The following is a 57,671-nucleotide window of genomic DNA, read 5'->3' as shown; positions in this document are numbered from 1 at the left end:
ATTCGTCAATTGGAAACAAAACCGCATCACGGCAATCGAAAGTCAGTTTTTATATTATGCTCCAACCCAATTTTACGCAGTGTCATTGAAAACAGCCTAACGGTTTGCCATTTTAAATCGAATTCGAATGGCTGTTGCAATGGCAAAAAAGATGGAAACAATCCCCAGAAGTACCAGCGCGGTACCGTACTTGATGCTCTCCGGCATTCCCGGTACCTGGGTTGAAATGATATAGAGATGGTACGGCAATGCCATCACCTGATCAAAAATCGATTGGGGCAACCGGGGAAGAAAAAAGGCTGCCACCGTTAAAAGAATGGGGGCTGTTTCCCCTGCTGCCCGGCCAATGGCCAGAATGGCACCCGTCACAATCCCTGGTGCAGCGTGGGGAAGTACTACATGGCGAATGGTCTGCCACTTCGTGGCTCCCAAAGCCAGCGACGCCTGCCGATAACTGAAATCAACACTCTTCAGTGCTTCCTCTGATGCGGTGATGACTATCGGTAACACGAGACAGGCCAGGGTAAGGGCACCTGCGAGAATGGAGCTGCCAAACCCGAGAAAAAGAACAAACAGCCCCAATCCGAACAGTCCGTAAACCACCGAGGGTACACCTGCCAGGTTTAATATGGCCAGTCGAATGGTGCGGGTTAAAAATCCCTGTTTGGCATATTCGGTTAAGTAGATGGCCGAACCCACACCCAAAGGAAGTGCCACAATCATGGTTCCCAGAACCAGGCTGACAGTGCCTACGATGGCCGGGAAGATGCCGCCTTCACGCATGCCTTTGCGGGGCATGGCTGATAAAAATTCCCAGTTGATGGTTCCAATGCCTCTGAAAATGATATAACCGATCATCAGCAGCGTGGGAATGACCACCAGGGCTGCTGTCAGGGTAAGCAGTGAAAAGATCAGCTTTTCCCGTTGTTCTTTCTTCATGTTAGCGGTCTCCTTTCTGAGCACGCCGCAGTACATAATCAGCCACCAGATTGATGCAGCTGGTCATGATGAGGAGCACAATCCCGATGGCAAAAAGAGAATGATAATGAGTGCTTTGACGAACCGTGTCACCCATTTCTGCCGCAATGGTGGCTGTCATGGTACGACCGGATTGCAGCAGCGACGTGGGAATTCGCGCTGCATTGCCCGTCACCATCATGACTGTCATGGTTTCGCCAATGGCCCTGCCTATGCCCAGCATCACCCCGGCGATAATACCAGAGGAAGCCGCCGGTACCAATACATGGAATATGGTTTCAAGCCGCGTGGCACCCAACGCCAGAGATGCTTCACGGTACTCTTTCGGCAAAGAACTGATGGCATCATCTGAGATACTGATGATGGTGGGCATGGCCATAAAAGCCACCAGAATGGAGCCGGTTAACAGCGTGAATCCCGATGAAAGATCGAAGGACAAGCGAACCCAGTTGGACAGCACCACAATTCCGATGAACCCCAGCACCACTGATGGAATCGCTGATAAAAACTCAATGATCACTTTCAGGGTTGTCCGGGTTTTCGGCGGTGCCACTTCTGCTATGAAAATGGCACAGCCGACTCCGATGGGGACGGATATAAGGATAGCACCTGCCGTGACCCAGAGAGATCCCAGGATCAATGGCAAAATGCCAAATTGTGGATTTACCGAGTTTGGATACCAGAAACGCCCCGTCAGAAAATCTATCAGAGGCACATCCCGGAAAACCGAAAACCCGGAACTGATCAAGAATATAAAAATCAGGGCCAGGATCACAATGGATGTCATTCCAAGAATAAAAATAATTCTTTCTATGATAAACTCACTCAACCGATTGGTAAATTTCGATTTAAGATTCTTGCCATGGGCAAAGCTTCTGCCGTTGGTGATTGCATCAACACTTTCACTTATTGTATTTTGAAGTGGTTCCTGTTTTGGCGGGTTTGCATGACCACGACTAACCACCAGACGGTTACCAGTACTGACTGATTCTTCTTTCAAGACTGACACCTCCCCGGGGTTGCCCCCGAATTCAATAGATCCGTACGATCCCCATCGTTTTCGGATTCACTTGATATAACTTTTGTGAAACATTTCTGATGGACCGGAGCAGAACGCCGGCCCATCAGTGTTATCTTAACGGTATGCTCTTGCACATGTAAGATTCATGCCATTTGCTCATTCACTGTTTTACTGCAGTGGTACAAATCCAAGATCTTCAACAATTTTCTGACCTTCTGTTCCCAGAATAAAATCAACATACGTTTGAAGAGCAGGTGTTGCTTCACCTGCGGTGTACAGGAACAGCGGACGAGCTACCGGATAGTCACCTGCATTGATGGTTTCAAGGCTGGGAAGGAAAGCTTCTGCGCCGGCTTCCTGAGCGACGGGAACGGGCTTCACATCGTCTGTCAGGTAACCCAGTCCAATATAACCGATACCGCCGACATCCTGAATCAATCCTTCCACAATCGCTTGGGTTGAAGGCATCAGCATGGCTTCAGGTGAGTATTCTTCATCATCCAGTACAAATTCTTTAAAGAAGGCATAGGTTCCGGAACTGGTATCACGGGAGAAGAGTGAAATGGCCCTGTCTGCCCCGCCTACTTCGCTCCAGTTGGTGATAACACCGGTGTAAATGTCTTTAATCTCATCCATCGTCAGCGCTTCAACAGGGTTGTCTACATGCACTGCGACAACAATCCCATCACGCCCTGCAACTATTTCAGTAGCAGGATTTCCAGCTGCTTCTGCTTGAGCAAATTCGTCCTCTTTCATGGCACGTGACATCTGGGCTAAATGAGCTGTTCCGTTGATCACTGCTGCTGCACCGGTACCCGATCCACCGCCGGTGACGGAAATCAGTGCCTCCGGATGCGCATCCATGAAGGCTTCTGCCCATGCCTGACCCAGGTTAACCATGGTGTCAGATCCTTTTACTTCAATCATTTCACTAAAATCGACTTCTGAATTGGAAGATGTTCCGGCTGCTGCAGGTGTTTCAGCGGGTGCTGGTGTTGAAGCTGGTGCTGGAGCAGGTTCAGATTGACCACACCCCGCCAGTAGTGAAGCAGCAACCATTAACACCATCAACAAAGACATCATTTTCTTCATTCTTTTTAATCTCCTCTCATTCCTGAGTTGTTTTGTACCAGGCTCACAGCATCCTGTTACAGTTCACATTATAGACCCCCTGGACTTGAGAGTGGTTAAGCAGGCGTAAACGAAATGTAAAGATCAGGTAAAGAAAAAACCTCCAAAAAACAAAAGGAATGCCGGTTTTCGGCATTCCTCAGATTGTAGACAAAATAAGATGAAGACAAGGGGTCTGGTAAAGGACAGCCTTGGAAAACTTGTTTGTGTTTTTTCGAAAAGGGGAGAAAACCGCCAGCGCCTGCTGTTTGAGCGCAGTGAGTTCAGGCGCTGTTTTCGAGACTTTCGACTAAAAACACACAAGATTGGAATCAGCTGGCCTGGCCAGAACCCTTTGTCTTCAACCTCAGGAATGCCGGTTTTCGGCATTCCTCCAAATGTTGGTCTCTATGAAAGGGGCAAAGTGATGACAAACTCCGTTCCCTTTCCCACCTCACTGTTCACACGAATGGCGCCGTTCATCGAAAGTACAATATGCTTCACAATGGCCAGACCCAGTCCGGTTCCTCCCATTTTTTTGGAGCGGGCTTTATCCACCCGATAAAAACGTTCAAACAACCGGTGCAGGTCTTTGTCGGGAATTCCGATTCCTGTATCTTTCACGCGAATCACCAGGCTGCGGTACTTCTCGTAGGCACTGACAGACACTTTGCCGCCTTCTGGCGTGTATTTGATGGCGTTATCAATGAGGTTGATCATCATTTGCTTAAATCTGTCTTCATTCAGTGACATTTCCGACAAGTTTCGGGCAATTTCCCGGTGAAGTGCAACTTCTTTATGGCGGCTGATGGTTTCCATCATGGAGATCACTTCCTCCAGCAAATCTCCAGGTGCTGCCGGCACTTTTTGTTCATGCCCCCGTATGTTTTCAATCTCTGAGAGGGTCAAAATGTCATTGATGAGTCTGGTGAGACGTTCTGTTTCAATTTCTATGATATCAAGAAATCGTTGCCGCGTTTCATCATCTTCAATCTCACCTGATTTCAGAGTCTCCACAAATCCGCTGATGGAAGTAAGGGGGGTTTTCAGTTCATGGGTGACGTTGGTGACAAAGTCAGATCGCATTTTCTCCAGCTTGCGAATCTCTGTCACATCATCCATTAGAATCACCAGTCCCGTCACCTTCAGTGGATCTTCCGGTTCCCGAATCAGACTGGTCATCATTCGCAGCGTTTTTTCTGCCGGCTCACGAAGTGTCACTTCCACCTGCTGATCTGACTGGTTCTCCAACACTTCCTGTATCACATCATCAAGCTCTGTATCTCTTACCAGCTCCAACAGGTGGTGTCCCTGCAGTTCTGCTGCCTTCACATTAAAGAGATTTTCCGAGGCGGCATTCATTAATGTGATGCACTTATGCTGGTCAAGGGCGATCATGGGGTTTTTAAGACTGGTTAGCAATGCCATGAACCGGGCGTTGCTAACCGAAAGCTTTCCGATGGTTTCATTCAGTCTGTCGGCCATGTGATTAAAGTGATCAGCCAGTTCTGCCATTTCATCATTCGATTCCAGATAGATGTGTTTATCATAATCACCATCTGCCATCCGCTGAGTCATATTAACAATGCCCCGGATATTTTCTATGATCCGGTCGATAAGGCGGAAACCCAGCACCACTGCAATGAGCAGTCCAAAAGCAAGAGAGATGGTCAGATACCAAACGATATGTTTTGTCAGGGCGTCGATTTCCTGCAGATCCATTGCCAGACGAACCACATAGGCAACACCGACATTTCCACTTATGGAGACAGGCACCGCCACATACATCATTTCCTGTCCAGTGGTATCGCTGTAACGAATCTCTTTTCCGATACCGTCCTGAAGGGCACTGATCATTTCCGGACGTTGGTGATGCGGTTCCATCAGTTCCCGATCTGCCCGGGAATCGTAAATGACACGCCCTTGGTGATCCATCAGTGTCATTCTGACCTGGCCCTGTTCTGCAAGTTCATCTGCCAATTTAGAAAAAGCAGGATCTTCCGGTCGAATGTCATCTGTTCCAATAAAAGCAGCTATCAAATTTGCATTTGTCACCAGCCGTTTTTCCAGTTCTGTTGTATAACTTTGCTTCACCAGATTAATGGACAACAGTCCAATGATCAGCACACTCACCAACAGGATGGCCACAAAAGACAAGAGAATTTTTCGTTTCATGGGCTGCACTCCTACCTGACTTTGTATCCCACACCCCGAACAGTTTCAATCATATCTTCCATGTTGAAATCGCCCAGTTTTTTGCGTATATTGCGGATATGAACATCAACGGTGCGTGTCTCTCCAAAATAGTCGTACCCCCATATTTCATCCAGTAAAAAGTTGCGCGACATCACCCGTCCCCGATTCTGAAGAAGAAACCGCAATAATTCAAACTCTTTCAGCGTAAGGTCCACAGGCTGATGCTGAATGGTGACCTCATGCCTGGCCAAGTCCATGACCAGTTGACCCCATTCAATAAGAGCGTTGGTTTCACCCACCTGATGCTCTGTTCTGCGAAGGACTGTTTTGATCCTTACCACCAGTTCTTTGACGCTGAAGGGCTTGGTCATATAGTCGTCAGCCCCCAGTTCCAGGCCCAATATGCGGTCAATTTCCTCAGACTTGGCCGTCAGCATGATAATGGGCAGCATCCCATATTTTTCTGATGCCCGGATGCGCTTGCAGATTTCAATCCCGTCAAGATCCGGCAACATAAGATCCAGCACCATCAGATCCATTTGATGCATTTCCAGCAACTTAAGTGCTTCCTGTCCATTTTCTGCCATGTGTACCTGATGGCCTGCTTTTTCAAGGTTGAACTTAAGGAGTTCAAGAATATGCTCCTCATCATCCACCACCAGAATATTTTTGGGCTGTTTTTCCATTCCGCCAACCTCCGTTTCGCCTTCATCTGTCGAATATCTTCATATTTATTTGAGAAACTGGGCAATGCGCTGGATGGTTTTATTCACCTCATCCTTTGTCATGGGCTCAGCCATGAGACAATCTGCCGCATGATCCCGGATGATCAGCCATCCCACTTTTTCAACAGAGGATTTGATGGCTGTGATCTGTTGCATGATTTCATCGCAGTTTTTTCCTTCATCAATCATTTTTTCAACACCCTGCAGATGCCCCCGAATGGTCTTCAGCCGTTTAATCACATCAGCCCGTTCCTGTTGTTCCATGCGTTTCACTCCTTATCCGCTTTCACTTCAATGAATGTATCGCCATTATACCACATTTTTTTACAGGAATGACGCTATTATTTGTTTAGCACTGAAATCAGCGGGTATCAAGGATGTTGAGTTGAATAAATCTATCCTGGAGAGGAGATCAAACGATGGAAAAATATGTATGTATGCCATGTGGTTATGTGTATGACCCTGCTGAAGGAGATCCAGATTCCGGCGTAGCCGCCGGCACAGCCTTTGCTGATGTTGCAGAAGACTGGGTATGTCCTGTTTGTGGTGCCGGAAAAGATATGTTTGAACCCGAGAACTAACAGCAGTCTTACTGATCACGTCATATAACAGTATTCATCCAGAGCAGAAAGCTACCGCTTTCTGCTCTTTTGTGTAATTCTATTAATCTTATCTGTATCATTTCATGTCGATTCAATGAATTTCGTCGTTTTTTTGATGATTTGTTTTTTCTTCATTGCTTTTCTGCTGCCGGCCCGGTATGATGATGTCAGTGAGTATCCATTTTGAAAGGAATGTGACCCATGAATCGTCAAACCAAAGCCAACCTGGCTCTATTAGGAGTCTCCATGTTATGGGGCTCTTCCTTTGTCATCTCCAAGAATACACTGGATCATTTGCAGACATTCAATTTTCTGGCCATTCGCTTTATTTTATCCGGAATGATCTGCTCCATCATTTTTTATAAAAAGATGCTGACCCTAAACAGGCGTACAATGCTCCACGGCACCATTATTGGCACCGTTCTTTTCTTTGCCTATGGATTATGGGCTTATGGATTGAACTTCACCACAGCCTCCAAATCCGGCTTTATCATTGGATTTTCTGTGGTGATTGTACCACTGCTGTCTGCACTCATTCTGAAGAAAATCCCCCCTCGTGCATCCATCGCTGGCGCCCTGGTGGCTCTTACAGGACTGGCTCTGTTATCACTGGATGGCAGTGCGCCCCTGCAGAAAGGCGACCTGTTCACCCTGGCTGCTGCTTTCATGTTCGCTCTTCACATCATTACCATCGGCAAGTTCACGCTAACTGCTGATTCTTTTGCACTTGCCATTGTTCAGATCTCTGTGGTGGGACTTCTCAGCCTCCCTGTCACACTGATCTGGGAGTCACCCATTATTCCCACTGCAGGAACTGTGTGGCTGAATCTGTCTCTGCTGATTGTTCTTTCAACTGCAGTGGCTTATATCGTGATGAATCACATGCAAAAATACACCACACCCACCCAAACAGCCCTGATTTTCACCACCGAACCGGTGTTTGCCGCGGTTTTTGCCTTTATGCTGTTGGGCGAAACTCTCAAACCCCAGGGAGTGGTGGGAAGTGTTCTGATTCTTTGTGGCATGATTATTGCCGAAACCAACTGGAATAAGATTTTACGCCGCCAGCAGAACTCACTTTAAAATTGGCTGCAAGAGATGCAAAAAAGAAACTCTCTGTTTCCCACAAAGAGTTTCTTTTTTGTCTCAGGCATTGATGGCGGTCATCTGCCTTTATTGCCTGTCTAGTTCGATTGTTTCAAGATCTCGATCCAGTTCATCCGGTAAATCTGTCAATGGCTTCAGTTTATCTGCCAGGGCTTCCCATACCGCTTCACTGCCTTCTTTCTTAAGGGAAGAAACCGGCAGTATCACTGCTTCTTTGGGCATTCCCAGCTGATTTCGAATCCGGCGGAGCTGCTGTGTCAGCTTGGAGCGGGATAGTTTGTCTGCCTTTGTGGCAATCACCACGCCACCAAAACCGTGCTGTTGAATCCATTCGTACATTTGCTTGTCTTCACCCGAGGGATCATGGCGGCAATCCACCAGGAGAACCACCTCCTGCAGGCTGCTTCGACGGGACAGATAGGTACCGATCATCCCTCCCCAGGATTCCCGTTCCTTTTTGGAGACTTTGGCGTACCCGTAGCCGGGCAGATCAACCAGATAGAACGTTTGATTGATTTTGTAGAAATTAATGGTGCGGGTTTTGCCAGGTGTCGAACTGGTTTTGGCCAATTTTTTACGGTTTAACATTGTGTTAATCAGAGATGACTTTCCCACATTGGATCGACCCGCCATGGCAATTTCCGGCATATCCGGTACTGGGTACTGTTCCATCTTCACAAAACTTCCCACAAAGGCTGCTTCTTTAATGATCATCTTTTTCTCCTTGTACCAGCGCATGTTCCAGCACCTGGTCCATGTGTTCAACGAACACAAATTCTATTTTTTTACGAACATTTTCCGGGATTTCTTCCACATCTTTTTCATTGTCTTTGGGCAGCAACACTTTTCTGATGCCAGCTCTGCGGGCTGCCAGCACTTTTTCTTTCACTCCACCAATGGGCAGTACCCTGCCCCGCAGTGTGATTTCTCCTGTCATGGCCACATCTTTACGAACAGGTATGCCTGCCAGTGCAGAAATCACCGCTGTTGCCATGGTGATCCCGGCAGAAGGACCATCTTTCGGTGTCCCGCCTTCAGGGATGTGAATGTGAAGATCCTGTTTTGAGTGGAAGTCAGGATCAATGCCGAACATATCCACACGGGATCGAATATAACTGATGCCTGCCCGGGCCGATTCCTTCATCACGTCTCCCAGTCGCCCGGTGAGTTCCAGCTTTCCGGTGCCTTTCATGGGTGTCACCTCGATGGAGATGGTATCACCACCTACTACCGTCCAAGCCAACCCTCTGGCAATGCCCACTTCATCCTTTTGAGCCGCCATTTCATAGCGGAACTGGGGGGTTCCCAGGTACTTTTTAAGATTGCCGGGTGTCACCCGCACGAACTTAATATCTTCCTCAACAATGCGCCGCACCACCTTGCGGCAAATATTGGCCACCTGTCGTTCCAAGTTACGCACACCGGATTCCCGTGTGTAGCTGTTGATCATTTCCCGCAGGGCTTTTTCTGATACCTTCAGATTTTCCGGTTGCAATCCGTGATCTTTTATCTGCTTTGGCAGCAGGTATTTTTCTGCAATGGCCAATTTTTCATCTTCAGTGTAACCGGGAATTCGAATGACTTCCATTCGATCAAGCAGGGGCCGGGGTATCGTGTCCAACGAGTTAGCCGTGGTGATGAACATCACCTTCGACAGATTAAAGGGAATTTCCATGAAGTGATCGGTAAAATCATTGTTTTGCTCCGGGTCAAGCACTTCCAGCAGGGCCGATGCCGGATCACCCCGGAAATCATTGGCTAATTTGTCAATTTCATCCAGCAGGAAAACCGGATTCCGCGTACCTGCCTGACGGATAGAGCTGATAATTCGTCCGGGAATGGCACCGATGTAAGTGCGACGATGTCCGCGAATTTCAGCTTCATCCCGCATGCCCCCCAGTGACATGCGTACAAACTTTCGATCCAGAGAACGGGCCACCGATTTGCCAATGGAGGTTTTTCCCACTCCAGGAGGACCAACCAGGCACAAAATGGGGCCCTTCATCGATTTGGACAACTGACGAATCGCCAGGTACTCCAGAATACGCTCCTTGACTTTTTCCAGCCCGTGATGATCTTCGTCCAGAATCTCTGCCGATCGTTTCAAATCCAGCCGATCTTTGGTTTCCTTGTGCCAGGGTAAGTTCAACACCCAGTCAATGTAGTTTCGAATAACACCTGTCTCAGCTGATGAAGCAGGTAGTTTGGTGAGCCTGTCGATTTCCCGCTCAATCTTCTGGTGAAGCTCTTTAGGCAGCTTGATTTTTTTCAGCTGCTTACGGTACTGGTCCACCTCTTCCACAACACCTTCATCTTCGCCCAATTCTTTCTGAATTGCCCTCATTTGCTCACGCAGGTAATACTCTTTCTGTACTTTGTTGATCTGCTTTTTTACCCGTGTATTGATCTTCTTTTCAATTTCAAGAATTTCAATTTCTTCCAGCAAAAATCGGTAAAGCACTTCCAGGCGCTCCACTGCTTCAAATGCTTCCAGTATCTCCTGCTTCTGATGTGGTTTAAGAATAATATTGGCAGCAATGCTGTCTGCCAGGCGCCCAGGGTTTTCGATTTCAGTGATGGTCATGAATATTTCCGGTGATATTTTATTGCTCACTTCAATATATTTTTCGAAAGCATCAATCACACTTCGCATAAGCGCTTCCGTCTCAGGGTCTTCCGATGGCAGGTCACTCTCTTCCCATTCCTCCACTTCCACCATGAAGTAAGGAATTTCCTGCACGAACTGCTTCACACGCCCCCGGGATATGCCTTCCACCAGTACCCTGATGTTATCTCCGGGAAGCTTCAACATCTGTTTAATTCTGGATATGGTTCCCACTTCATAAACATCTTCTGCCCCAGGCGAGCTGGTTTCTGCTTCTTTCTGCGATGACAGAAAGATCATCTGATCACTGACCATAGCTTCTTCCAGCGCGTTAATTGATCTTTCCCTTCCAACGTCAAAATGAAGGACCATATATGGAAACACCGTCAGTCCTCTCAAAGGAATCAGCGGTAGTGTCCGCTGGCTGATTTTTTCATTCTGTTCAGTCATTCTTTTCATCTCCCTTGTATCCTGATTCAAAATCCGGTATGCTGTTATCATGGCTGTTGTTCACCGGTTTATCCGGGCCTGTCATGAAGGTTTCAGTTGTATATGTACCCATAACCCGCAAAAACTATCCGTTAATGGATTGAAAACCTGGTTTATTATACCTTCATCAGCCATTAGATGCAACTTTTTTTCTCTTAGTGCCGGTTTTTTCGGCTTTATCTCCCTATATTACTTCGTCATTTAACCTGGAGGTCTTTTCATGAAACCATCTTTATGGCAGTTATTTCAAATCTTTTTTCGGGTGGGTGCCTTCACCTTCGGCGGAGGTTATGCCATGGTCCCCATTATTCAGAAAGAACTGGTGGATCGGGCGCATCTTATGAGTAATGAAGATTTTCTGGATACGCTGGCTGTTTGCCAAAGTCTGCCCGGTGCCATCGCCGTGAATGTCTCCACTTACGCAGGGTATCAGATTGCCGGCAAAAAAGGGGCTGCTGCCTGTGTGCTTGGTACGGTGAGTCCTTCTTTTATCGCCATTCTCATCATTGCCCAGTTCTACCAGCAAATTCGCAACATGGCCTTTATGCAGCAATTTTTTCTGGGTGTTCGCCCCGCCATCGTAGCCTTACTCATTGTTTCTTTAATGAAGCTCTACCCGTCGGTGCCAAAGAATCCATTCTCTTACGCCATATCTGCCATCACCCTAATCTTGCTTCATTTTCTAGGACTGCACCCCATTCCCATCATCATCGGATGTATGGTGTCCGGTTACATCAGCGAACGCATCAAGGAGGGAAAAACCGTATGATTTACTTTTTACTGGTCTACACCTTTGCTAAAATTGGCCTTTTCAGTTTTGGTGGCGGGTATGCCATGCTCCCCCTGATTGCCCGGGAAGTGGTTGATTCCCAGGGCTGGATCAGTTCTCAGGGGCTGGTGGACATGATCGCCATTTCCCAGATGTCTCCCGGTCCCATTGCCATTAACCTGGCCACCTTCATCGGCTTTGATCAAAAGGGGGTGGCGGGTGCCCTGCTGGCCACCTTTGGCGTGGTCTTCTTTACTTCCATGCTGGTGCTGGTGGCTGCCAAAGCACTGCTGGCCCATCCCGACCATCTGATTACCCGGGGATTCTTCAAGGGGATTCGACCGGCTGTCATCTCGTTCATTGCGGCTGCCATTTTATCCCTCTACCCGGTTTCTGTTCCTGATCTGAAATCTTTTGGATTGATGGCGGCTGCCTTTATTGCCTTTGGAAAGTTCAAGTTGCCTCCCATTCCCATTGTGCTGGTATCGGGTCTGATTGCCACTTTCATTTTTTAACGGTGACATGTTTGAATACCCGCCATTGATTTGACTATCACCCGCTGTCGCTCCACTCCTGAAAAACCGTCTGAAGAGATCCACACACGTGGCACTCCAGACGGTTTTTAGGTTGAATCATACATGTCATCTGATTGGTGTTATGATCTGGCAGCTCTACCGGCTTCCCTTGTCATAGGGAACCCCTGCAGCTTTGGGGGCCTGAGATGTTTTGGAAGTAAAAGCCAGCACCACCAGCGTTGTAAGGTAAGGAATCATTTTGTAGACATCATTGGGAACTCCCAGCGTTGCCAGAAATGGAATTCCGGAATAGGCAGCTGCGATGGTTTTCATCAGTCCAAAGAAGAAAGCCGCCACCAAAATACGGGAAGGCTTCCACTGCCCAAAGATTAACACCGCCAGAGCTAAAAACCCATAGCCAGACACAGTGGCATTAAAGTTGGTGGAGGTGGGAATCACAAACACAAGTCCTCCGATACCAGCCAATGCCCCAGAAATCAGCACACCGGCGTAGCGAATCCTAACCACATTGATCCCCACAGAGTCGGCCGCCTGAGGATGCTCGCCGCAGGAGCGCAGTCGCAGCCCAAAGCGCGTATTGTAAAGAACAAACCAGCTAAGTACCAGGATGATGAACCCCAGGTAGGTGGTCAGGTAGGTGTTTGTAAAGAAAAGGTCTCCCACAACAGGAATTTGTCCCAGCACCGGCACGCTGGCAATACGAAACTGGTTCATAAATGGAATCTGCTGCACTGTGCGCAGCATGCGAGCCACATAAATGGCAAAGGCCGGGGCAAACATATTGATGGCTGTGCCGCTGATCACCTGATTGGCTTTCATATTAACCGATGCATAGGCATGGGTAAGGGAAATCAACATCCCCGAAAGAGCTGCTATCAGAATCGCCAGCAGCAGGATGGGCTGTCCCGGCAAGGCTGCCTGAAAGGTGTTGATGAATAGAATGCCTGAAAAAGCACCCACAATCATGATGCCTTCCAGTGCAATGTTCACCACCCCGCTGCGCTCGGAAAACATGCCTCCCAGGGCCACGATCAGCAGCGGAATTGAGAAAAACATGGTTTGCTGTACCAGAAAATAGATGGTATTCATTCAACGCCACCCCCTTTCTCTGTTGACCCCGCATCGGCTGCCAGTGCTTTTGCTTCTTCCAGGGGGCGGTCTTTCTTTTTCAGGTATGCCTGGATGAAACCCTTCAGTAACAGTGCAAAAGCACTGAAATAAATAATGACAGCAATGATGATTTCAATGACCTGGGGCACAAAATTATAGAGCTGCATGTTAAAGCCCCCCACGGTGAGATACGCCACAAAAATGCCGGAGAGCAATATGCCCAGAGGATGACTCAGCCCCAGCAGGGCAACAGGGATGCCATTAAAGCCTTCTATAGCCAGCACGTCCACCACTTCAATGCTTTTACCCGCTCCTGCCAGGTATAAGAGGGCACCTCCCAGTCCTGCCAGTGCTCCGGCAATGGCCATGGACAGCACAATGCTCCTTTTTTCGTTGATTCCAGCATACCGGGCCGCATCCCGATTATAGCCGCAGGCTTTCAGTTCATATCCGAACCGGGTCTTGTCCAGCACCACGTAAATCACAATCCCCGCCAGGATGGCAATAAAAATCCCCGCATTGACACTGGATGGGCTGTTGCCGGTGATGAACAGTTTGTCCAGCCCTGCCTTTGGGATCACTGCCGTGGCAGCCACACGCAGTGACTGGTTCCGCAGGGAATCAAAAACGGTCTTCACCACCATGTAGTTCACGGCATACATGCCAATATAGTTCATCATGATACAGGCAATGACTTCATTCACATTAAAATATGCTTTAAGGATACCAGGCACCAGTCCCCAGAGTGCCCCCGCCAGCAAAGCCGCCATCAGAGCCACCATCCAATGGGTATGACCGGGAAGGGATGTCCACTTGACACCCACATATACAGCCGCATAGGCCCCTACAATGAACTGCCCCGCCGCTCCAATGTTAAAGAGGCCGGTTTTGTTGGCAAACCCAAAGGAAAGACCGGTCATAATGATGGGAGTGGCAAAGTAAAACACCTGTCCCAGGTTTTTCATGTCAGTCAGCCCGCCAAAAAGAATGGCACCAAACCCCCGTACCGCCTGGGATGGATTGCTGACCAGCAACACCAGGAAACCAATGAAAAGGCCGACAACAATGGCCATCAGGGAAGACATAAAACTGGAAAAGGCGTCACTTCTCACATAAGCTTTCCAGCTGAATTTCATGCCAGCTCACCTCTTTTCGATCCGGCCATGTATAGACCCAGTTCCTGTACAGTGACTGTTTTCGGATCAAGAGAAGCCACAATTTCCCCCTCATAGATCACTAGAATACGATCACTTAAGTTCATCACCTCGTCCAGTTCCAGGGATACCAGAAGAATCGCCTTTCCCTGATCCCGCTCCTCCACCAGCTTTCGGTGAATATACTCAATGGCACCCACGTCCAGTCCCCGGGTGGGTTGCACCGCAATGAGAAAATCCGGATTCCGGTCAATTTCCCGGGCAACGATGGCTTTTTGCTGGTTGCCTCCGGACATGCTGCGGGCATCTGTTCGAGAGCCCCGCCCACTTCGGATATCAAATTTGCCTATGAGCTCATCTGCATATTCATAAATCTTGTCATATTGCAGAAACCCACTTTGCTGAAATGGTTCACGAAAGTACCGCTGCAGCACCAGATTGAATCCCAAATTAAAATCCAATACCAGCCCGTGCTTATGCCTGTCTTCAGGGATATGACTCATCCCCTTTTCATTGCGTTTTCTGATGGGCAGGTGCGTGATGTCTTCACCATTCATTTCAATGGTGCCTGCATCAGGCTGGAGCAATCCCGTTATGGCATACACCAGCTCCGACTGGCCATTGCCTTCAATGCCTGCCAGACAGACAATCTCACCGGCGCGCACTTCAAACGAAACATTGTTCACCACCATTTTGTGTGTCAAGCGGTTGCGAATGCTAAGTTCCTGTACGCGAGCGATGACATCCCCCGTCTTTGCAGGATTCTTTTCAATCATCAGGTTCACTTTTCTTCCCACCATCATTTCTGACATTTCTTCCATGGAAGTATCTGCCACTGTCACCGTTCCGATGTACTTCCCTTTTCGGAGCACCGAGCAGCGATCAGCCACTTTCTTAATCTCATTCAACTTGTGGGTGATGAAGAGAATTGTTTTCCCCTCCGATACCAGCTCTTTCATGATCTTCATCAGCTCGTCAATTTCCTGGGGTGTCAGCACCGCGGTGGGTTCGTCAAAAATAAGAATTTCATTTTGCCGATAAAGCATTTTCAGGATTTCCACCCGCTGCTGCATCCCCACACTGATATCAGCGATGCGGGCATGAATGTCCACTTTTAAACCATATCGCTCTGACAGTTTTTGAACACTGTCGGCGGCTGCTTTGGTTTGTAATCGTCCGCCGGCAACTGTCTCGGCACCTAAAATGATATTTTCCAGCACTGTAAAGTTGTGTACCAGTTTAAAATGCTGATGAACCATGCCGATCCCCAATCGATTGGAATCATTGGGATTTTCGATTCTCACCACTTCGCCATTCTTTTTAATGATGCCCTTTTCAGGCTGATACAAGCCGAAAAGGACACTCATCAGGGTGGATTTCCCAGCACCGTTTTCTCCCAGCAGTGCATGGATCTCTCCCTTTTTTAACTGCAGGGTAATGTCATCGTTTGCCACAATTCCCGGAAATTCTTTGGTGATATTACACATTTCAATGATATATGCCATCCACTTCACCCCTCACCTGCATGGTTACTCCCGTCAACTCGTGGTTTCCGGTATGGATAAGGAGGGTCTGCACCGCGGTGCAGAGCCCTCCTAAGTTGGTTCCAACAGCATCAGGTGTTACCTGGTCGTTTTTTTAGTTCACCAATGTGACGGTAACGATCTCTGTTGGAATAGCTCCTGCTGAATCAACATCGTTGTCTTTCAACATGCTGCTGGCGATGCCATCGCTGTCATTCACCAACATTTCGAAAATAGCGTCATAGTCGGCCTGTGAGAAAGATTCGAAACGAGAGGTTGCCATTGGCAGCGCCACGCCGTCATTGCTGGCATCCATCACAATGGTTTCTCCGCCAGGGAAACTGCCGGCATAAAAAGCTTCCAGAGTGCTGTAAACAGATGCTCCCAAGCCCTTCATGGCTGAGGTGATGACTGTTTCCGACTCACCGGACTGGTCAATGTCGACACCTACGACTTTAGCGCCAGCCTGTTCAGCTGCGGCCATTACTGAGTTACCAACGGCTCCGCCGCAGGCAAAAATAGTGTCTACTCCTGATTGATACCATGATGCTGCGAGCGTCTGCACTTCAGGAGTGGCATCAAATCCACCCGTGTAGTGGTAGTTAATGGTTACATCGCCTGCAGCCAGGCCAAGTTCTTCAGCTGCATACTCGGCACCCTGTACAAACCCATAGCCAAAGCGTACCACTGCAGGTACTGCCATGCCGCCCATGAAGCCCAGGCTGCGGCTGCCATCTTTTACAGCTGCATAGCCAGCCAGAAATCCGGCCTGTTCTTCTGCATACAGCACGCCCACCACATTGGGTTCTGTTCTGAACTCGGTGTAATCTTCATTATGAGGCACACCATCAATGAGAATAAAATGGGTGTCTGGGTATTGATCCTGGGCAATGAAGATGGGTTCTTCAAAAAGGAAGCCCGGAGTGACAATTACTTTTGCACCGCCACGTACTGCCAGTTCAATGGCAGAAAGATACGCATCGGTACTCTTTTCGCTTGGCTGATAATACTTGTGAGAAATGCCATTGTCTACTGCATAGTCCCGCAGCCCTTCCCAGGAACCCTGGTTAAAGGACTTGTCGTCAATGGTGCCAATGTCGGTGATCAGTGCCAGTTCGAAGGTGCCGTCATCTGAAATACCTTCCGCTGCTGCCTCCGTTTCACCTGCAGGCTCTTCTGACGGAGCCGGGGCGGGTGCTGGTGACCCACAGGCCGCCAGTGACAGGGTCATGATGAGAATTAAAAGCAATGCCATTTTCTTTTTCATCTTTTCTCCCTCCTGATATTTACTGAACTGCTGGTTCTATCTATTCACCCGCCGAATGGATGAAAGTCTCATTTCAACGGGGCCATGCCAACTGAGTTTTCAGGTCTTCTCCACCTGCCATCAATAAGACGATGCGCTGCCGCCTGTCAATAGCGCCACTGCACCACTGGTGCCGATCCGCTGGCACCCGGCTTCAATAAAAGCCTCCAGGTCTTCTTTGCTTCTGATGCCGCCGGCTGCCTTTATCTTTACCTGTTGCCCAATATGCTTTCGAAACAAATGAACGTCTTCAAGGGTGGCTCCTGCAGTTCCAAATCCCGTGGATGTTTTAATATAATCGGCGCCCCCTTCGGTGACACACTGACACAATTTAATTTTTTCGACTTCATCCAGATAACAGGTTTCAATAATGACCTTCACAATCCTGTCACCTGCCGCTGCTTTCACCGCAGCTATTTCACAGGTGATGCTCTCAAAATCACCATTCTTGACCGCACCAAGGTTAATGACCATGTCCACTTCAGCTGCACCCAGCTTGATCGCTTCGGCTGTTTCTGCCACTTTAACTGCAGTTGTCTGATACCCCAAAGGAAAGCCAATCACCGTACAAATGGCCAACTTTTCGCCATACGTTTGATGAATACGTTCCACATAAGCCGGCGGTATGCATACCGATGCTGTTTGATATTCGATGGCCTCTTCACACAACCGACTGATCTCCTTCCAATCGGATAGTGGCTTCAGCAGGGTGTGGTCCACATGTTTCAGAATTTGGGATTTCTCCATGTCGCCCCTCCATTATTGAACTGCTATTTGCTTTTATGGTAATGTATTTTAGTGAGAATGTCAACAAATGTTTGTGCCGATTGCTGCTTTAGTCAGAAATTTTCGTTTCGATGTTTACATTTTTACGTAGCAATGTTAGTATCATAACATAATCCTGTTAAGGTGGAGGTGGATCATCGTGGGCAAAAAAGGGGCACGCCTGACACAAATGACTCATATTTTAAAACAACGCCATTTTATTCCCATCAGGGAACTGGCGTCGCATTTTGAGGTGTCTGAAATGACCATACGCCGTGATTTGGACCATCTCAAAACACGGGGGATCGCTGAAAACGCAGGCGGCACTGCTGTCTATCATCAGGGAAGCTTTGCCACAGGCAATGACCAGGATTATAACCTGTCAGAAGAAACAGTGAAGCAGAACCTCCAAAAAAGCAGCATCGGCCGTTATGCAGCCTCCCTCATCGAGCAAGACGATATTATTATTCTGGATACGGGGACAACCACTGAAACAATAGCTCCTCACATTCCTGATGATCTTAATGTCACAGCATTATGTTACACCGCCAATATTCTCACTGCTCTTCATGGCAATACCGGTATTCATTTGCTGTTTGCCGGTGGTTACTATCATCCTAAAACGCAGATGTTCGAAAGCACTGAAGGCATTGATTTCATACGCCGCATACGTGCTAAAAAAGTGTTCCTTTCTGCGGCAGGTGTTCATAAAGACCTGGGAGTTACCTGTGTCAACAGTTATGAAGTGCCAACCAAACATGCCATTCTCAAATCTTCTCTCCAGAAAATTTTGGTGGTGGATTCCAGCAAGTTCGATATAATTCGTCCCGCTTATTTTTGTGATCTGAACCGCATCGATACAGTCATTACCGATGAGGCCATCAGTCAGGAATGGCGTGTGCTTCTGGAATCCTTAGGCATCGACCTTCATACAGTGCCCTTTAATCCATAACCCTCTCCATCCACATTCTTCCTCATCACTCATCACTCTCTCCATCGCCACGGGGCTTTTGATTACTTCAATATGCTCAAACCGTCTGCCTCTGTTGTTTCATCATTTGCAAAAACTGCGAAAAAGCTGCCTCCTCCCGGAGACAGCTTTTGTTGATTTTGATAATCTTAATCAGGAAGCTGTTTCTTCCTTGATTTTTTTCTTGGGTTTGCTATCAGGTTTTTGCAGAATAATGGTGGGGGGTACATTATTTTTCACCGTTTCCTTGGTGATCATGACCTTTTCCACATCATCCCGGGAAGGAATTTCGTACATGATATCCATCATGATGTTTTCCATAATTCCCCGGAGTCCCCGGGCACCTGTTTTGGTTTCTTTGGCTTTTTTGGCAATCAGCTCAAAAGCCCCTTTTTCAAAGTCCAGCGCCACCCTGTCAAGCTCAAAGAGCTTTTGATATTGCTTCACCAGGGCATTGCGTGGCTCTGTGAGAATGCGAATGAAAGCTTCTTCATCCAGCAAATCAAGAGTTGCCACCACCGGCAGGCGTCCCACCAGTTCAGGAATCAGGCCGTATTTCAGCAGGTCTTCCGGCAGAATCATTTTAAGGAGAGCCCCAATATCCAGCTCTTCCTTGCTTTGAATTTCTGCGCCAAATCCCATGGCCTTGGTTCCAACACGTTTTTGAATGATTTTTTCAATGCCGTCAAAGGCACCGCCGCAAATGAAAAGAATGTTGCTGGTGTCTATTTGAATAAATTCCTGATGCGGGTGCTTACGACCACCCTGAGGCGGTACAGAGGCCACCGTTCCCTCCAGGATTTTCAGCAACGCCTGCTGAACGCCTTCGCCGCTTACATCCCGGGTGATGGACGGATTCTCGGATTTGCGGGCAATTTTATCCATTTCATCAATGTAAATAATGCCCTTTTCTGCCTTTTCGATGTCATAATCAGCAGCCTGAATGATTTTCAGCAGAATATTCTCCACGTCTTCACCCACATAGCCGGCTTCCGTCAGTGACGTGGCATCCGCAATGGCAAACGGAACATTCAGTAGTTTTGCCATTGTTTGAGCCAACAGCGTTTTACCTGATCCTGTGGGCCCCAGCAGCAAGATGTTGCTCTTCTGAAGATCGACGTCATCGGATTTCTGATCGACATTGATGCGCTTATAATGATTGTACACTGCCACTGAGAGAGTTCTCTTGGCATGTTCCTGACCAATAACATACTGATCAAGAATTTCTTTGATTTCCCTTGGTTTTGGCAGATCCATGAGATCCACTTCAATGGTATCGTCCAGTTCTTCCTGAATAATTTCCTGGCACAGCTCAATACACTCATCGCAGATATACACATTGGGTCCTGCAATCAACCGCCGGACCTGATCCTGTGATTTTCCGCAAAATGAACATTTCAGCTGCTTTTTTTCTTCATAGCGTGCCATGATTACACCTCATTTACTCATTTCCTGGACGTGATGACTTCATCAATCAATCCATAGGTTTTGGCTTCTTCTGCTGACATGAAGAAGTCCCTGTCTGTATCTTTCTGAATGCGTTCCAATGGTTGTCCGGTACGCTGGGAAAGAATATGGTTGATGATATCCCGCATTTTCAAAATTCGGTCAGTGTGAATGCGAATATCTTCCGCCTGTCCCCGGGTGCCGCCCAGCGGCTGATGGATCATAATTTCAGCATTGGGCAGGGCATACCGCTTGCCCTTGGCACCGGCGCCCAGCAAAAAAGCTCCCATGCTGGCGGCCATACCGATGCAGATGGTTGACACATCTGGTTTGACATAGTTCATGGTGTCATAAATCGCCATGCCGGCGGTAATGGAACCGCCAGGGCTGTTGATATAAAGCTGAATATCCTTGTCCGGATCATCTGCTTCCAGAAAAATCAGCTGCGCCACCACAAGCCCGGCAGTCACATCATTGATTTCTTCATTCAACAGGATAATCCGGTCTTTCAGCAACCGGGAGTAAATATCGTAAGATCGCTCTCCCCGATTGGTCTGTTCCACAACAATAGGTACTAGTGACATGGTTCAATCCTCCTGAACAGCAGATTTTGCCTTCTATTCAGCTGTTTCCTCTTCTGTCTCGGCAGGTGCCTCAGCTGCTTTCTCTTTAATGGTAGCATTTTCCACCAGAAAATCAATGGTTTTTCGAAGAATAACATTGTCGGCAAAAATTTTGGTGTCATGTTTAGCCGCTGTTTCTCTAAACTTCTCTACTTCCTGGCCATACTGTTCAGCCACTCGGGCGATTTCTTCGTCAATTTCCGCCTCATCTGCCGTGATACTTTCCATTTCGGTGATTTTCTCGAGCACCAGTTGCTCTTTAACCTGACGCTCTGCGTCAGATCTCATCCGTTCTCTCAGATCTTCTTCTGAAGAACCGGTGATCTGATAGTACATTTCCATTCCAAGCCCCTGAGAGCTCATTTGATAACCGAAGTCCTGCATCATGCGGTCAACCTGACGGTTAACGACAGCATCAGGAATGGTCACTGCCACTTTATCGGCAACAGTCTTCACCACCGCATTTCTCAGCTCCCGGTCTTCCCGCTCTTTCGCTGCTGCTTCCTGCTTGCTGCGCAAATCGCTGCGCAAGTCATCAAGAGTGTCAAATTCCGACACATCTTTGGCAAACTCATCATCCAGTTCAGGTAATTCTTTTTCCTTGATTTCGTTGATTTTCACCTTGAAGGCAGCTTCTTTTCCTGCCAGTTCTTCAGCATGATAATCTTCAGGGAATGTGACGGTGATGGCAGCTTCATCACCTGTTGATAATCCCACCAATTGTTCTTCAAAACCAGGGATAAAGCGGCCGGAACCTATTTCAAGGGTATGTCCCTCCGCCTTGCCGCCTTCAAAAAGTTCTCCCTCAACGCTGCCTTCATAATCCAGCTGCACCTGATCGCCTTCTTTAACCGGCCGGTCATCAATGGTAATCATACGGGCATTCTTTTCCTGCATGCCTTTCAGTTCAGCTTCAATGGACGCCTCGTCTGAAGTGTAAAGGACCTTCTCCACTTCAACACCTTTGTAACCTTCCACCAGAATTTCCGGCATCACTTCGATGTCGGCGATAAAAATCACTTCTTTACCTTTTTCCATCTGTTCAATATCCACCTGGGGGTGATCCACCGGGTCCAGGTTGAGGGTTTCAAGTGCTGATTCGTAGGCATCGGGAAAAGCAAAGTTAATGGCTTCTTCGTAAAAAATTTCCGGTCCGTAGTTCAGTTCAACAATTTTCCTGGGAGCTTTGCCTTTTCGAAAACCTGGGATGTTGAACCGGCCTCGCATTTTATGATAAGCCTTGTTAACGGCTTCCTCAAATTTTTCCGGACTAACGGTGATCCGAAGGGAGATCTGGTTTTCTTCTTGTTTGATAATTTCTGAGCTCATGAATGGCCTCCTGACATGATATTCGATTTTATTTGGAACATGATTTATCTATGAAAAAAACAACCGGGCAGCAAGGCTTCCCGATGTTGGCTATCCTTATACTACCGGATTTTACAGGCATTGTCAACAAACACAGGTGATTTTTAGAACAACTGATCAACTTATCTTGAAACCCTGAAAGCCTTCATAAATGACACTTTTTCCCCTGACCAAATTTGACATTCCAATCCACTTAATTATATAATCACGATACACTCTCAAAAGAAAGGAGGACACCGGATGATCGAGTTCAAAAAATTGACAAAGTCTTACGACTCAAAAACAAAAGTGGTTGATCAGCTTGACCTGGTGATCAAAGACGGCGAACTGGTGGTACTCATCGGCGAAAGCGGATGCGGCAAAACCACCACCATGAAAATGATTAACCGGTTGATCGAACCCACTTCGGGAGAAATTCTCATTGACGGCAAAAATGTGCTCACCATGAATCCCATTGAACTGCGTCGCAATATCGGGTATGTGATTCAGAAGGTGGGACTAATGCCCCACATGACCGTCGGCGACAACATTGAGCTGGTGCCTTATCTGAAAAAGTGGGACAAAGCAGAGCGCCGAAAACGTTCTGCCGAGCTGCTGGAAATGGTGGGTCTTGACCCTGATATCTACCTCGACCGCTACCCAAATGAGCTTAGCGGGGGACAGCAACAGCGGATCGGCGTTGCCCGGGCACTGGCTGTCAATCCTGATGTTATTTTGATGGACGAACCATTCAGTGCTGTTGATCCCCTCACACGGGAACAATTGCAGGAAGAGCTGATCCGATTGCAGGGGGAAGTGCGCAAGACCATCGTCTTTGTGACCCACGATATGGATGAAGCCATCAAACTGGGAGACCGCATCGCTGTGATGAAAGACGGGAAAATCATCCAGTATGGTACGCCCGAAGAGATTTTGAAAAACCCGGTGAATGAGTTTGTGGAGTACTTTGTAGGCAAAGATCGATTGTGGAAATCTCCCGAATTGCTTATGGCCCGCGATATCATGAACAAACGTCCCGCCGGTGTGCTGGCAGAGCGGACACCTGCCTATGCTCTCGAACTGATGCGGGAGCGGGATACGGAGTTTCTGGTGGTGGTGGATGCCCCTGCAGATCGGTCCCGGCGCATGCTGGGAGTCATTACTCCCCGTGAACTGAAAGGAAAGGGAACTGCCGAAAACAATCGGATGAAAAACCTGATGCGCACCAATCATCCCACTGTTATGGACAATACCAATATGGTTGAAGTGTTGGCTCTGATGAAATCCAGTCAGGTACGCCATGTTCCCGTCATTGGAAATGAAGATGGGTACTTTAAAGGCATCATTACCTATGCCAGCATCGTCAACATCATCACTGATGTCATTACTGATTTTAATCCTGATGACAGAGAGGAGGAAAACGCATGAGCGGGAACATTTCCTTCTTCCAATTTTTTCTGGGGCGATTGCCGGATGTATTGAGCCAAACTGTTATTCACCTTCAAATCACCGGAACAGCCGTCTTTATCGCCATTCTGGTAGGCGTTCCTCTGGGAATTCTCATCACCCGCAGCCGGCAGCTGGCCCGAATTGTCTTAAACGGAGCCAATGTGCTGCAGACCATTCCCAGCCTGGCTTTTTTCGGCTTGATGATCCCCTTATTGGGAATCGGGCGCCCCCTGGCCGTCTTTGTCCTGTTTTTATATGCACTGCTCCCCATAATTAAGAACACTTATACCGGGATCAAGGGTGTGGACAGTTCACTGACCGAAGCCGGCAGAGGTATGGGAATGACCAACTTGCAGCTGCTCACCATGGTGGAGGTCCCCCTGGCACTTCCGGTGATGATGGCAGGTATTCGCATCGCTGCTGTCATCAACATTGGAACAGCCACCATCGCTGCACTAATTGGTGCTCAGGGTCTGGGAAGCTTTATCTTCCGCGGCATCTCCATGGGCAATAACAATCTTATTTTAACCGGTGCCCTGCCGGCTGCTCTGCTGGCTTTGCTGGTGGATTTTCTGCTGGGAAGAGTGGAGTTGCTGCTAACACCACGAGGTATGCGCAAGTAAACGTTCCGGTAAGCAGCACGCTTACTCCTTCATTTGACAAATGTCCGTTATTCGACTAAACACCCCTGTTTTAAGGAGGTATTCTCATGAAATTCAGAAATAAACCTTTCCTGTTATTGCTTGCACTTCTCATGACGCTCACCTTATTAGTCACCGGTTGCGGCGGCGGTACTCCTGCCGAGCCGTCCGAGCCGGCAGTTCCTGCTGATCCGGCAGATCCATCTGAAACACCGGCAGAAGTCACCCCTGAAGGCGGCAGCGTCACCATCGGCACAAAAAACTTTACCGAATCCATTTTGCTGGCCCATCTATTTCGGGTTCTGATTGAAGAAAACACCAACATGGAAGTTACCGTTACCGAGCTGGGGGGCACCATTATTGCCTTTGAGGCATTGCAAAACAACAATATCCAGCTATACCCCGAATACACAGGAACCGGCTACATCACTTTGCTGGAAGAGAGCGACATTTTACCGGCTGATGAAACCTATGAAATTGTTCAGCAAGCATTTCAGGAGCGCTGGGGCCTCACCTGGATGGCACCCCTCGGCTTTAATAACACGTATACACTGGCTCTTCGCCAGCACATGATTGACGAGCTGGAACTCGTCACTTTCAGTGATTTACTGGCCCATGATCAAGATCTTACCTTTGGAGCCACCATGGAATTTGTCGAGCGTCAGGATGGCCTCCCCGGTCTCTCAGCACTTTATGGATTTGAATTCGGCAATGTATTGGATCTTGATCCCGGTTTAATGTATACAGCAGTGCGCAGTGAAGATGTGGATGTGATCAGTGCATTTGCCACCGATGGTCGTATTCCTGCCTATGAGCTGGGCATATTGGAAGATGATCTGAACTTCTTCCCTCCCTACTATGCCGCTCCGCTGGTGCGCATGGATGTCCTTGAACAGTATCCGCAACTGGAGATTCTCAATGAGCTGGAGAATCTGATTGATGATGAAACCATGGCCCAATTGAACTTTCAGGTGGATGAAATGGGAATGACTGAAGATGCTGTTGCCCGGGAGTTTTTAACTTCGCTCGGCTTGATTTAGTCACAGCCTGGTATCAGGAACACCCCAGAGAATAACACCAAAAGACTCTTTCGAAGCTTATATGGCATTTCGAAAGAGTCTTTTGCTGGTGCAGGCATTGTTGATTATTGGTTTATACTGTCTATGAACTTTCCCGTTCAATCAACTCATAGTCCAGTACCACCTGACTGGCCGTTACAACTTCTCCCTGAAGATACTTCGTCAACAGCCGGGTACCGATGGCTCCCATCTCATACATGGGTTGTCCAATGGTGGTGAGCGATGGGTAGACTTTACCCGCCATGTCCACATTGTCGAACCCCATGATGGCAATATCCTGAGGAATGCGCAGCCCTTTCTCCAAAATAGCCCGCATGGCACCAATGGCCATTTCATCACTGGCTACAAAAATGGCTGTTGGCATTTCATCCAGCATCAGCAACTGCCGAGCACCCTCATAGCCGCTTTTGAACCGGTACCCGCCCTCGACCACCAGTTCAGAACGCCAGGAAATGGCCGCCTCCTGAAGGGCCTGGCGGTAGCCTTCCAACCGTGCTTTACCCATGAGAGGATCTTTCATTTTACCGGTAATGATGCCGATTCGCTGATGTCCCTTTTGAATGAGATGACACACTGCATCTTTTGCTGCTTTGGCATTGTCAATGGTCACCGAAGGCATCTCATCATGCTGCGTGCCGATGAGCACAACCGGAATGCCAGCATCGGCCATTTGCTTGGCCAGTGCGTCTGAGATGAGGTTTCCCATGAAAATCAGACCATCCACCTGTTTTTCTTCCAATTCCGTAAAATACTGCAACTCTTTCTCGTAGTCCAGATCTGTGTTGCAGAGAAAAATCGTGTATTCATACATATTGGCAACATCTTCAATACCCCTGACAACCTCTGGATAAAACTGATTGGCAATATCCGGCACCATAATACCAATGGACTGGGTATGTTTCACTTTCAGGCTTCTGGCAATGGCATTGGGTCGATAACCAAGTTCTTCAATGGCCTCCAGTACCCGATCTTTGGTTTTGGGCTTCACCGGTTTACTGGAGTTGATTACTCTGGAAACAGTGGAAATGGAGACCCCTGCCCGCTTGGCCACATCTTTAATATTGAATTTCATCTTTCATCACCCCTCCATCGGATTGTGTTTTTCGCTGCAGCTTCACATATTCCTGAAAATCGTTCAATGGCAACGGTTTGCTGTATAAGAATCCCTGAATCAGGTCGCAGCCGATTTCGATGAGGAAATCTCTTTCAGATGTTTTTTCAACTCCTTCAGCAACCACCACCATTCCCAGACGCTTTGCCATCCCCACCATGGCCGATACAATGGCTTGTTTGTCCTGACTGGTTTCAATGCCCTTGACAAAAGACCTGTCAATTTTCAGTTTATCCACCGGTAATCGGCTTAAAAGGGCCAGTGAAGAATAACCGGTTCCAAAGTCATCCATGGCCACCCGAATTCCCAGCTTTTTAAGCTTGTTCAATGTTTCAGCTGCAAAGTCAGGGTCAAGCATGGTTGTGCTTTCTGTCACTTCCACTTCCAGCATTTCAGGATCAGCCTGGGTCTGGCTCAGCAACCACCGAATTTGCTCGTACAAATCCTGTTGCTGAAACTGTGTTGGTGACAGGTTAAAGGAGAGAACCATGCGATGACAGCCGGCTATTTTCCACTCTCTTGCCTGCTGAAAAGCACGCCGCATGGTGTAGAGGCCCATGGGAATGATCAGGCCGGTTTCCTCAGCAACCGGTATGAAGTCTGCCGGCGATACCAGACCTCTCTCAGGATGCTGCCAGCGCATCAGGGTTTCTGCCGACTCAACAATCCCGCGCAACACATCCACCTGGGGCTGATAATGGAGGAAAAACTCGTTTTTTTCAAGACCATTGCGTATCTCGTTTTCCAGTTCAAGTTTCAGGCGAGCCCGTTGATTCATGGCAGTAGAGTACAAACGGTAATTGTTCATTCCATATTTTTTAGCCTGGAACATGGCCACTTCCGCATTTTTAAACAGCGTTTCCGGATCTTTTCCATCTTCAGGATACAGGCCAATACCAATGCTGACGGTGATATGTATTTCATGTCCCTGAATACGAAATGGCTTCATCAGTGATTTGACAATTTTATTGGCCACTTTTGCCGCCGCTTCATCACCGGGAACCATCTCCAGTAAAACCACAAACTCATCACCCACGACCCGGGATACCGTGTCACCATCGCGCAACGTCTCCACCAGCCGCTGTGAAAAGGCCTGTATCAACTCATCGCCCACCACGTGCCCCAGGGTGTCATTGATCCGCTTAAAGCGGTCCACATCCAAAAACATGAGCGCCAGCATCCGCTTTTCCTGGTACGCACGAGAAATGGATACTGACAACCGGTCCATCAGCAAGAACCGGTTGGGCAGTCCCGTCAGGCTGTCATGATACTTTTGGTGCCGCAGGAGCTCCTCTGTCTTGATCCGGTCTGAAAGATCATTAAAAACTGACACATACTGGATGGTGGTCCCCGCTTCATCCCGAATGGCATTAATGGTCAGTAGTTCAGGATACACCTCGCCATTTTTACGCCGGTTCCAGATTTCTCCCCGCCAGAATCCTTCCGCCTTCAATGACTCCCACATATTTTCATAAAAGTCAGGTTTGTGCCGTTGAGATTTCAAAATACGGGGATTATTGCCCATCACTTCCTGAAGTGAGTATCCGGTAATATCGCTGAAGGCCGGGTTCACCCACTGAATCAATCCTTTGGCATCCGTCACAGCCACACCTTCGTTGGTATGTTGCAAAATGGTGTCTGCCAGTTTCAGTCGCCGGTATGTCTCGCCAGTGGCTGTTAAATCAATCACTGTTCCAATAACAGCCGGCTCATTTCGATAAATGATACGGTTTCCCAGCACCTCCACGTCCACCAGATGGCCTTCCTTGTGAATGTTTCGGTAGGTTCGGCTGATTCCCGGCTCTCCTGCAATCCGCCTTCGGATGTTTTCAAGCATGAGATCTTCATCTTCGGGTTTGGCAATGATGGTAGCCGGCTGGTTCATCAGCTCATCAGGTTCGTATCCAAAAATATGGGCAAACCGCTCATTGACATATACAAAGCGATCATCCTGAATAATATAAATGCCTGCCAAACTGCTGCCTGTCAGTTTTTCAATGTGATCTTCCGCTTCCCGCAGCTTATTTTCCATGTGTTCATATCGGGTAATGTCCATCAGATAACCCTCAAAGCAGCTTTCTTCACCATTTTGCTGATAATAAGTGCCAAACTCTGCCACGCGACGAGTCGAACGGTCTGCTGTCACAATCCGATACTGAAGAGTGTATTGTTTCTCCTGACGATTCATCACAAGATCCAGCCCATTTCGCAGCTCGTCCAGGTCATCCGGATGAACCAGCACATCATAATACCAGCCCTGATCAACCAATTGGTGTGCACGATAGCCCCACTGGGCAATATTATCGGAGAGAAACTGGATGGGCCACCGATAATCAGCTCCCCGCCGAAAAAAGATGGCAGGTCCATGCAATTGTCCTTTGCAGGGGATGTTGTCCATTGTTGTCGCTCCTTGGCATTTTGATTTCCACAAGTCTTTGCGGGTCACACAGGGTACAGATACCCAACAATTGTCTTATTAATCTGAAAAAGCAGCTATGCCTCGCTGCTCCACCCCTTGCAGACATCTATCCATTCCTGACTGCCGGCAGTTTCATACAACTGTTCACAAGTGAGTTCGATGGCGCTGTTGCCACTTCCACAGGCAGGAAAAACCGTCTCAAACCGTTTCATGGACACATCGGTAAATACCTGAATATCTGGTTCTTTCAGAGCAAAGGGACAAACACCGCCCACCGGATGGCCTGTCAGCAACACCACTTCCTCAGGTGACAGCATTTTTGCCTTCATGCCGAATCTGGCCTTGAATTTGGCATTGTCGATCTTGGCGTCTCCTGCTGTTACAATCAGCAGGCAGCCATCACCATTTTTAAAAGACAGGGTTTTGGCAATTCTGGCGGGAATCACTCCCACCGCTTCGGCGGCCAACTCCACAGTAGCACTGGAAAGTTCCATTTCCATTACTTTTTCTTCAAGGCCCCATTGCCCGAGATAATTTCTGACGTCCTGTACAGCCATCTTGTCACATCCTTATGTTTAGATATTATATGCCTCAATTTTCAGAGAAACCACTGGTTTTATGAACCAATTCAAGGTATTTCCCCTATTATACCATGATGTCTGCCTGTATTAAATCCCATAAGCAGTTATAAATACTTTCTGTCCGCATCAATCTGTTTTGTGCCTGTTGGAGAAAAGCCCCACCGTTAGAAGCCTGAAAAGCGGCGCCATAGGTGGGGCTTTTTTGATCATTTTCGTTACATGGTTTTAGATGCCTGCCAGGGCTTCTTTGATGGCATTGAGAATGCCTTCGCTGGAGCCAGTGGCCCCGCTGACCATATCAACACCTTCTGCCGACTGGTTTGCCAGCACAGCTTCAATCACTGCGTCAAAGGCTCCGTCTGAAAGCCCCGGTGTGTCATCAGATTCCACCACTTCAATGCCGGTGATGGTGTCGCCATCCATGGTTACTTCAACGGTGATCTGGCTGGCATATCCCTGCCCGCTTCCGGTGAGCACCTGTGCGCCGCCAGCTGATTCGCCGGTGGCTGATGCCAGGGCTTCTTTAATGGCATTAAGAACGCCTTCGCTGGAGCCGGTGGCCCCGCTGACCATATCAACACCTTCTGCCGTCTGGTTTGCCAGCACAGCTTCAATCACTGCGTCAAAGGCTCCGTCTGAAAGCCCCGGTGTGTCGTCGGATTCCACCACTTCAATGCCGGTGATGGTGTCGCCATCCATAGTTACTTCAACGGTGATCTGGCTGGCATATCCCTGCCCGCTTCCGGTGAGCACCTGTACGCCGCCAGCTGATTCGCCGGTGGCATCTGTTCTTCCTGCCATCGACACGGCTCCTAAAACAACAAAAGTTGCCACAAGAAGTACCACCGCGCCTCTGATTTGCTTTTTATCCATGATTCGCCTCCTGATATTCTAAGCTCCATTATTTGAGCATATTCAGTTTCATCAACCAGTATATCGCATCATGCTTCGTGAAACAACTCACAATCATTCATTCCTGATAAATGCCATCATGACTGCATAACCTTCTCCAGTCGAATTCCTGTTTTGTGGCCATTCAGGTTCTGCTCTTCCAGCCCTTCTTCGCTGGTGGATTCCATGGAAACCGCCAGCGTTTCTCCCATGATGTACTCTCGATGCAGGGTCATGGCATGAGTCACTACTTCATTTCCATGATAGATGATGCGAATGTTGTCCATCATCTCATAGCCATTGTTTTTTCGCATCTGCTGTACTTTTGAAATAAACTCACGGGCCAGCCCTTCATTCACCAGTTCATCGGTGAGGGTGGTGTCAAGAATAACAAAGCGGTTGTTTTCCATTTCCACTGTAAACCCTTCTTTTGCGTCGATGGCGATCATCACCATTTCTTTTGTGACAACGGTGGATTCTCCCTCCAAATCAAGGGTGATGGTCTCACCGGCTTCCAGTTTGGGGGCGATTTCATTGGCATCCAATACAGCCAGCGCTTTTCCAAATGCCTTTATTTTCTTGCCCAGCAACGGTCCTGCATTTTTGAAGTCAGGTTTGAGGCCAAAATTCATGAACTCATTGAGGCTCTTTTCAAACACCACTTCTTTGATGTTCAGTTCTTCCTTTAACAGCGGCACCAAGTGACTGATACCAGATTCATACTTGCCGTCGACCAAAATTTTCTGCAGGGGCTGCCGCACTTTCAGCCGGTTTTTCTCTCTTGCTGCCCGGCCAAGGGTGACCAGATCCCGCACCAAATCCATTTTAGCTTCCACTTCAGGGGCTTTCAGCTTTTCGTTCACTTCAGGCAAATCAGACAGATGCACGGACAGTTCACCGGTTAGATGACGGTAAATCTCTTCTGTCATGAAGGGGGCAAAGGCTGCTGCCAACCGGCAGACACCCACCAGCACTTCGTAGGTGGTGTTGTAGACGGCTTTCTTGTCATCAGAATGCTCCGAAGCCCAGAAACGTCCCCGGGCACGGCGAATGTACCAGTTGGAGAAGTCTTCATTCACAAAGTCCTGAATTTTTCGAACGGTACGTGTCAGGTCAAAGACAGCCATTTCACTGCGCACTGCTTCGATCAAATGGTTATATTTAGACAAAATCCAGCGATCCAGCTCGGGCCGCTCCTCTTCAGGGATGGAGAAGGTGCGGGGATCCACTTCATCGGTGTTGGCATAGAGGGTAAAGAAGGTGTACACGTTTTCAAAGGTGGAGAAGAACTTGCTCTTCACTTCCTTCAACCCTTCAATGTCAAACCTGGTGGGCGTCCAGGCAGGTGAGACATAGAGTAGGTACCAGCGGAGTACATCGGCACCAAACTCATCAAACAGCTGAAAGGGATCGACGGTATTGCCTTTGGATTTGGACATTTTTTGTCCGTCTTTATCCAAAATCAGGTCGTTTACCAGCACGTTTCGGTAAGGGGACACGCCTTTTATAAAGGATGAAATGGCAATCAGAGAGTAAAACCATCCCCGTGTCTGGTCAATGCCTTCACAGATATAGTCTGCCGGGAACAATTCTTCGTCAAACCGTTCACTGTTCTCAAAGGGGTAATGATGCTGGGCAAAGGGCATGGCTCCACTGTCAAACCAGCAGTCGATCACTTCCGGCACCCGCGTCATGGTGCCGCCGCATTTACCGCAGGTGAGGTGCACATCATCCACATAGGGTCGATGCAGCTCAATGCTTTCGTCAATGACTTCCACTGCCCGTTCCACCAGTTCTTTCCGGGAACCAATGGATGCCAGCTCACCACAGGCGCACCGCCAGATATTCAGCGGTGTTCCCCAGTAACGGTTTCGGGACAGCGCCCAGTCGTTCAGGTTTTCCAGCCAGTTGCCAAAGCGTTTTTCGCCCACAAAGTCGGGATACCAGTTGACGCTGTTGTTGTTGGCAATGAGCCGATCTTTGATGCGGGTCATTTCAATGTACCAGCTGGGTTTTCCATAATAAAGAAGGGGGGTGGCGCATCGCCAGCAGTGGGGATAATTGTGGGCCAGCCGTTCTTTTTTAAACAGTTTTCCTTCTTCCCGAAGCCATTTGACGATATCAGGGTCTGCATCAATGACAAATTGGCCTTTCCAGGGAGTTGCCGTGTATTTTCCTTCTTCGTCCACTGGTTGTAACACCGGCAGACCATAGGCCCGGCCAATGTGATAGTCGTCTTCCCCAAAGGCAGGGGCCATATGAACAATACCGGTGCCGTCTTCGGTGGTGACGAAATCACCAAGGGTTACGAAGAATGCTTTTTTGTCAGGCTCCACAAATGGCATGAGTTGCTGGTATTCCACATACTCCAGTTCTTTTCCTTTTAACTCCTGCAACACTTCATAGTCGTCACCCAGCACTTTGTTTGCCAGTTCTTTAGCCACATAATAGACAGTTTCCTGAGATTTTACCTTAAGGTAATCCACCTGAGGATGCACACAGAGCCCCACATTGGAAGCCAGTGTCCAAGGGGTGGTTGTCCATACCAGGAAGTATTCATTGGCATCTTTTCGCTTGAAGGCTACAATGACGGTTTCACTCTTAATCTCCTTGTAGCCCAGTGACACTTCATGGGAAGCCAGACCGGTTCCACAGCGGGGGCAGTAGGGTAAAATCTTGTGGCCGTCGTAAATCATGCCATCGTTGAAAAATTGCTGCAGAATCCACCAGACAGACTCAATGTAGTTGTTATCCAGCGTGATGTAGGGATTGTCCATATCGATGGCGTAACCCATGCGCCGGGTCATTTCCCGCCACTGCTTCTCGTAAGAAAACACAGACTCCCGGCATTTCTGGTTGAACTCGGCGATGCCATAGGCTTCGATATCCTGTTTGCTGGAAAGCTTCAGCTGCTTTTCCACTTCTATTTCCACCGGCAGGCCATGGGTATCCCAACCGGCTTTTCGTTTTACCTGCTTGCCCAGCATGCTGTGATAGCGGCAAACGGCATCTTTCAGCGTTCGGGAAATAACATGGTGAATCCCCGGTCGGCCGTTGGCCGTGGGAGGCCCTTCATAAAACACAAAGGAAGGTTTTCCTTCCCTGTTTTCAATGCTTTTCTGAAGGATATCTACTTCTTCCCAGAAGGCATTGATCTGGTTTTCCCGTTCTGCCACCGGCAGGCTGGGAAGTGATTGAAATTTATTCATGCAATCATCATCCTTTCCAGTTTTCCAATCAAAAAAACCCTGAGCTTCTTAGCCCAGGGACGATTTAATCGCGGTACCACCCTGATTACAGAGTACCTGAGAGGCGATGCTCCAAAATGGCCGCCAAAGTAATCTGTCACTTCACTGCATGGTAACGCATGCCTGCGGGTTCCCCTGTATCCAGTGTAGCGGAGTCGAAAAACCGGCTTTGAGGTGATGGGTTCTGCCGAATCCGTGCCAATCTCACAGCCTTGGATTGACTCTCTGTTACCGGATTTCTCGGGAACCGTCCTCATCATCGCCATTTTCATATGGCCCATTATATAACGTCTATGGCTCAGGGTCAAGCCCACTGCCCTGCTATCCCACTGCCGCTTCTCTGGGGTCATGAACCCGTTCAATCATGATGGTTTGTTCGATCAGCAAATCGCGCACCGTTCCTTTTCGCGGCACTTTCACCACCGGCCGGGTTGGATACCCATCATGCAACCTCACCACGATCCCCTCTTCCTGATTGTTGAGGGTGACCCGGGTGCCCAACGGGTACACCGAAATATTGCGAACAAACTGGGTTGTCAACGATCGGTCCAGGTGCTTATCCACAATGGTCATTAAAAACTCCACTGCTTCGTGGGGCAGCATGGCTTTCTTATACACCCGTTCCCCGGTAATAGCGTCGTAAATATCACAGACAGCGGCCATTTTGGAGTGCAGGTGCAGCTTTTCCCAAGTCACCCCATGGGGATAGCCGGTACCATCCATACGTTCGTGATGCTCCAGAGCAGCGCAGGCAATATCTGCCGGATAACGTAATTCTTTGGTGAGAATTTCATGACCAATGCGGCTGTGTTCCTGCATCACCCGCATTTCCTCATCGGTCAGACGGGTGGGCTTCAGAAGAATATTATCATGAATGCGTGTCTTGCCAATGTCGTGGAGCAGCCCAGACATGGCTGCCCGTTCCTGCTGCTTTCGGTCGAGTTTGAGGCTTTTCCCAAGAACAATCATGAACACAGCCACATCGATGGAATGGATGTATGTGTAAAAATCTTTCCGTCGAATGCCTTCCAGCCCCAAATACACCTGCTGGTGGCGACCAATGCTTTCCACCAGTTCATGGGCGGTTTCTTCGATCACTTTTTTGTCCAGGTTGCCTATTTTGCGCATGCGTTCAAACTCATTGCTGATACTCTTCACAGATTCAGTATATACTTTTCGCACTTCTTCGATTTCTTTGACCGTCTCCATCTCAAAGTGTTCCAGGTAGTGGTCCACCTCATTAAAGCCGGTGGCATCCAGCCAGAAATACTCAATATTGCTGCGCAGCAACTGCTGCCTCAATCGGGGTGTCATGATTTTCCCCTTGGGTACCAAAATGGCACCGTTCGAATTGAACAGATCTTCATGTAAGGGTTCACCATTGGGTATTTGAGCCAGATAGAGCTTTTTCATAGACTTCGGCCTTTCGGGTATGAATGGTGAATGAAAACTGCTATGCCAGCGAAAGAGCAATTTCAATCATTTGCTTAAAGGTGTTCTGACGCTCTTCTGCAGTTGTCAGTTCATGGGTCACAATGTGGTCGCTGACAGTGAGAATGGCCAGGGCATTTACCCCGTATTTGGCTGCCAGGGTGTAGAGTTCTGCCGTCTCCATTTCTGCCGCCAGCACCCCGTAGCCTGCCCAAAGTTTCCATGCGTCAGGGTCATCGTGGTAGAAGGTGTCTGAAGTAACCACAGCGCCCACCCGGGGAGTCATCTGCTTTTCTTTTGCCGCCTCAACAGCTTTTGAGAGCAGTTGATAGCTGGCGGTGGCTGCATAGTTCATGCCATTGAACCGCAGATGATTCACATTGGAATCGGTGCAGGCACTCATGGCAATGATGACATCCCGAAGGCCGATGTCTTGCTGCATGGCGCCACAGGTACCAATACGAATCAGGTTTTTAACATCGTATTCCCGAATCAGTTCATTCACATAAATAGAAATGGAAGGGATTCCCATACCAGTTCCCTGAACCGAAACTCTTTTTCCCTGCCAGGTGCCGGTAAAGCCATACATACCTCTAACCTCGTTATAGCAAACCACATCTTCAAGGAATGTTTCTGCAATCATCTTTGCCCGAAGGGGATCTCCCGGCAACAGGATGGTTTCAGCTATGGCACCTTTTTCTGCTCCAATGTGCACGCTCATGTCTTCACTCCATTTCCTAATATCAATTGTCGTTACTCAGCTGATTCTGATGGCAACAACGAGAGCGCTGCACCAGTCATTAAATACTGGCCAGTGCTGTGATCATGGCTGCAAAAGTGGAAAGTATCATCATGAATGCGATGACAATTGCGATCATCTTTTTTCCTCTGGCTGTCAAAACCGATTCACTCCTGACTGGCAGTGTTTAGGGTAGATCTGCCGAATTTCTACTGATCATTGTATCATATTCCCCTCGAAAGAAAAAGGGATGTGCACAATGAATTGAGTGGTGTACAGGGCGGCAAAGCATGGGGTGTTGCTGCGCCGTAATCCCCAGGTGAGGGGATTCATGGAGTACCTGCAAATGAGTGCCTTCAGGAAAAAACATGATTGGCTCCCCTTCCTTTCTTCCCATGGGCAATACATGGTCCCCCTCATAGGCTACCATCAACGTGATTTCCCGGCAAGACCGTTGACGGTAATAATGGGCATACTGATGAATTGACGCTGACTGATAGATCATGGTGGCCAGATGATCCATAGAACGACTGGCGTAAAGGTAATTTAACAGGTCAATGAAATAATAACTGCCTTGGTGGTACACATAGTTAAAAACATGCCCTCCCATCTGGTCGGCAAAAGCCACAAACCCGACGGCTTCATACTTGCCACGCAGCAAATAAGCCATCAAACTGGAAATGCCGCCGCAATTTCCCCGGTTCAGGCTGATGGTCTCAGGCCCTGAACGGTTATGGTGCCAGGTCAGATGACCTTCCTGAATGCGAATATCACCTTTTCGGGGTCGAAAATAAGCAACCCGCAGATAGAGAATAACATCAGAGACCGTGTGCAGATGGTTTCTCAGAAAGACAGGTTCTTTGGGAAAGTGAAAAATATCTGTTTTCTTGTAATTGGCAGCACCCAGTTCATCTGGCGATACGTAGTAAACACCATCTGCCAGGAAAGAAAGCCTGCGAATCATTTCTTGCTGCAGTTGTCGAATGGATACCAGCAGTTTCATAGAATCATCTCATTTCATGATGATTTTCCTTTGTAGTTGTCACGGTTTTGTCATGGATTCATTTGTTTTAATGGTATTATGTTACCCCTCCAGCTGTCTTTTAACCCTTCCATCATCGAAATCATCTTTCGTCATGACAACTGAAAGGCGGGCTTCGGAAGCTTGTTTTCGCATCCGGCGGCCCGCCTTGTATGATCCTGTTCAGTTTTATGGAACGAAACTGCCTTCAGGCGTTTCGGCATCTGTTATGTTCTGCACCGACACCTGGGAAGATTCTTCAGCTTTCACCGGTGTTCCCGGCTCCCGCTTGAACCATTTTCGGAGTTTGCGCTTGAAATCATCCATAATGGTATAGAGCACTGGTATGAAGACCATGGTCAACAGTGTGGACATGATGAGGCCACCCACCACTACGATGGCCATTGGTGCCATGGTTTCCGCTCCTTCGCCAATACCCATGGCCAAGGGAACAAGTGCCAGAATCGTTGTCAGCGCTGTCATCAGGATCGGCCTGAATCGTATGGCCACTGCTTCTTTCACTGCCTCATTCCGGTCCATTCCCTGCTGCCTCAGCTGGTTAATATAATCCACCAGCACAATGGCATTGTTCACCACGATTCCTGCCAGCATAATCATGCCGATGAGAGCCGGAACCGAGAGGGATGTTCCAGTGAGGAAAAGACCAATAAAGGCCCCTGTAAATGCAAAGGGAATGGAGAACATTATAATGAAGGGGTACAGGAGACTCTCAAACTGCGAAGCCATGATCATGTACACCAGCACGATGGACAGCATCAGCGCCAGGCCCAGGTTTCCAAAAGCTTCTGCCATATCTTCCTGTTCTCCTGTCATGCGGTAATTATACCCAGGAGGCATGGGGTAGTTTTCCAGCTCCGTCTGAACCTCCCTCGTTACCGACTGGAGATCTCTGCCGCTGAGCTGAGAGGAGATCACCACTGTTCGCACTTGGTTGATGCGATTGATCTGCGCCGGCGAGGCGCCGTATTCGATGGTGGCCACCTGCCCCAAGGGTACCGCTGTGCCATAATTGGTGGGAATTAAAATCTGCTGCATGTTTTCTATGGACTCTTTGGCTCGTTCGTCCAAGGATAATGTGATGTCAATATCTTCGCCTCCCAGGTTAATACTGGAGGCCCGCACCCCATCCAATGATGCCCGCAGAGCGTTGTTGATCTGCGCTGCCGTAACGCCGTAGCGGGATGCCATGTTCCGCTGAATCACCACCCGCGCTTCCGGTTCGCCTTCTTCGACACTGAGAGAAACTTCCCTGGTTCCCGGGACACTCCGCACCATCCGCTGTATGTCACGGCCCATGGTTTCAAGTATTCGCAAATCATCACCCTGAATTTGAATGGCAATGGGACTGCCCCCAGTGCCCCCCATTCCCATGGACGATGTTTCCTGTACAGAAATATCCACTCCAGCAATCCCCTGTACCATTTCCCGAATCAAGTCAGCAATTTCACCGGTGGAGCGCTGGCGTTCGCTCTGGTCAACCAAAGTGATGTCAATGCTTGAACCACTACCGCCACCCATACCCATCATGGCACCGCCTCCGATGGTAACCAGCACCCGTTCACTCTCAGGAATTTCAAGGATCAGGTTCTCCACCTGCTGCACCTGACGGTCTATATCCGCAAGACGCGTGCCATGGGGGGTGTCAATGGACACCTGAATGGTTCCTTCATCCATTGATGGGAAGAACTCACCACCCACCACTCCCAGCATAACGATGGAACTGGCAAAAATGACCAGGGCAATGACCACTGAAATAATACGGTGCCTTAGTCCAAATCGAAGACTGACTTGGTAAAAACCTGAAAACTTTCGAATCATTCGATCAAAAAGATCCAGAAACCAGCCAATGGAAAGCAGGCGTCGTTTGCGAATTTTCACTTCTCCCACTTTCAAAATTTTGGAAGACAGCATGGGAACGACTGTCAGGGCGATCAGCAGCGAAGCCGTCAGGGAAAACGCCACTGCGAATGACAACTGCCTGAAAATAATGGCTGTAAAACCCTGGACAAAGACAATGGGCAAAAAGACTGCCACCGTCGTCAGGGTGGAAGCCGTGATGGCCATGGCCACCTCTGAAGCACCATTCACTGCAGAGTCACGTCGATTTTCCCCCAACTCCCGATACCGGTAGATGTTTTCCAGCACGACAATGGAGTTGTCCACCAGCATCCCGATTCCCAGAGCCAAACCGCCCAGCGAAATGAGATTGATGGTCAGACCACCAAAATACATCAGTGCAAATGTACTGATGACTGAAACCGGAATGGCAACGCCCACAATAATGGTAGATCGAAGATTCCTCAGGAATAAAAAGAGAATCAAAACAGCCAGCAGACTTCCCATCACTGCATTACGGAACACATTGCTGATGGAGTCATTGATAAACTCCGAGGTGTCAAAAGCGACTGTCAGCTGTAAATCTGGATAGTCTCTGCGCAGATTGTCCAGCTCACGGTGAACCCGTTCTGCCACCCGCACGGTATTGGCAACAGACTGCTTGGTAATGGAAAGAGTAATGTTGGGCTCCCCATTCAGCCGGGCGATGCTGGTACGTTCTTTATAATCCACCGAAATATCAGCAACCTCGTGAAGTCGGATAATCTCTCCTGACTGGAGAATGATGGGCATATTCTTGACATCATCCACACTGGTGAACTCTCCCAGTGTCCGCACTGTCATCTCCTGATCACCCTTAAAAACCTGCCCTCCCGGAAGATTCAGGTTTTCAGCCATGATCTGCTGCTGAATTCTGGATATATCCAGGCTATAACCTGTCAGCTTTGACTGATCAAGACGTACACGCACCTCCTGCTCCACGCCTCCAAAGACATTGGCAGAGGCAACCCCGTCAATGCGTTCCAAACGAGAGAGCATTTCATCTTCTGCAATCCGCTGCAACTGGGTAAATTCCATGTTTCCGGAAACGCCCACCTGCATGATGGGAAACGCGTTGGGGTCAATTTTCAATACCATGGGATCAGAAGCATCTTCCGGTAAAAACCCCCGGATCAGATCCACTTTCTCCCGCATTTCCAAAGCAGCAATATCCATGTTGGTTCCGTACTCAAAGAGAACCACTACAGTACTCGACCCATCACTGGTGTAGGACTCGATGGAGCTGAGTCCGGAAACCGTGGCCAGGGTTTGTTCCAAGGGAATGGTTATCAGATTTTCGATTTCTTCAGGTGCCGCCCCCGAGTAGCTGACGGTAACCACCGAAACAGGTACGTCAATTTCCGGGTAAAGGTCCACCGGGAGCAGACTGGTGGACACGATGCCCAGAATCACTGCCACCAGCATCAGCATAAAGGTGGTAACCGGTCGTTTCACAGCCAGTGCTGAAAGCTTCATGATGCATCACTTCCCTTGCCGTTGACATCGTTAATGAGGCTGCCGTCTTCAAGGAAGTCCTGACCACTGAAGATAATCCTGTCACCAGCATTCAGCCCATAGGCAATTTCTGCCGTTTGTCCGTTATCAACACCCACAATCACTTCCCGCATCACGGCACGCTCATCTTCCACCAGAAATACCACCGTTCTCCCTTCTCTGATAACAACTGCCTCCGAGGGGATGGTGATCACATTTTCACGGGTTTCCATGGTTAGTTCCACTTCGGCAAACATCCCAATTTTAATCACGCCATCCGGATTAGTGATTTTCATTTCCATGGGGTAAGTCAGAGATCCGGTACCTGGAGCAGGTGCGATGGTGCTCACTGTCCCCAGGTAGGCTTCATTCTGAGCTGCAGGAATTTTGACAGATACTTCCTGACCGATCTCAAAGCGATTGATCAGATATTCGGAAACAGTGGTTTTAACCACCACCGGATTCAATTGTGCCACAGTCACTGCCGGTCCGGAAATGCCTTCGCCCAGCTTCGCATTCACTTCTGTCACCACACCTTCGATAGGTGACCGAATGACGGTGTCTTCCAGGCTGGATCTCGCTACTTCAATCGTTACCTGGGCCTGGTTCAACTGAGCCCGCGCCTGTTCCACCTGTGCCCGAGTGCTGTTGAGTGCGTTTTCAGAGGCCGCCATTTCTGCCTGCTCCAACTGCTGCTTGGTTGCGGCACCCTGATCATACAGTGTCTGTACACGATTAAGCTCTCGAAGTGCCTGTTCATGCTGTTCCTCTGTTGCTGCCAAACCTGCTTCAGCCGTCACCACACCTGCTTCGGCAATCCCTGCCGCTGCTTCCGACTGGCGAATACTGTTCATCAAATCTTTTTGATCAAGTGTTACCAGTGTTTCACCAACTTGTACCCGGTCGCCCACTGAGACGTGAACCCGTCTTACCGTCCCTGGCATTTTCGGTGCAAGACGCACTTCTTCCAGTGGATGCACCTGGCCGGTCAATGTGGTGCGCACTTGCAGGTCTCCGTAAGATACTTCCATGATTTCAACGCTGAGAGCTCTTTCTGCCGGTATTTCCACCTCAGAAGGCTGGCAGGCGCTTAACAGCAATGTGGTTAAAAGAACGATCAGCAGTAGTCTCTTGCTTATCTTGCCAGTTCGTGCCATGGTATTGCTCCTTTCATCAATCAATGATCTGTGATGCTGGTTGTTGGTTATCTTTCACTACGGGATCTTTGTCCACTTGTTTCATCAACTTATATAATTTCTGAGCAAATCCTGTTCATGCTTCCGTATCTTGATGGTTGATATCCCTGGCCATCTGTGCCATTCGACTCAGCAGCTGCTCCTGCGCTTCATTATCAAAATCATTCAGGCCCATCATGGTGGACAGGCGTATACCTGCGAGGGCAAAAAAAAGGATGTGTGCCAGCGTCGAATCATCACAGGCCGCAATCCACGTTGACATGTTGTGATGGTACTCCTTTAATGGTTCAATCAGCTCCCGGTTCATGACAATGGCAGCCAATAAGCCGGCACTGTTTTTCTCGTATTCACATGGGTTATGACCCATCTGTCTAATGCTTTCCAGCAACACGCGCTCCACGCGCATCTTGTCCGTTGTTTCCTGTGAAATTCCCATTTCCACCGCCACATCATTCATGTAATGCTGCAGCATCCCCTTAATCAATGCTTCCTTGCTGTTAAAATGGTAGAGCAATCCACCCTTGCTAATGCCTGCCTGCTTGGCCACCTCTTCCAGAGTGAAATGATTCACACCCTTATCAAGAATGATTTCCTTTGCCATTTTCAAGATCTTTTCTTTCGTGCTTTCCTGTGCCATCACTAGCTCCTTTCTCACCACCTCCGCGCTGAAAATGTACCGTCCAGCCGGTATAGTTCATTTGTATAGAATAGCTCTATTTCTCTGCTCTGTCAAGTAATCTGTGTCAACTTTATGAAGCCTGTGTAAATACCAGATCAAAACCGCCTGTCAAGCAAAAAACAAGAGCCGCTCATGGCAGCTCTTCGTTGGTGAAGGTATCTTCGAATGATTAAGTTAATGGATGACCCGGTCGCCATCATCCTCTTCATATTCTTCCTCAAGCCAGTCTTCCAGCATTTCTTTTATCTCCAGGGTGATCATCATTTTGCGTTCAACTTTCTGGACTTCCTTTTCCAATAGTTCCATGATTTTCTGCGCATCGCCCTCGGACAATGAGCTGTTAATCTGCTGTATCTGCTGCTTCAGTTTAATCCGTTCCCGCTGTTCCATTTGTTTCCCTCCTTTGCCCGAAAGCGTGGGGTTTTATATCAGGTACTGCATAAACAGGGTAGCCACCGTGAAGTAAATGGTCAACCCCACCAGGTCATTGATGGTTGTAATGAAAGGACCTGATGCAAAAGCCGGGTCAATTTTCATTTTTGCCATGATGAGCGGCACAATCGTACCGGCCAGTGTTGCAAAAAAAAGTGTGACTGACAGGGACAACCCGATGACAAAACCCAACATCAGGCTTTTTTGCCACAAAGCTGCAACAATGCTGATAATCAGTCCATTTACAAGGCCAATAAAAACTCCGACCACCGCTTCACGGCGAATCAGCCGCCAAACGTCTTTGCCTTTAAACTGACCCATCGTCAAACCGCGCACGACTACCGCCAGTGACTGGGTACCAGTGTTCCCAGCCATTCCTGCAATCATAGGAATAAAAACAGCCAGTACCACAACGGCATCCAGAGTGTCTTCAAAAAAAGCGATGATGTTACCCGCCATGATACCGACACCCAGCAGTAAAACCAGCCAGGGGATCCGGCCCATGGCCGATTTCAGGGGTCCTATGCTCAAATCCTGCATGCCGGCATCTGTTCCGGTAATCCCCCCGAATTTCATCATATCTTCAGAAGCTTCTTCCTCCAGTACGTCAATGGCATCATCCACAGTGATCACACCCACCATCTTGTTACCTTTCACCACGGGCACGGCCAGAAAGCCGTAATTGCTCATGGTGCGTGCCACTTCTTCCTGATCCATTTCCACCGGCACTGAAACGACTCTTTCAGACATGATTTGCTCCACCAGGGTTTCAGGCGGTGCAACAATTAACTCTCGAATGGAAATAACACCAGTCAGTTGATGTTTCTCATCGATGACGTACAAGTAGTATGCACTTTCGGCGTCCGGTGCCAGCTCTCGGAGACGCTGAATCGCCCGTTCCACCGTATCTGTGGCATACAGCACGAAAAATTCGGTTGTCATCAAGCCCCCGGCGGTGTTTTCAGGGTAACGCAACAATTGGTTGATGTCTGCCGCAAAGGCAGGATTCAATCTGCTGATGATTTCTTTTCGTTCAGATTCTTCCAGCTCACCCAGATAATCAACGGCATCATCCGGTGCCATTTTTTCGATGATTCGAATGCCCCTGGCAGGGCCCAGTTTCTGAAGCAGGGACTGTTGTTCTTCATAATCAAGCTCTTCGATCAGGTCAGCCAGCTCTTCATCTGTCAGTTTATGAAAAAGAACACGTTCATCTTCATCCAACTGCAGCAATGCCTGCGCCATGTCATAGGGATGAATTTCGTCCAGAAACTGCCGGAGGGTATGGGTGTCTTCATTCTTGATGGCTGCAATAATTTCAAGCAGTAACGTTTCCTGTTCTTCCATCATCCGACCCTCCTCTGTCAAAAATCACTATGATTCTAACACACTTGACTACGAGGGTCAATGGATGCCAACAACCGCTTCTTCATTCATGATGACGTTCCTCAGACTCTGAGGTTTCATCTTCGGGCAGGTTTCTGGTATGGCTGATTATTTTTTTTACCAAGGCCTCTGTATCCACCGGTTTGGTTAAAAAATCGTTCATGCCGGCCTCCAGGCATCGCTGACGATCTTCTTCTCCCACGTAGGCGGTAACAGCTATCACCGGCGTGTAGTTCAAACCATCTTCCTGTTCTCGTCGTCGAATCTCCCTGGTAACTTCAATTCCATTCATGGATGGCATCTGCAGGTCCATGAAAATAAGCTGATAATCATACTGTTGATGTAACGCCAGCGCTTCCATTCCATCTTTGGCGACATCCACCGTCAACTCTTTCATCCTTTTAAAAATGCGGCGAATCAGTTCCCGACTAATATCATTGTCTTCTACAAAGAGGATACGGGAGCGGTTGATACCCTCTCCCCGTAACGAAGCGGATTTTTGAAATGTCATGTCGGCTCACCACACTTTCTGCCGGCATCATTCCTTTTTTCCGGCAATGAGAATCATTTCGTCTTCTCCTTCTTATACCCTCAAACCATCTGTTCAAGCGCTTCTACATGTTTCTATCTGCTTCTTCCACTGAATCAATCGCGACGGGGGCTTTTGTTATTTCAAGTGATTCATCATGGCGCTGCAGTTTCTCCTGAATTTCTGACAGCACCTGTGCCAACTCAATGCTAAACTGGCGTGCCAGTGGATTCCATTCATCTTTCTCGCCACCCGTCAATGCGTCCTGAAGTGCCGCTGCGATTTTTCGGAGTTCAACTGCGCCAATGTTACCTGCGCTGCTCTTGATCTTGTGAACAGTTTGAACAGCTCCCTCAACATCCTCTGCCTCCAGCTGCTGCTTCAACACTTCAGCTGCCCCTTCATTTTCTTCCTGAAATGAATCCAGCACCAGCCGATAGAGCTCCCGGTTGTTTCCAATGCGCCGGAGCCCATCCATTTCATTCAGTGATGAAGGGTTGTCCTCTTCAGTCGTTTCCGGTTCACTGGAAGGCTCTTTTTGCTTCAGTACCATGATCACAGTCTTCACAAATTCCGGCGGATCATAGGGTTTACTGACGTAGTATGCCATCCCCGCCTGGCGGCATTTTTCCTCAACGCCGGTGATGGCGTCTGCCGTCATGGCAATCATTGGAACCTGTTCATTTTCTTTGCGTATAAGTGCGGCGGCATCCAATCCGTTCATGACCGGCATGTGCAAATCCATGAGGATGACATCCACTGCGTCTGCCATTTTTCGATACATTTGAAGCCCTTCCAGTCCATTTTCCGCCACTGACACCGTAAACCCCGCTTCTTCTAAAATGGATTTGGCTATTAATTGATTTGTCCGGTTATCTTCCACCACCAGGGCATGCGCTGTTGCCTGCAGACGTTGAACATTCTCAGATCCAATTGCCATGGCATTCCGATGCTTTGTCATGACCTGGTCATTAAACAGTTGGAGAATCCCATTGAAAAGCACAGACGGTATCACAGGTTTTCCAACCCCCATGTCGATTCCGTAATCCTCGAGCTGATCAAAGATCTCTTCCCTGTCGAGGGGAACAAATCCCATGATCTTCATTGGTGTGTCCGGCGGTTGCTCAGCGGTGATGCGTTGGGTGAAGTCAGCCGTTTCCTGGTAGAGGTGATCCAGATCCATAATAAGCAGGTCATAAGGTTTGCGACCCTTAGGACCAGTGGATTTCACCAGTTGAAGCGCCTGGTTCTCCGAGGATGAAAATTCTGCCGACAAATTGAAGGCTTCCAAATAAGTGGCTAATCGCTCCCGCTGCTGCGAATTTTTTTCCAACACCAATACCCGCAAATCTTTAAAGTACAAAGATGCCTGTCGCTGTTTCTCTTCAAAGGCCTTTTCTCTGTCTTCTGTCATGGGAATGGTCATCAGAAAGGTGGTTCCCTCTCCCGGAGAACTATACACCTTAATGTCACCCTTCATCAAATCAACCAAATGACTGACAATGGAAAGTCCCAAGCCTGTACCGCCATAGCGGCGGGTAATGGTGACATCTGCCTGATCAAAGGGTGTAAACAGCCTTGTTACTTGCTCTTCATCCATGCCGATTCCCGTGTCTTTAACACTGAACTCAATGAAATGAGTGTCTTCCCGAACCGCCACCGGTCGTACTGACAAGTCAATTTCACCCGTTTCTGTGAATTTGACGGCATTGTTCACCACATTCAGCAGTATCTGCTCCACCCGGGTGGGGTCTCCGTGAAAATAGATGGGCAGCCGCGGGTCCCGGTTCAGATGAAAGGCTATCTTTTTTTCTCTGATCTGGTGGGTCACCAGGTTCACCACCTCCTGCAATACCTGATCCAAATCAAAGGAAATATGCTCGATGTCAATTTTACCGGCTTCTATTTTGGCAAAATCAAGGATATCATTGACGATACTCAACATGGTTCGTGAAGCTTCCCCAATTTTGTCCAGATGCATCTTTTGTGTGGTGGTCACATCAGTTTTTTTCATCAGGTACGTCAGGCCGGTGATGGCATTTAACGGTGTGCGAATCTCGTGGGACATCCGGGCCAAAAACATCGATTTTACCTGGTTGGCTGATTCTGCTTCTTCCTTAGCCAGCTTCAACTCCTGCTGGATGATGTTTTTTTCAGCAATTTCTTTTTTCAACCGCACAATCCAGAAAAAAGAGACTCCTGTTATAAGCAATGCAGCCACGACAACAGCCATCACATTTCGAATGATGTCACTGTAATCAATTTGCTGCTCCAGGCCAACCCACCGGCTGTTAATGGTCATTCGCTCTTCCTCGGTGATGGTTGCCAGTGCTTTGTTGATGATCTGATGGAGTTCAGGCCAGTCGTTCCGCACTGCCATGTGCAGAAACTGCCGCTCCCCTATTTCCACGGGAACATATTTCAGCTCAGTGAATCCCATCTGCCGGCTAAGATAGCTAACGGTGGCCAGATTGCCAATAAACGCGGTTTCACTGCCCCGGTTCACTGCCGCAAGGGCTTCCTCGACAGTCTGATACAAAACGGGTTCGATGCTTTCATACTGATCGAGAAATCCGTGGTGGGAGCTGTTTACCTGCACCGCCACGGATTTCTGAAAAAGATCACCCAGTTGTTCAATGGTTTCATTCTGGCGCGCCACCACAATCACCCGATCAAAGGTATAGTAAGGCTCTGAGAATAAAAAATAGGTTTCCCGCTCTGTTGTTCGTCCCACACTGGGAAGCATGTCAATTTCCCGGTCAATCGCTTTCTGGTAAGCTTCTCTCCATGTCAGGGAAGGGTCCATGCTAAAGGTGATGCCGGTTCGCTCACTGATAAGCTGAAGGTAGTCAGCTGCAATTCCCTGATAGTTTCCCGATGCATCCACAAATTCAAAAGGAACAAATCGGGGATCAATGCCAATGCGTATCTCAGGATTTCTTTCAGTAAATTCAACTTCTTCATGACTCAGCTCTATTAGAGGGGTTTCGGCCTCAGCGTTCCCCTTCTGAATGCTGCTGATCATCACCACGAGCATCAACAGAGTTCCTGCCATACACAGGCTTCTGAATAACCAGCACTTCCTTTTTTTTGGTTGACAGATGCTTTTCCTGTTCATATGATCACCCTCTACAGGCAAACCTGGCTTCTGTACCGTGGGTCAGCTTTCGAAAATCTTCTGCCACAGTCTCAAAAACCGTAACGATGGCCGGGTCAAATTTTCGGCCACTTTCAGATTGAATCAAGGCCACTGCTGCCTCATGGGTGATGGCTTTTTCCCGGTCTGCCGGGCACACAGCTGTATCGTATGCATCTACCAGCGCCAGTATCCGCCCGCCCAGTGGAATCGCCTCCCCAGCCAGGCCCGAGGGGTAACCGCTGCCATCATAGTGCTCATGATGGGTTTCAATGAGTTCCACGGCTGTCTTGAGAAAGGCATTATCCTCCGCTTTCTCCAGGTATTCTCTCAAGGCTTCCACTCCAAATGTCACATGCTTCTGATGTGTCATGACAGCCTTCTCAGAAGTGGTTTCGGACACAAACAGGGCTTCGTCGGTTAATCCGGCTTTTCCAATATCATGTAAGGGTGCCGTTTGACAAAGCGTCATGATTCTAACTGGGTCCAGCTGTGTTGAAAAGGCCGGGGCAACGGCCATCTGCCGGCAAAGCACACCCATCAACTCTTGGATACGCCCGGAATGATTGGCTGTTTCCGCATGCCGAAATTCCAGCAATCGAGTGAAGGCGCGGATGGTCATGTCCCGGGTGTTCATCAATTCACGTGTCCGATCCATGACCATCTGCTCCAGAATTTGGTTGTGTTTCTCCACATTTTTACGGACATTGCGCACATTCAGATGCACCTCAATCCGTTTTTTCAGCGCATCAATGTTCAGAGGTTTTCTGATGTAATCCACCGCCCCCAGCATCAGTCCCTTCACCTCATTTTCCACTTCTTCCAGGTTGGTGAGAATAATGGTGGTGACTGTCGCATATTTGGGATGCTGCTGCATGGCCAGAAGCACATCAAACCCATTCATGCGCGGCATGTTAAGGTCAAGAATCATCAAATCAATTCCCGACTGCCTGTCCAGCATTTCCATGGCCTCAATGCCATCCTGGGCTCTGAAAAGCTCATGCTCTTCCAGCATGCTGCTGATAAAAATCATATCAGTTTTCGAATCGTCGACAATCAGTATTCTGGCCATTTTGTCCCTCCATCTCAACTGTTACTCTCCATTATGCTTGTTTGGATGTTTTATGCGTATCAAAAAGAGCTGTAAAGGAAAACGTGCTTCCCACATTTTTTCGGCTTGTCACCTGAATGGTGCCCCCCATTTTCTCCACCAGCATTTTTGCAGTGGTAAGCCCCAGACCTGTTCCCCCATAGCGGCGGGTGTCCACTGGCTCCACCTGACCAAATCGCTCAAAGATCATCTCCAGCTTTGAATCATCAATACCAATGCCGGTATCTTTAACCGTAAAAATCAGCTGCTGCTTGTTTGACTCCATTTGATTCCCCTTACCGAGAGAAACGGTTATGCGCCCATTCCGGGTAAATTTCACGGCATTTCCAATGAGATTGGACAATACCTGTCTCAATTTAAAGGGATCACCCCACAAGGTGAGGGGTATTTCTTCTGCAATGTGCATGATCATCACATTGCCCTGATGTTTTGCCGCTATCTCAAAAAGTTCCACCGTTTCCTGCAGGAGTGCTGCGGGCTGGAAAGCTGCCGATAAAAACGCTATCCGTTCTGCTTCGATCCGGGAATAATTGAGAATATCATCCATGACTCGTAGCAGACGGTCTGCTGCAGTTTGCGCATAAGTCAGATATTCTTCCTGCTCTTCCGTCAGCTCAGTCAGCTGCATGAGCTGCAACATTCCCTGAAAGCCGTTCATAGGTGTTCTGATTTCGTGAGACATATTGGCAAGAAAATGATTTTTAGCCTGATTGGCCATTTTTTCTGCCCTTGCTTCTTCTTTCACTCGATGAAGCGTTTCGTTACGCAACACGTTCACCAGCAATAGGGCAAAAATCCCCCCCACCATCTGTGCAAGGTCCATGTAATAACTCAGATAGGCCGGCACAGGTATATCATCAATCTCCATGTAGCCAATCATCTGCTCTTGGTGTCGGATCCCGATGATAAAACCCGTTCCGTTGACTGTTTGGCGATATTGGATAAACTCAGGTTGTTTCAAAATGCTATCCAGTTCTGACGCATAGTGTTGGTGGCGGTAGTAGTACGTGGTTCCCCACTGGTATTCACCGGCAAATCGAAAAGCCATTCTGGTGGCACCTGTCAATGTGGCAAAAATATCAAACCCCCGATCCATCAACTCCTCCATCTGATTGATTGAAGCTGCCTCCGGCAGTTTTTCAAAAAACAGGGTGTACGCTGAAATCTGCCTGGTTTTTTGTTTCATCTGTGTATATATTTGACTCATGCGCCATTGGCAATGGCAATTCAGCAGTTTTTCCCGGTAGTAATCCAACCCCACAGGCAGATAAGTCATTTCAATGTTCATTGCTTCCTGAAAAGCAACGCGCTGTTGATGAACATTGGAGTAAACACCACTATCCAGCAGGTGCAATTGTCCCATTGATTTTAAACAAGCTTTCTGCACCTGAAAATCACCGGTGCCTATCATTTCAGAAAGCTGTTGCTGCCAGTTCATCAGCCAACCGGGACTCACCAGCACTTTTCCCTGTTTGATTAGATGCGTGGCCAATGTATTACCCAGGAGCAAAAGCGCACAGCGCTGCAACACAGGTGATGTCGTTCTCCCCATCTGGTTATAGACCTGGGTTTCGACACGCATCATTTGTGTGTTTGATAAAAAATCAGGATCTGTGACTTCGCTCTGCGCAAGGCGGCAATCAGTGCAACCCGCTTTGGTGAATTCCAAATCAACATCGTTCAGTTTTTCTGTTTCGATGATGTGGAGGGCCTCAGTATAAAAGAACCGACAAGTAATCAGTTTCATCCTGTCTTCCACAAGCATGCTCCTTCCAGTCTATTCACAGGTGTCAGTATACCGTTTTCTTTTGCATACATTTTCTATCATACCCCATGGAGCGAAACAATAAAGAAAGAAAATGTCTTCATCCGCAAAAAGAAAAGCCTGCTCCTGCTATTCAATAGCAAGAACAGGCACGAGCGATGGTTAATGTGTTGCTTCAACTTTCAAAAGCAGCATCACCTGACCAAATGCTGTCTGTAAGGGTACTTTAATCCATTCATCACCACTGACATCCGGCTGTGCTGTCCATTTCAGCGGTGGTTCCAGGAATGGTCTTATCTCATGATCTGAAAGCCAGATGGAATAGAGGCCATTGTGCAGATTCAAAAACTCCAGCACAGAGGCATCCATTAATTCCACTGATTCTGACACAGGCATGCGCGCATGTTTTTCAGCCATTTTCTGATAGACCCCTTCTTTCATCACCAAAGCCGTTTGCATGTTAATGCCCATGGAAAAGACCTGTTTCACCGCAACCGTTTCTCCTGTGGGCAGTTGCTGACTTTCAATGTCCAGTACTGTCTCAGGGTCAATGAAACGAATCATATTGCGCAGAAACAAGCTTCCATAAGCTGTGAGAGCTTCGGTTTCTGTCACTCCCGCCAACTGACACTGCAGCACCATGTAGGGCGCCAGCAATCCCTCAACATTGCCGCGTTCCAGTGCCGCTTCCTCTTCGGCACTTAACTGGTTATACTCTCTGAAACCCTTCAGAATAGCTTCCAGTTCATCGAAAGTGAACAACTGATGATCCAGCAGCAACTGGGTCAGACGAGCGGTGCTCCTTTTCTGAATCTGCAAAAGTGAATCCACTGTCTCCTGGGTTAAATAGCCTTTCTGAACAGCCACTTCACCAAAAAGGGCATCCACCCGCCGCTGAATGTCATTAATCTCTTTCACCTGCTCTGCGGTCATCAGGCCTTCCTGCATGGCCAGCACTCCCAGCCGCAGGTGTGTTTCCCGCTGAACTTTCAGAAGTTTTCGCAGTGTTTCCGGGTCAATAAGCCGCTGTTGCAGCAGATAGCTGCCAAAGTATAAGTTGAGCATCCTTCTGCACCTCCTGTGTTCCTAATATAAGTCAAGTATCCGGTTGATCACTGTTTCTGTCCAGGGTTTCTGAATGAAATCCAGTGCGCCGGCCTCCAATGCTTCCAGAAGTGTTTCTCTGTTTCCCACAGATGACAGTACAATGACTTTCGCATGCGGGTCAATGTCCCGAATCCTTTTCAGGCACCCAATACCGTCCATTTCAGGCATGACAATATCCATGAGAACCAGGTCGGGTCGTTCGATCGCATATTTTTCCAGGGCCTCTATCCCATTTACTGCTTCAATCACTATGAGTTCTTTACGTTGTTGGGAAATATAATCTTTCAGTTGGCGACGAACAAGCATGGAGTCATCACATAGCAACACTTTTTTCACTATACTGCTCCCCCTTTTTGTGCCTATTAAATCCTGTTCACTTGATATTTCTCTCTTATTACCATTTTACCATTCTTTTATACTGCCGTGTCATAAAGTTTCATCAAAATCTGACATCTTCAGACATTGAAGCGGAACTTCAGCCGGTGTGTGATCCCTCTCAGTTCATCGCCGTGTTGGCTTTAATCATCTTCGAAATGCATGATATAATAGAGTCAGTTCATATGAGGTTGAAGAAAAGGAATTTGGCCGTACTTTGTCTACCGTCTGAGCAGGAAGGGGCTTACCTTGAAAACGTTGCCGCGGGTCGTGTTCTTAGTGGATATGAATGCCTACTATATTACATGCGAAATGAGCCGACATCCCCATCTGAAAGGGACGCCGGCTGCTGTCGCCGGTGATCCTCAAAAGCGTACCGGCATTATTTTGGCAGCCAATTATGAGGCCCGGGCATGCGGCGTCAAGACCGCCATGAGCCTTCAAGAGGCCTTGAGACGCTGTCCTGGCTTAATTTCAGTGCCCCCTGACCACCATTATTACAGCGAAAAATCACGAGAGGTAATGGCGCTTCTGGCAGAATTTTCTCCCTGTATTGAACAGAACAGTATTGATGAAGCCTGGCTGGACATGACCGGCAGCGAAAAAATCTTTGGGCCGCCCAAAGCCGCTGCCCAACAAATAATGACTGCGCTGGATGAACGTCTGTCACTCTGGTGCTCCGTTGGCATTGCCCGGAATAAATTCTTATCCAAGATGGCGGCTGACTTCAAAAAACCCTTGGGTGTTTCCACCCTCTGGCCAGAAGAGGTGGCTGACAAATTATGGCCTCTTCCCGTTGAAGCGATGTATGGAATCGGTCAAAAAACCGCCGGAAAACTTATTGGTCTGAATATTTTGACCATCGGAGATCTGGCAGCAGCTTCACCCGCTCTTCTTATGCAGCATTTTGGGGATGCCTTTCTGGAACTTCAGCGAAAGGCTTCCGGCATCGACACCGCCCCCATTGTCCCCTCTCTGAGGGAAAATATGAAATCCATTGGCCGCTCAACCACACTGGCGGAAGATGCTCATGACATCGATGAGATTCGCACCCTTTTTATGGGATTGGCAGAGGATGTGGCTCACCAGGCCAGGCAATATGGAAAGCCGGGGAACGTGGTTCAAATCACTATAAAGTTCAACGACTTTTCGGCCATTACCAGACAGGTGACATTACCCACCGCCACGCATTATACCCAGGAACTCTACGAGACAGGGTATCAGCTTCTTAGGAAACACTGGCCTTCAAATCGGGGGGTCCGGTTAATTGGGATCAGTCTCAGCGGATTTCAGGCAGAAGAGTCACCACAGCAACTTTCCATTTTTGATCTATCTCCCACGAAGGCCATAGAAAATGATGACCGCCAGCGAAAACAGCAAAAAATTGATGAAATCATGGACCAGGTGCGCCTTAAACACGGAACCGATAAAATTGCCCGAGCCTCACTTCTGCGGCGCAAGCCCAAACACTCCTAAAAAGCCGCGTTATTCCAGCGGCTTTTCCAGAATCGTTGCCATGATGGCATTGGAAAGTTGTAACGCATCTTTTCGACTGTCTGCCGGTGCACTGATCATTTTTCCCGTTTCCTGATTCCAGAACTTTTCTGAACTTTCTATCCCAAACATTCTGACAGGCTCCAACACGGCAATGGTGATCCTGTTCATGGACTCATCCACATAGATTGCCCCATACTGATCCCGTTGACCAGTTTCAGGATCACGGGCCATCAACAGTTCCCCTGACTCACGCAGCAGAAAATCCAAGTCTGTCAGCGCCCTGTCATTCAGCCAAATGGTCCCCCTAAATCGTTTGTGATCAAACAGACGGCGTTGAATAACGCCCTCAATCCGCAGTTGATAAGATGTCATTTCTTCAGGCCGTCCCAAACGATATTCAACGGCAGGCAGTTCCCGCTCAATGCTTCGGGGTATTGTATACAGCAGGCCCGCCGATGGTATGGCCAGTATAACCAGGTAGATGAACGCTCTTTTCAACTTTGACACCACATCCGCTCCTTTGACTAATCCATTGGTCGTCACAAAACAGGTGCTTTTTTTCAGATCCTGTATCTCATTATAACCCGACACATTTGCCCGTGCAACTTGGCTAATGATCACAAACCCCCGGCAGTTTGAAGTGTCACCACTTCAAACCGCCGGGGGGCGTGATGTTATAACAAACCCTTTTGCCGCAGGTTACGCTGACGATTCAAAATAAATGCCAGAAGTTGATCCTGCTGTGTTTCGCTTATTTCACTGAATCGCATGCCCAGTTCATATTGACGCTCATCTGCCTGATGCTGGCATCGAATGATTTCTGCCTTTACCGTCAATTCTTCCGGGTCAAGAAAAAGGGTGCAAATCACCTGATCTTTTTCGGCAAACGGCTTGTGAGAAATGCCCCTGGCTCCTGAGCCACTGATGTCATGAATGATAGCTTCGACTTCATCGAAGGTGACCCGGCTAATCACTCCTGTGGACAGGCTTTTCAGTCGGGCTGTCAACAGACAGGGGAGTCGGAAATAATCCCTTCGCTGCATTTTGACAGGTTTTCCATCAATCACCAGCCGGCAGGCCTCCACCTCTCCCAGCTTGACTTTTTGGAGAAATCGGGTTTGAAGGCTGAAAACCCCATTCTCCCGATAATACACCACTTTCATTTGCTGCCCCTGGTGCAAAACGTATTCCACGCCCCGGTGGATGGGGACTGCCAGATATAACGTCTCTTCATCCTGCTCCAACAGAAGGGATTTCAATACCAGTGTTTCTCCTGTGTTCCTGTTCGTTACCTCCATGTTTACTTTTTCAGAAACAAGCAGCTCCAGATTCATCAGCGCCTTCCTTTCCATGGTGTCCTGGTCCGAAACAATTCGTTCATAAAGGCTACCTACCCTTTTAACCGCGACATATATCTTTTTTATTATTCTATTGGAAGGACGACGCAGGATCAACCTTCTTCTGCTGCTTTTTGCCATTCTTTCATTAATAGGTAAACTGCATAATCCCCCGATTCATTTCTTCCGCCAATTGTGCCAGGGTTTCACTGGCACGGGCAATTTCATCCATGGCAGATGTCTGCTCTTCGACAGAGGCTGACGCTTGTTGAGTGCCAGCAGCATTTTCTTCAGAAATTGCTGACAAGTTTTCCATCACATGAATCATTTCCTGTTTTTTCTGCTCCATGGCCTTTCCTGATGCGTTCAAATGTTGAATCACCACTTGCATTTGACGAACAGCTTCGTCAATACCTTCAAATTTGCCAGCAGTTTCTTGCACCCTTTCATGCTGAATCTCCACCAGCTTTTCCATTTGATCCATGGTAACCACTGCTTCTCCCGTTCTGTCTTTCAGCGACTTGACAATCCCATCAATCTCAGTCGTAAACTGACTGGACTGCTCTGCCAGTTTGCGGATTTCTTCAGCCACCACCGCGAATCCCCGTCCAGCTTCCCCAGCTCTGGCTGATTCAATGGCAGCATTCAATGCCAGCAAGTTTGTTTGCTCAGCAATGCTTTGAATCATGGTACTGGCAGTCTGAATCTGTTTGGCTCCTTCATCAGTCATTCGAATAATCTGTTTCACTGCCCTGGTGGCTTCACCACTCTCCGTTGTTTTTGCCACCACCAGCTGCAAGCTTTTGTTGCCTTCATCTTTTAAGGCACCTACTTGTTCTGCTGCCTTGTTAAGCAGTACCATTTGCTGCTGATCATCTTCAATCAGACCACCCAGTTCAGAGATACTGGCAACACCTTTTTCGGTGTCTTGTGCCTGCTGAGAAGCCCCGTCGGCTATTTCCTCAATGGTTTTGGCCACTTCGTTGGCCGAAGTGGATGACTGCTGGCTGGTGGCCGTCAGTTCTTCCGAAGAAGAGGCCACCTGCTGGGCGTTTTCGCCGATCTGTTTAATAAGGGTGATTAAGTTTTGCTGCATCGTGGCCAAAGAGCTGGCAATAATGCCAATTTCATCGCTGCGGTTGCTGTAGCGCATTGCCTCGCTGTTTTCATCAAAAGACAGATCGTATTGCGCCAGTTGTGTAAGGGCTCCAGATAGCCTGGTAATGGGAGCGGCAATGGAACGACCAATGAAAAAAGCAATAGCTGCCCCCAGCACCAGGAACGCCAGACTGCTGATCAACAGAATATTGCGGAGGACATTGAGCCCTGACAGCACTTCTGCCTGGTTGGCTGTCACCACCAGAATCCAGTTGGTGCCTTGAATAGGTGCATAACCATTGTAGAGGTTGTTGTTATTATATGTATAACTGCCCACCCCGGTCTCATGATGTAAGATCGATTCAAAAGTTGCTGCCAGAGGCACCAGTGAAGCGTCCTCCTGCACCTGCGCAGCGGGAGTGAACTGGTCCATGACAAAATCCCGGTTGCCATGGGCCACCACCGTTCCCTGACGGTTAATGGCATAGGCATAGCCTGTTTCGCCAAATCCCATGGTATCAGTAATCAGACTGAGGGCATTGCCGTCTCTTCTGGCAATCAGCGCTCCCTGAACCCTGTCTCCATCCATGATGGGAACCGCATACATCAGCACCGACTGATTAGTGACCCGGCTGATGATCACATCTGACACATTTCGTTCTCCTGCCAGTGCTTTTTTTACGTACTCTCTGTCTGACAAATTGGTTGTGTTTCCCTCAGATATGTAACGCACGTTGCCATCGGACGTGACAATACCAAAATCAAGATATCCCAGCCGTTGAATATCTCTACTCAAGCTCTCCACCTGTTCATCCCAGTTCATTCCACTGACAGCGGTCCGAGTGGCCAGCTCCTGCAGAATCTCCAACCGGAGCGACACCATTTCAGAAACCAGCCGCGCCCCATCTTCCGCCTGACTCAGCAATGCCTCTTCTGCCTGGCTGGTGATAATTCGATCCCCAAAGATCAGGGCTGTTACTCCTAAGCCTGCAGATATTAACAGCACCAGCAGGCTTATGTACAACATAATCCGTTTCGATAGACTCATAATGCCCAACCCCACTTTCTTATTGTGTTTTATTAGCCCTCTTTTCCGTACCTTTAGCTCATTTTGGTCATGCATCATGAACAAAATGTACGTTAGCTATAACTAACATCATCTTGTTATTATATTCATAATTTATCTCGTTGGCAAGACGAATCAGCAAGATTCATTTATTGTCACGAATGAATCCATACCGTCTGTCACCACTGATATTCCATCATTTCTAAACTAATACTCACTTTTCTAAAAATGATGACAACTTCATCAAGTTTTATTCGAAATAGTCTTGCAACATTGAAATGCTGGGTATATAATGGTGCTGGTACCTGTCTGTATATTAACAACTCAGCTTATGGAGGTGACCGATCTGGAAATGATTTTTATCGCTTTGGGATGTGTTGCCTTCCTTTTTTTCACTCTTTTTGACCTGCATAAACTATATTTTGTTCATCGCATTTTTCACGGAACATTTTTTCTCGGCATTTTTCTGGTGATTGCCGCCACTGCAGGTATTCTGATGACAGCAGAAGCCGCCTTCCATCTGTCACCCATTCTGCGTGGGATGTGCGGAGTCATGATGGTGGCAGGATTTACCT

At 48.3% G+C, this 57,671-nt stretch carries 48 protein-coding genes (1 of these 48 running past the window's edge); 10 read left to right on the top strand and 38 right to left on the bottom strand.

What is annotated here, in order from left to right:
• Positions 1–96 precede the first annotated feature (96 nt).
• The 6 genes from pstA to AAIG11_RS06135 all read right to left on the bottom strand — a co-directional run bounded on the left by pstA (position 97) and on the right by AAIG11_RS06135 (position 6,294).
• Positions 97–939: a phosphate ABC transporter permease PstA gene (gene pstA / locus AAIG11_RS06160; protein WP_343185360.1), complete on the bottom strand. Its 843-nt coding sequence runs from the start codon at positions 937–939 to the stop codon at positions 97–99.
• Position 940: 1 nt separating this feature from the next.
• The gene (pstC, locus tag AAIG11_RS06155) at positions 941–1,978 is read right to left on the bottom strand and encodes a phosphate ABC transporter permease subunit PstC (protein WP_343185359.1); all 1,038 of its coding nucleotides are present in this window, start codon (positions 1,976–1,978) and stop codon (positions 941–943) included.
• Positions 1,979–2,167: 189 nt separating this feature from the next.
• The gene (locus AAIG11_RS06150; RefSeq protein WP_343185358.1) at positions 2,168–3,091 is read right to left on the bottom strand and encodes a PstS family phosphate ABC transporter substrate-binding protein; all 924 of its coding nucleotides are present in this window, start codon (positions 3,089–3,091) and stop codon (positions 2,168–2,170) included.
• Between the two features lie 426 nt (positions 3,092–3,517).
• Positions 3,518–5,284, bottom strand: a complete 1,767-nt coding sequence (gene pnpS, locus AAIG11_RS06145) for a two-component system histidine kinase PnpS (RefSeq protein ID WP_343185357.1) — start codon at positions 5,282–5,284, stop codon at positions 3,518–3,520.
• A gap of 11 nt (positions 5,285–5,295) precedes the next feature.
• Complete coding sequence (locus AAIG11_RS06140) at positions 5,296–5,991, bottom strand: response regulator (RefSeq protein ID WP_343185356.1); 696 nt, start codon at positions 5,989–5,991, stop codon at positions 5,296–5,298.
• Positions 5,992–6,036: 45 nt separating this feature from the next.
• On the bottom strand, positions 6,037–6,294 hold the full coding sequence (locus AAIG11_RS06135; RefSeq protein ID WP_283409675.1) for a metal-sensitive transcriptional regulator: 258 nt from the start codon (positions 6,292–6,294) through the stop codon (positions 6,037–6,039).
• A 155-nt stretch (positions 6,295–6,449) separates the two neighbouring features.
• On the opposite strand from AAIG11_RS06135, the gene rd reads away from it, so the two are divergent.
• Together rd and AAIG11_RS06125 are read left to right on the top strand one after the other, a co-directional pair.
• On the top strand, positions 6,450–6,611 hold the full coding sequence (rd, locus tag AAIG11_RS06130) for a rubredoxin (RefSeq protein WP_343185355.1): 162 nt from the start codon (positions 6,450–6,452) through the stop codon (positions 6,609–6,611).
• A gap of 222 nt (positions 6,612–6,833) precedes the next feature.
• The gene (locus AAIG11_RS06125) at positions 6,834–7,715 is read left to right on the top strand and encodes a DMT family transporter (RefSeq protein ID WP_343185354.1); all 882 of its coding nucleotides are present in this window, start codon (positions 6,834–6,836) and stop codon (positions 7,713–7,715) included.
• A gap of 90 nt (positions 7,716–7,805) precedes the next feature.
• Here the strand turns inward: AAIG11_RS06125 and yihA are convergent, their stop codons facing one another.
• Both yihA and lon read right to left on the bottom strand, forming a co-directional pair.
• Positions 7,806–8,453 (bottom strand): ribosome biogenesis GTP-binding protein YihA/YsxC, encoded by a 648-nt coding sequence (yihA, locus tag AAIG11_RS06120; RefSeq protein ID WP_343185353.1) that lies wholly within the window; start codon positions 8,451–8,453, stop codon positions 7,806–7,808.
• Positions 8,443–10,794, bottom strand: a complete 2,352-nt coding sequence (gene lon, locus AAIG11_RS06115) for an endopeptidase La (RefSeq protein WP_343185352.1) — start codon at positions 10,792–10,794, stop codon at positions 8,443–8,445. The genes yihA and lon overlap by 11 nt, the downstream gene beginning before the upstream one ends.
• 259 nt (positions 10,795–11,053) lie before the next feature.
• Here lon and AAIG11_RS06110 point away from each other — a divergent pair, with 259 nt between their 5' ends.
• Together AAIG11_RS06110 and AAIG11_RS06105 are read left to right on the top strand one after the other, a co-directional pair.
• Positions 11,054–11,602, top strand: a complete 549-nt coding sequence (locus AAIG11_RS06110) for a chromate transporter (protein ID WP_343185351.1) — start codon at positions 11,054–11,056, stop codon at positions 11,600–11,602.
• Entirely contained in the window at positions 11,599–12,117 is a 519-nt protein-coding gene (locus tag AAIG11_RS06105) for a chromate transporter (RefSeq protein WP_343185350.1), read from the top strand. Before AAIG11_RS06110 ends, AAIG11_RS06105 begins: the two co-directional genes overlap by 4 nt.
• Positions 12,118–12,273: 156 nt before the next feature.
• Here AAIG11_RS06105 and AAIG11_RS06100 read toward each other — a convergent pair whose 3' ends face one another.
• From AAIG11_RS06100 to deoC, 5 genes are all read right to left on the bottom strand, one after another.
• Positions 12,274–13,227, bottom strand: a complete 954-nt coding sequence (locus AAIG11_RS06100) for an ABC transporter permease (protein ID WP_343185349.1) — start codon at positions 13,225–13,227, stop codon at positions 12,274–12,276.
• Complete coding sequence (locus AAIG11_RS06095; RefSeq protein WP_343185348.1) at positions 13,224–14,384, bottom strand: ABC transporter permease; 1,161 nt, start codon at positions 14,382–14,384, stop codon at positions 13,224–13,226. Before AAIG11_RS06095 ends, AAIG11_RS06100 begins: the two co-directional genes overlap by 4 nt.
• The gene (locus AAIG11_RS06090) at positions 14,381–15,907 is read right to left on the bottom strand and encodes an ABC transporter ATP-binding protein (RefSeq protein ID WP_343185347.1); all 1,527 of its coding nucleotides are present in this window, start codon (positions 15,905–15,907) and stop codon (positions 14,381–14,383) included. Before AAIG11_RS06090 ends, AAIG11_RS06095 begins: the two co-directional genes overlap by 4 nt.
• A 133-nt stretch (positions 15,908–16,040) precedes the next feature.
• A complete protein-coding gene (locus AAIG11_RS06085) occupies positions 16,041–17,192 on the bottom strand; it encodes a BMP family ABC transporter substrate-binding protein (RefSeq protein WP_343185346.1) in 1,152 nt (383 codons plus the stop codon).
• A gap of 120 nt (positions 17,193–17,312) precedes the next feature.
• Positions 17,313–17,978, bottom strand: a complete 666-nt coding sequence (gene deoC, locus AAIG11_RS06080; RefSeq protein WP_343185345.1) for a deoxyribose-phosphate aldolase — start codon at positions 17,976–17,978, stop codon at positions 17,313–17,315.
• Between the two features lie 178 nt (positions 17,979–18,156).
• Here deoC and AAIG11_RS06075 point away from each other — a divergent pair, with 178 nt between their 5' ends.
• A complete protein-coding gene (locus AAIG11_RS06075) occupies positions 18,157–18,948 on the top strand; it encodes a DeoR/GlpR family DNA-binding transcription regulator (RefSeq protein WP_343185344.1) in 792 nt (263 codons plus the stop codon).
• A 171-nt stretch (positions 18,949–19,119) separates the two neighbouring features.
• Here the strand turns inward: AAIG11_RS06075 and clpX are convergent, their stop codons facing one another.
• The 3 genes from clpX to tig are packed head-to-tail and all read right to left on the bottom strand — an operon-like array spanning position 19,120 to position 22,364.
• Positions 19,120–20,394 carry an ATP-dependent Clp protease ATP-binding subunit ClpX gene (gene clpX, locus AAIG11_RS06070; protein WP_283409688.1) on the bottom strand — a complete coding sequence of 425 codons (1,275 nt, stop codon included), beginning with the start codon at positions 20,392–20,394 and terminating at the stop codon, positions 19,120–19,122.
• Between the two features lie 17 nt (positions 20,395–20,411).
• A complete protein-coding gene (clpP, locus tag AAIG11_RS06065) occupies positions 20,412–20,996 on the bottom strand; it encodes an ATP-dependent Clp endopeptidase proteolytic subunit ClpP (RefSeq protein ID WP_343185343.1) in 585 nt (194 codons plus the stop codon).
• Positions 20,997–21,029: 33 nt separating this feature from the next.
• Entirely contained in the window at positions 21,030–22,364 is a 1,335-nt protein-coding gene (gene tig, locus AAIG11_RS06060; protein WP_343185342.1) for a trigger factor, read from the bottom strand.
• A 279-nt stretch (positions 22,365–22,643) separates the two neighbouring features.
• On the opposite strand from tig, the gene AAIG11_RS06055 reads away from it, so the two are divergent.
• From AAIG11_RS06055 to AAIG11_RS06045, 3 genes are all read left to right on the top strand, one after another.
• On the top strand, positions 22,644–23,810 hold the full coding sequence (locus AAIG11_RS06055) for an ABC transporter ATP-binding protein (protein ID WP_343185341.1): 1,167 nt from the start codon (positions 22,644–22,646) through the stop codon (positions 23,808–23,810).
• Positions 23,807–24,454 carry an ABC transporter permease gene (locus AAIG11_RS06050; RefSeq protein ID WP_343185340.1) on the top strand — a complete coding sequence of 216 codons (648 nt, stop codon included), beginning with the start codon at positions 23,807–23,809 and terminating at the stop codon, positions 24,452–24,454. The genes AAIG11_RS06055 and AAIG11_RS06050 overlap by 4 nt, the downstream gene beginning before the upstream one ends.
• Positions 24,455–24,540: 86 nt before the next feature.
• Entirely contained in the window at positions 24,541–25,512 is a 972-nt protein-coding gene (locus tag AAIG11_RS06045) for a glycine betaine ABC transporter substrate-binding protein (RefSeq protein WP_343185339.1), read from the top strand.
• A 121-nt stretch (positions 25,513–25,633) separates the two neighbouring features.
• On the opposite strand, the gene AAIG11_RS06040 is transcribed toward AAIG11_RS06045, so the two are convergent.
• From AAIG11_RS06040 to AAIG11_RS05950, 19 genes are all read right to left on the bottom strand, one after another.
• A complete protein-coding gene (locus tag AAIG11_RS06040; protein WP_343185338.1) occupies positions 25,634–26,623 on the bottom strand; it encodes a LacI family DNA-binding transcriptional regulator in 990 nt (329 codons plus the stop codon).
• Positions 26,607–29,060, bottom strand: a complete 2,454-nt coding sequence (locus AAIG11_RS06035; RefSeq protein WP_343185337.1) for a sensor domain-containing protein — start codon at positions 29,058–29,060, stop codon at positions 26,607–26,609. The genes AAIG11_RS06040 and AAIG11_RS06035 overlap by 17 nt, the downstream gene beginning before the upstream one ends.
• Positions 29,061–29,155: 95 nt before the next feature.
• Positions 29,156–29,638: a YbaK/EbsC family protein gene (locus tag AAIG11_RS06030; protein ID WP_343185336.1), complete on the bottom strand. Its 483-nt coding sequence runs from the start codon at positions 29,636–29,638 to the stop codon at positions 29,156–29,158.
• A 249-nt stretch (positions 29,639–29,887) separates the two neighbouring features.
• Positions 29,888–30,535, bottom strand: coding sequence for an FMN-binding protein (locus AAIG11_RS06025; RefSeq protein ID WP_343185335.1), 648 nt, complete (start codon positions 30,533–30,535; stop codon positions 29,888–29,890).
• A gap of 116 nt (positions 30,536–30,651) precedes the next feature.
• Positions 30,652–33,762, bottom strand: coding sequence for an isoleucine--tRNA ligase (ileS, locus tag AAIG11_RS06020; RefSeq protein WP_343185334.1), 3,111 nt, complete (start codon positions 33,760–33,762; stop codon positions 30,652–30,654).
• A 360-nt stretch (positions 33,763–34,122) separates the two neighbouring features.
• Positions 34,123–35,214, bottom strand: coding sequence for an HD-GYP domain-containing protein (locus AAIG11_RS06015; RefSeq protein WP_343185333.1), 1,092 nt, complete (start codon positions 35,212–35,214; stop codon positions 34,123–34,125).
• Between the two features lie 40 nt (positions 35,215–35,254).
• Positions 35,255–35,953 (bottom strand): purine-nucleoside phosphorylase, encoded by a 699-nt coding sequence (gene deoD / locus AAIG11_RS06010; protein WP_343185332.1) that lies wholly within the window; start codon positions 35,951–35,953, stop codon positions 35,255–35,257.
• Positions 35,954–36,158: 205 nt separating this feature from the next.
• On the bottom strand, positions 36,159–36,974 hold the full coding sequence (locus AAIG11_RS06005; RefSeq protein ID WP_343185331.1) for a hypothetical protein: 816 nt from the start codon (positions 36,972–36,974) through the stop codon (positions 36,159–36,161).
• A gap of 207 nt (positions 36,975–37,181) precedes the next feature.
• The gene (locus AAIG11_RS06000) at positions 37,182–40,364 is read right to left on the bottom strand and encodes an efflux RND transporter permease subunit (RefSeq protein ID WP_343185330.1); all 3,183 of its coding nucleotides are present in this window, start codon (positions 40,362–40,364) and stop codon (positions 37,182–37,184) included.
• Positions 40,361–41,539: an efflux RND transporter periplasmic adaptor subunit gene (locus AAIG11_RS05995; RefSeq protein ID WP_343185329.1), complete on the bottom strand. Its 1,179-nt coding sequence runs from the start codon at positions 41,537–41,539 to the stop codon at positions 40,361–40,363. Before AAIG11_RS05995 ends, AAIG11_RS06000 begins: the two co-directional genes overlap by 4 nt.
• Positions 41,540–41,654: 115 nt before the next feature.
• Positions 41,655–42,215, bottom strand: a complete 561-nt coding sequence (locus AAIG11_RS05990) for a TetR/AcrR family transcriptional regulator (RefSeq protein ID WP_343185328.1) — start codon at positions 42,213–42,215, stop codon at positions 41,655–41,657.
• A 216-nt stretch (positions 42,216–42,431) separates the two neighbouring features.
• Positions 42,432–42,647: a hypothetical protein gene (locus tag AAIG11_RS05985; protein ID WP_283409701.1), complete on the bottom strand. Its 216-nt coding sequence runs from the start codon at positions 42,645–42,647 to the stop codon at positions 42,432–42,434.
• A 33-nt stretch (positions 42,648–42,680) separates the two neighbouring features.
• The gene (gene mgtE, locus AAIG11_RS05980; RefSeq protein WP_343185327.1) at positions 42,681–44,036 is read right to left on the bottom strand and encodes a magnesium transporter; all 1,356 of its coding nucleotides are present in this window, start codon (positions 44,034–44,036) and stop codon (positions 42,681–42,683) included.
• A gap of 82 nt (positions 44,037–44,118) precedes the next feature.
• Entirely contained in the window at positions 44,119–44,586 is a 468-nt protein-coding gene (locus tag AAIG11_RS05975) for a response regulator (RefSeq protein ID WP_343185326.1), read from the bottom strand.
• A 103-nt stretch (positions 44,587–44,689) separates the two neighbouring features.
• Positions 44,690–47,659: an ATP-binding protein gene (locus AAIG11_RS05970; RefSeq protein ID WP_343185325.1), complete on the bottom strand. Its 2,970-nt coding sequence runs from the start codon at positions 47,657–47,659 to the stop codon at positions 44,690–44,692.
• Between the two features lie 67 nt (positions 47,660–47,726).
• Positions 47,727–48,812, bottom strand: coding sequence for an HD-GYP domain-containing protein (locus AAIG11_RS05965; protein WP_343185324.1), 1,086 nt, complete (start codon positions 48,810–48,812; stop codon positions 47,727–47,729).
• A gap of 31 nt (positions 48,813–48,843) precedes the next feature.
• Positions 48,844–50,598 (bottom strand): sensor histidine kinase, encoded by a 1,755-nt coding sequence (locus tag AAIG11_RS05960; RefSeq protein WP_343185323.1) that lies wholly within the window; start codon positions 50,596–50,598, stop codon positions 48,844–48,846.
• 180 nt (positions 50,599–50,778) lie between these two features.
• A complete protein-coding gene (locus AAIG11_RS05955) occupies positions 50,779–51,681 on the bottom strand; it encodes a hypothetical protein (protein WP_343185322.1) in 903 nt (300 codons plus the stop codon).
• A 21-nt stretch (positions 51,682–51,702) separates the two neighbouring features.
• Positions 51,703–52,059 (bottom strand): response regulator, encoded by a 357-nt coding sequence (locus tag AAIG11_RS05950; RefSeq protein WP_343185321.1) that lies wholly within the window; start codon positions 52,057–52,059, stop codon positions 51,703–51,705.
• A gap of 288 nt (positions 52,060–52,347) precedes the next feature.
• Between AAIG11_RS05950 and dinB the strand changes: the two genes are divergently transcribed.
• Positions 52,348–53,574 (top strand): DNA polymerase IV, encoded by a 1,227-nt coding sequence (gene dinB / locus AAIG11_RS05945; RefSeq protein ID WP_343185320.1) that lies wholly within the window; start codon positions 52,348–52,350, stop codon positions 53,572–53,574.
• A gap of 9 nt (positions 53,575–53,583) precedes the next feature.
• Here the strand turns inward: dinB and AAIG11_RS05940 are convergent, their stop codons facing one another.
• The 3 genes from AAIG11_RS05940 to AAIG11_RS05930 form a co-directional block, all read right to left on the bottom strand.
• On the bottom strand, positions 53,584–54,216 hold the full coding sequence (locus AAIG11_RS05940) for a hypothetical protein (RefSeq protein WP_343185319.1): 633 nt from the start codon (positions 54,214–54,216) through the stop codon (positions 53,584–53,586).
• 53 nt (positions 54,217–54,269) lie between these two features.
• On the bottom strand, positions 54,270–54,929 hold the full coding sequence (locus AAIG11_RS05935) for a flagellar brake protein (RefSeq protein ID WP_343185318.1): 660 nt from the start codon (positions 54,927–54,929) through the stop codon (positions 54,270–54,272).
• A gap of 151 nt (positions 54,930–55,080) precedes the next feature.
• Positions 55,081–57,078: a methyl-accepting chemotaxis protein gene (locus AAIG11_RS05930; protein WP_343185317.1), complete on the bottom strand. Its 1,998-nt coding sequence runs from the start codon at positions 57,076–57,078 to the stop codon at positions 55,081–55,083.
• A gap of 349 nt (positions 57,079–57,427) precedes the next feature.
• Here AAIG11_RS05930 and AAIG11_RS05925 point away from each other — a divergent pair, with 349 nt between their 5' ends.
• Positions 57,428–57,671, top strand: partial view of a methyltransferase family protein gene (locus tag AAIG11_RS05925; RefSeq protein WP_343185316.1) — the 5' portion only. It continues 374 nt past the right edge of the window; 244 of the gene's 618 nt are visible here — the first part of the coding sequence; it begins with the start codon at positions 57,428–57,430; its stop codon lies off the right edge, out of view.

Source organism: Anoxynatronum sibiricum, from assembly GCF_039414295.1.
Classification (GTDB): Bacteria; Bacillota; Clostridia; order Peptostreptococcales; family Tindalliaceae; genus Anoxynatronum; species Anoxynatronum sibiricum.
This window is presented reverse-complemented; position numbering and strand designations above follow the sequence as displayed.

Excerpts from the sequence above, each read along its gene's own strand:
- pstA (WP_343185360.1), bottom strand. The coding sequence starts at position 939 with ATGAAGAAAGAACAACGGGAAAAGCTGATCTTTTCACTGCTTACCCTG.
- AAIG11_RS06150 (WP_343185358.1), bottom strand. The coding sequence starts at position 3,091 with ATGAAGAAAATGATGTCTTTGTTGATGGTGTTAATGGTTGCTGCTTCA.
- pnpS (WP_343185357.1), bottom strand. The coding sequence starts at position 5,284 with ATGAAACGAAAAATTCTCTTGTCTTTTGTGGCCATCCTGTTGGTGAGT.
- AAIG11_RS06140 (WP_343185356.1), bottom strand. The coding sequence starts at position 5,991 with ATGGAAAAACAGCCCAAAAATATTCTGGTGGTGGATGATGAGGAGCAT.
- AAIG11_RS06135 (WP_283409675.1), bottom strand. The coding sequence starts at position 6,294 with ATGGAACAACAGGAACGGGCTGATGTGATTAAACGGCTGAAGACCATT.
- rd (WP_343185355.1), top strand. The coding sequence starts at position 6,450 with ATGGAAAAATATGTATGTATGCCATGTGGTTATGTGTATGACCCTGCT.
- AAIG11_RS06125 (WP_343185354.1), top strand. The coding sequence starts at position 6,834 with ATGAATCGTCAAACCAAAGCCAACCTGGCTCTATTAGGAGTCTCCATG.
- yihA (WP_343185353.1), bottom strand. The coding sequence starts at position 8,453 with ATGATCATTAAAGAAGCAGCCTTTGTGGGAAGTTTTGTGAAGATGGAA.
- lon (WP_343185352.1), bottom strand. The coding sequence starts at position 10,794 with ATGACTGAACAGAATGAAAAAATCAGCCAGCGGACACTACCGCTGATT.
- AAIG11_RS06110 (WP_343185351.1), top strand. The coding sequence starts at position 11,054 with ATGAAACCATCTTTATGGCAGTTATTTCAAATCTTTTTTCGGGTGGGT.
- AAIG11_RS06105 (WP_343185350.1), top strand. The coding sequence starts at position 11,599 with ATGATTTACTTTTTACTGGTCTACACCTTTGCTAAAATTGGCCTTTTC.
- AAIG11_RS06100 (WP_343185349.1), bottom strand. The coding sequence starts at position 13,227 with ATGAATACCATCTATTTTCTGGTACAGCAAACCATGTTTTTCTCAATT.
- AAIG11_RS06095 (WP_343185348.1), bottom strand. The coding sequence starts at position 14,384 with ATGAAATTCAGCTGGAAAGCTTATGTGAGAAGTGACGCCTTTTCCAGT.
- AAIG11_RS06090 (WP_343185347.1), bottom strand. The coding sequence starts at position 15,907 with ATGGCATATATCATTGAAATGTGTAATATCACCAAAGAATTTCCGGGA.
- AAIG11_RS06085 (WP_343185346.1), bottom strand. The coding sequence starts at position 17,192 with ATGAAAAAGAAAATGGCATTGCTTTTAATTCTCATCATGACCCTGTCA.
- deoC (WP_343185345.1), bottom strand. The coding sequence starts at position 17,978 with ATGGAGAAATCCCAAATTCTGAAACATGTGGACCACACCCTGCTGAAG.
- clpX (WP_283409688.1), bottom strand. The coding sequence starts at position 20,394 with ATGGCACGCTATGAAGAAAAAAAGCAGCTGAAATGTTCATTTTGCGGA.
- clpP (WP_343185343.1), bottom strand. The coding sequence starts at position 20,996 with ATGTCACTAGTACCTATTGTTGTGGAACAGACCAATCGGGGAGAGCGA.
- tig (WP_343185342.1), bottom strand. The coding sequence starts at position 22,364 with ATGAGCTCAGAAATTATCAAACAAGAAGAAAACCAGATCTCCCTTCGG.
- AAIG11_RS06055 (WP_343185341.1), top strand. The coding sequence starts at position 22,644 with ATGATCGAGTTCAAAAAATTGACAAAGTCTTACGACTCAAAAACAAAA.
- AAIG11_RS06050 (WP_343185340.1), top strand. The coding sequence starts at position 23,807 with ATGAGCGGGAACATTTCCTTCTTCCAATTTTTTCTGGGGCGATTGCCG.
- AAIG11_RS06045 (WP_343185339.1), top strand. The coding sequence starts at position 24,541 with ATGAAATTCAGAAATAAACCTTTCCTGTTATTGCTTGCACTTCTCATG.
- AAIG11_RS06040 (WP_343185338.1), bottom strand. The coding sequence starts at position 26,623 with ATGAAATTCAATATTAAAGATGTGGCCAAGCGGGCAGGGGTCTCCATT.
- AAIG11_RS06035 (WP_343185337.1), bottom strand. The coding sequence starts at position 29,060 with ATGGACAACATCCCCTGCAAAGGACAATTGCATGGACCTGCCATCTTT.
- AAIG11_RS06030 (WP_343185336.1), bottom strand. The coding sequence starts at position 29,638 with ATGGCTGTACAGGACGTCAGAAATTATCTCGGGCAATGGGGCCTTGAA.
- AAIG11_RS06025 (WP_343185335.1), bottom strand. The coding sequence starts at position 30,535 with ATGGATAAAAAGCAAATCAGAGGCGCGGTGGTACTTCTTGTGGCAACT.
- ileS (WP_343185334.1), bottom strand. The coding sequence starts at position 33,762 with ATGAATAAATTTCAATCACTTCCCAGCCTGCCGGTGGCAGAACGGGAA.
- AAIG11_RS06015 (WP_343185333.1), bottom strand. The coding sequence starts at position 35,214 with ATGAAAAAGCTCTATCTGGCTCAAATACCCAATGGTGAACCCTTACAT.
- deoD (WP_343185332.1), bottom strand. The coding sequence starts at position 35,953 with ATGAGCGTGCACATTGGAGCAGAAAAAGGTGCCATAGCTGAAACCATC.
- AAIG11_RS06005 (WP_343185331.1), bottom strand. The coding sequence starts at position 36,974 with ATGAAACTGCTGGTATCCATTCGACAACTGCAGCAAGAAATGATTCGC.
- AAIG11_RS06000 (WP_343185330.1), bottom strand. The coding sequence starts at position 40,364 with ATGAAGCTTTCAGCACTGGCTGTGAAACGACCGGTTACCACCTTTATG.
- AAIG11_RS05995 (WP_343185329.1), bottom strand. The coding sequence starts at position 41,539 with ATGGCACGAACTGGCAAGATAAGCAAGAGACTACTGCTGATCGTTCTT.
- AAIG11_RS05990 (WP_343185328.1), bottom strand. The coding sequence starts at position 42,215 with ATGGCACAGGAAAGCACGAAAGAAAAGATCTTGAAAATGGCAAAGGAA.
- AAIG11_RS05985 (WP_283409701.1), bottom strand. The coding sequence starts at position 42,647 with ATGGAACAGCGGGAACGGATTAAACTGAAGCAGCAGATACAGCAGATT.
- mgtE (WP_343185327.1), bottom strand. The coding sequence starts at position 44,036 with ATGGAAGAACAGGAAACGTTACTGCTTGAAATTATTGCAGCCATCAAG.
- AAIG11_RS05975 (WP_343185326.1), bottom strand. The coding sequence starts at position 44,586 with ATGACATTTCAAAAATCCGCTTCGTTACGGGGAGAGGGTATCAACCGC.
- AAIG11_RS05970 (WP_343185325.1), bottom strand. The coding sequence starts at position 47,659 with ATGGCAGGAACTCTGTTGATGCTCGTGGTGATGATCAGCAGCATTCAG.
- AAIG11_RS05965 (WP_343185324.1), bottom strand. The coding sequence starts at position 48,812 with ATGGCCAGAATACTGATTGTCGACGATTCGAAAACTGATATGATTTTT.
- AAIG11_RS05960 (WP_343185323.1), bottom strand. The coding sequence starts at position 50,598 with ATGAAACTGATTACTTGTCGGTTCTTTTATACTGAGGCCCTCCACATC.
- AAIG11_RS05955 (WP_343185322.1), bottom strand. The coding sequence starts at position 51,681 with ATGCTCAACTTATACTTTGGCAGCTATCTGCTGCAACAGCGGCTTATT.
- AAIG11_RS05935 (WP_343185318.1), bottom strand. The coding sequence starts at position 54,929 with ATGAATCTGGAGCTGCTTGTTTCTGAAAAAGTAAACATGGAGGTAACG.
- AAIG11_RS05930 (WP_343185317.1), bottom strand. The coding sequence starts at position 57,078 with ATGAGTCTATCGAAACGGATTATGTTGTACATAAGCCTGCTGGTGCTG.